Source organism: Nitrobacter sp. MLSD-S21 (assembly GCF_058809865.1).
In genome coordinates this window covers 57,672-114,697 of record NZ_JBXASZ010000007.1, presented here as the reverse complement: position 1 = coordinate 114,697, position 57,026 = coordinate 57,672, and the positions used below count along the sequence as shown (strand labels likewise).

Here is a 57,026-nt window from a genome sequence, read left to right as displayed (position 1 = left end):
CAACCCGTGGCCGCTAATTGTTTATCTTCCGGAGAAATCAAGCAGAGCCCAGACATGGTATCCACCCAACAAAGATGATCGTCCACTTCCTTCACGCCGGCGACATTCTCTGCCGCGACCACGGCAGCTTGCCGAGCACGTTCGTCGGTAATGATTCCGCTGAGATGAACGATTCCGCCGTGTACAATGACGCTAAGTCCAAATGGACACCAGTCGTTCTTCTCGATGGACGTAATGATGCGGTCGCGAATATGGTCATCATCCGCGGTCGGATCGGGAACCTCGCGGGCAAGCCCTGCGACAGCCTGCAGTAGATTGGATCGTGTGATGATTCCGACAATCTGGTCGCCTCGCATCACCGGTAAGCGCTTAACGCTGTTCTTTTCCATCGTTGTCACGATGTCTTCCAGCAACGTATCCTCTGAAACGGTGCATGGATCCGGTGTCATGATTTCACCGACCTTGCGGCCTTGCTCGCGAACGAAGTCCGATGCATCCCTGCCCGCACCGAGCAGGAATTTCAGCCATCGTGCCCTCCTTCGTTGCGTGCCGATTTCGGCGCGGCGAATGAAATCGCCTTCCGAAATGATGCCGACCAGCTTTCCTTCTGCGTCAACCACAGGAAGGCCGCTGACGTGTTGTCTGAGCATGGAGTTGGCGGCATCAACAATGGTGGTGTCAGGGTGGACCGTGATGATCCGCCTGGTCATGATCTGATGAGCGCGCATGCTGAAGCTCCTCGTGTTTGGATGAGCGTATTAAATGCTATCGCCAATGCGTTGAGACGGATTGACCTAGGTCAAACGGGCGCCATCATTGTTCGCAGCACGTCAGAATCATTTGTAAGTTCTTTGATCTGGATCATTTTCGCTTCAGGATCTTAGACCATGCATATTAGCGCGTGACACCATTTGAGATTGTTGATTTAGCCGCATCGGGAGTGACGAATGACTTACGTAACGATCATGGTTTGCCTTGCGTTCGAGCAGTCGAACGAGCGTTGTCTCGCTATTGCCGGCGAAATGGTCGAGCGATTTGATGCGCGGGTTGCTGGAGTTGCGGCCGCGGAGTTCAGTCCGCCGCTTTATTTCACCTCGGGTGAGCAAGCCGACAAAATGATTGAGCGAGGTCGGAACGCAATCAAAACGAGGTTGTCAGAACTAGAGTCCGAATTCCGAACAGCCATGAATAGGAGCACGAAAGACGTCGAATGGCGTTCCGACATGGAGATCCCCCTTCGGTTTGTTGCGCGGGAAGCGCGTGCCGCCGATATTATCGTGATCAGGCAAAGTGGAGGCGGGGTACTTACAGACCCATTTTCCGTGGTCAATCCGAGTGATCTGGTTATGCAGGCGGGCAGGCCATTGCTCGTTGTTCCGGACGAGGCTGGTTCGTTCGATTTGCGAAGTGTGCTGGTCGCTTGGAAAGATACCGCTGAGGCACGACGGGCGATCGTTGATTCGCTTCCATTGCTTCGCAAAGCCAAAGACGTCACGATCGCCGAGATCGCCGAAGATGGCAGCCGCGAGGCCGCATTGAACCGCACCGATGATGTTGTCGCATGGCTGTCGCGTCACAACATTGCAGCAAACGCACTTGTTCCAGAAGAGAATGCCCATGCCGGGGTTGCATTGGATAGAATTGCATCCAGTATCGGAGCAGACTTGGTTGTTGCGGGAGCCTATGGCCATTCGCGATTGAGCGAGTGGATACTCGGTGGCGTGACGCAACATCTTATGTTTGAATCGACGCGTTGCGTGCTGCTATCACGCTGATCCACATCGGATATTCTAGCTGTTACGGTCAATGTGAGATGACAGCCCTCATCGTGACGGCATCAAGTAAGTTCGCGGAGCCGACGTAAGATTGTCGAACTTCCGTCACGGTGGCTCCAGTGATGTTGGTAAAAGGTGGGGTTCAGCCATGCCAAGCGTCTCCTTGCAGCGTTGCAGGGTGTGCTCGGGTGTTCCGGAGGCGTCGATCACGTGCCAATCAAGCAGGCCAATGTTGTAGTCCTCCTGTTGTTTGACGAGATCGAGCGTGGCATCGGATGCGTCGCCCACGCGCTGTCTGACTCGTTTCATCCTGGTTGTTAGATCGCTCACGAGAAAGAATCCGAAAAATGGCAGGTTGAGATTGCGAGCGATCGCGGCAACCGCGTTTCGTTCGGTGGATTTGGCAAAGACCGCATCGACAATGACTGAGTGGCCTTGCGAGAGAATTTTTGCTGCTCGTTCAGTCAGGATTCGATAAATGGTCGCGGTAACCTGGGGCTGATACGATGTTGTAGGCAGCCGTTGGGTCTCATGGACCCGAAAATGTTCTTTGCGTGTGATGTCTGAACGCAAAATCACGACTCCCGGTGGAGGTTCAATGGCGTCGGCGAGGGCGCGAGCTAATACGGTTTTCCCGGTGCCGGACAGGCCGCCGATCGCGACAAGTGTTGGCGGCGAGGGAAGAATCAACTGGTGAGCCAGATCGAAATAAGATCGAGCGGACAGTCGTATGGTCGCTTCATCGGTATTGGGTCTGTCGGCGCTGGGTCCGCCGAGGCGCGCCAATAGAACATTGGCGCGGATGGCGGCGCGTATCGACATGAATAGCGGGAGTGCCGCGATCCCGTCGAGGTTGTCTTCTAATGTTGTCGTCAGGTATCTGTTGAAAAGGATATTGGCCTCGAGACGGCGTCCGTAGCGCAGAATATCCATCACGGTGAATGACAGATCGTAAAGAATGTCGATTGAGGCGATCACGGGATCAAACTCGATCGCGTCGAACAGAACTGGCTTGTGCCCGATCAGCACGATGTTGGCGAGATGGAGGTCGCCGTGGCAGCGTCGAACGAGCCCGAGCCGGCCGCGCTCTCTCAAACACGCTCGGACTCGCGAGAGCTCGGTCCGGCTTCTCGCATCAAGCTTATCGATGGTGTTCGCAGGCAAGCAGCCTGAAGCGTGGAATGCGGAAGTATTGTCGGCGATAATTGAAGGAAGGGAACAGATCCATCTGTCGGCTGTGACAACGGATGCTGTTCGATGCGATGTTGCGATGGCGTCGGCAAGATCCACAATCAGAGCAAGATCCAATGCGCCGGCTTGCGCGAGATGATCTAGCGTCAGCCGCTCATCGAAGCGCTTCATCTCGACGGCATATTCGACCGGCTGCCCGTCACCGTCGATGCTGAGCGAACCGTCATGGCCTTGGGTGATTGCAACAACGCGGCGGTAAATTTGTGGCGCGGATTGGCGGTTGATCCTGATCTCTTCATCGCAGGACGCTTTCCGTTTTGCCAGTGTTGAATAGTCGAGAACTGGAAGCCGGATTGCACGTTTGACTTTCAGTGCCCGGTCGCCTGCGAGAAAGACCACAGCGGCATGGGTGTCAATGCGGCGAACGTCGGCACCGCCATGTGTCGCGGAGGCGGCCAGGAAGGCGAAAACTTCTCGTTGAATGGCTGTGTCCTGTGTAGCCGGGCTTGTCATATCTGGATTGGGTCAAGGTTGAAGAACGGCGGCTCCCAGCAGCTCTCCCGCTCTCAGCATGGCAATCGCGTCGTTGGCCTTGTCGAGGGGAAAGGTGGTCGTGCGGATGTGAATTCCGGCTTGAGGAGCGATCTTGAAGAAATCACTGCCGTCCTGCCTCGTCAGATTGGCAACGGACAGCAACTGTCTCTCCCCCCAAAGGAGACTGTATGGAAACGAGGGAATATCGCTCATATGAATTCCCGCACACACAACCCGGCCACCTCTGCGGACGGCGCGCAGGGCGAGCGGAACCAATTCACCAACCGGGGCATAAATGATGGCGGCATCCAGTTCCTCTGGCGGACGCCGGTCGGATGCACCGGCCCAGACGGCGCCAAGTTGCCTGGCGAAGTCTTGGGCCGCGATATCGCCGGTGCGAGTGAAGGCAAACACTGAGCGTCCCTGCCAGAGGGCGATTTGAGCGACGATATGACCCGCCGCACCAAATCCGTAGATGCCGAGCCGTTCGGCGTTGCCCGCCATGACCAGCGACCGCCAGCCTATCAGGCCGGCGCATAATAGGGGCGCGATTGATACGTCGTCGCCGGTTCTGCCGATCCCGAAAGTATAGCGCGCGTCGGCGATGGTGTGGGTTGCGAAGCCGCCATCGCGAGTGTAGCCGGTGAAAGATGGGCGGTCGCACAAATTTTCCATGCCGAGGCGGCAATAGCGGCACAGGCCGCAGGTGGACCCAAGCCAGGGAACCCCGACGCGGTCACCAATCTGATAGCCGGTTACGCCGGTACCCATCAGGTCGATGCGGCCAACGATTTCATGGCCAGGGATGACCGGATAGCGGATATCGGGGAGTTCCGAATCCACGATATGGAGGTCGGTGCGGCAAACCCCGCATGCACTGATTCTGATGCGGATCTCTCCGTCGCCAGGAATTGGATCGTCGCGCTCCTGCATCCGGAGCGGTGTGGCTGGAGCCGAGAGCACCATCGCGCGCATGGAATGCCTCCTTTTAACCGGCCCGTACGCCCGATCAGCTTGGAACGTAACGCGGATATTTATTGGTGCAATAGCCACCCCTGTTTGACCTTGATCAAAACAGTCCCGCTGGCGCGTGGTCAGATCACGCCGCTCAGAGATCGTTGTTTTGGAGGATCGATCATGATGAAGGCGCCAATCCCTGTAGGAAGGGATAGTTCCCTGACACGCTCCGAAGCAAATCCGTTGACGGTGTTGCAGCGAGAGATGGACCGGCTGTTCGATGGCTTCAGCAGGAGCTTTACCGGTCTGTCGTCACGGACGCTGATACCTAGCATGGATCTTGCCGAGACGGATAAGGAGATTGAATTAACCGCGGAACTGCCCGGCATGGAAGAGAAAGACGTGCAGCTGAATGTCGTTGGCAACCATTTGACGATTCGCGGCGAGAAAAAGAACCAACGAGAGGAAAAAGAAAAGGACTACCATCTTGTCGAGCGAAGCTACGGTTCTTTTGTGCGAACTGTCGACCTGCCGCCGGGCGTGAACATCGACAGCATCCAGGCAGTGATGTCAAAGGGTGTCCTGAAGGTCACGGTACCGAAGCCGACACCCGCGCAGGCCAAAACAATCGAAGTCAAAACGGCAGCCTGATTTGAAGGGCCGGACGCGCGTAGCATGGACCTGCGCGCGTCCGAGGTCGCTATAGCCAGACGCAACGAAATTGGGTGATATCTTGTATCAATTTCTCGAACAGACCGTCGACCATTACATGACACGAAAAGTCAAGACTGTATCGTGCGACGTCACGATGAACGAACTCAATGATCGGTTCGCTAGTGATGATTTCAATGCCTATCCGGTCGTCGACGACGAGGGGGAAGCCGTAGGCTTGGTGACAAAGTTCGACTTCCTCAAATGCTTTGCTCTTACGCTGAGCTCAATGGTTCCGCGCTATGACGAGCTTATGAAGCGAACCGTTTCCGATGTGATGATTCACGAATTTATCTATGTGAGCGCAACGACGAAGTTGGTGCGTGTGTTGCAGTTGATGGTCGAGCATCGACTTCGCAGCATTCCCGTTATGGGTACGGGACAGCATTTGGTCGGCATCATTTCGCGCGAGGATGTCATGCGAGCTTTGCGAGACTGCACGCGTGGCGAGCCGCGTGCCTTGTAACGTCTGTCTGAAAGTTTCGCATCAGCGCTCATACGCGCTAGACTTCCGGTGTGTGCATCCCAGAATAGTCAACTCGACCTGGGATTTCGATGATATCTTATCAAGCGCCGCATGAAACCCTCGAGATTGCAGCGCAGACATTTTTCCATATCCGGACATCTTCCGGTATGAAGGCTCCATGTCGACCTATCGATTGAATAGTCTGCTGGGTCCGAATTCGGTGGCGTTGATCGGTGCAAGCACGCGCAGCGGCTCGGTCGGGCGGGCGATTATAAGGAACGTTTGCGCAGCCCGTTTTGAAAATCCGTTCGGCGTCGTCAATTCACATTATCGGGAAATTGAAGGCATATCGACGGTCAAGCGTTTAGCTGAGCTGCCGTTTGTCCCAGAACTGGTCATTGTCACCACGCCGGCGGCAACGGTTCCTGAGATCGTCGCCGAAGCAGGAAGGATCGGCGCCGCTGGTGCGATTATCATCAGCTCTGGCCTCGGTCACGGAGCGGGCTCATTGGCAGAAGCCGCCGAGCGCGCGGCGCGCGCTTATCATATGAGGCTGATCGGTCCTAATTGCCTCGGCATATTAATGCCAACGATAAATCTGAACGCGAGCTTCGCGGCTCATATGCCGCGCGCGGGTCATCTGGCCTTGATTTCCCAATCCGGTGCAATCGCAACCGGGATGGTGGATTGGGCGGCGCGTCGTAACGTCGGATTTTCTGGAATCGTATCGATCGGTGACCAGCTCGATGTCGACATCGCTGATCTGTTAGATTTTTTTGCGCTCGATACCCAGACTAAGGCGATCCTGATGTACATCGAGGCGGTCAAGGATGCCCGTAAATTCATGTCGGCGGCGCGAGCGGCGGCGCGGGTCAAGCCGGTCGTCGTCGTCAAATCGGGACGGATGGCGCAAGGAGCCAAGGCGACGGCGACACATACCGGCGCGCTCGCCGGTTCAGATGCCGTCTATGATGCAGCGTTCGGCCGCGCTGGCATACTGCGCGTATTCAGCCTTCGGGAGCTATTCGACTGTGCGGAGACACTGAGTCGAGTCAAGTTTGCGTTTGGAAAACGATTGACCATCCTCACCAATGGAGGCGGCATCGGCGTTCTTGCAGTAGATCGGCTTGTCGAGTTGGGAGGAATTCCTGCGGCACTCAATCCTGTCGTCAAACAACAGCTCGACGCCGTTTTGCCGGCGACATGGTCGGGTTCCAATCCGGTCGATATTATTGGTGATGCAGATCCGTTGCGTTATGTCGGGGCGCTCGAGATTCTGCTGGCGGATGACGAGAGTGACGCCATCCTTGTCATGAATGTGCAAACGGCGATTGCCGATTCGGATGCCATCGCCACGGCGGTGACCCGCGTCGTTGACGCTGATCGGCGCAAGCACACTATTTCCGCTAAACCGGTGCTGGCGGTATGGGTCGGCGCCGACGAAAAGATCTCGAAAACGTTTATCGATGCTGGCATTCCCGACTATGCAACGGAAGATGATGCCGTGCGTGGATTCATGCATCTCGTTTATCACCGCGAGGTGGTTGAATCGCTTGCGGCGGTGCCGCCGAGCCTGACACATGAATTCGTGCCGGATATCCCGGCGGCGCGGCGAATTGTCGAGTCGGCGGTCGCGCAGGGCAGGCGGTGGCTTGATCCGATTGAGGTCGTGGGCGTCTTGGATGCCTACGGGATTACCAGCGTTCCGACGCAGGCGGCTGCCAGTGCTGATGAGGCCGCTGCTCATGCGCAAGCCCTGCTCGCGCGCGGCGCGACCGTCGTTCTCAAGGTGCTTTCGCGCGACATCTCGCACAAATCTGATGTCGGAGGCGTGGTGCTCAATCTTGCCAACGCGGATTCGGTTCGAGCCGCGGCGCTCAGCATTCTTGCGAATGCAAAGGCGAAGCTGCCGGATGCAAGGATTGACGGTTTCATGGTGCAGCCGATGGTCCTGCGGCCGAAGGCTCGTGAACTCATCCTGGGAATCGCCAGCGATCCGACTTTCGGCTCCGTTATCGTCTTTGGCCACGGCGGAACCGCCGTGGAGGTGATCAACGACAAGGCGCTTGCTCTGCCGCCGCTCGATCTCAAGCTCGCCCGCGATCTTGTCGAACGCACCCGCGTTTCCCGGCTGTTGCGCGCCTATCGCGACGTGCCTGCTGTCAAACAGGACGAGATACCTTTGACGTTGGTGAAACTGGCGCAACTCGCGGCAGATATTCCCGAGATCAGAGAACTGGATCTCAATCCGCTGCTCGCCGATGAGACCGGGGTTCTTACGGTCGATGCTCGCGTCGCGGTGGGGTCTCCGGTACGAAAGTTTGTCGGCCCCGGCAACGCCAACTTTGCTGTTCGGCCTTATCCGTCGCAATGGCTGCGACATCTTGTGTTGAAGGATAATTGGCGGATTATGGTCCGGCCGATCCGGCCTGATGACGAACCTTTGATTTATGACTTTCTGCGCCACATCACCAAGCAGGATCTGAGATTCCGGTTCTTTGCTGCTGTGAATCCATTAAACCATGAATTCATTGCGCGGTTGACGCAACTCGATTACGCGCGTGCAATGGCTTTGGTGGCTTTCGACGAGGCAGCCAACGAGATGGTGGGCGTCGTCCGAATTCACTCGGATTCGATTTATGAGACCGGCGAGTATGCAATACTAATTCGCTCGGACCTAAAAGGCAGGGGACTGGGTTGGATGCTGATGAAATTGATCATCGAGTATGCCAGATCTGAGGGGTTAAAGTACATTGCTGGAGATGTTCTAGCGGAGAACACCGTGATGCTGGCGATGTGCCGGGATCTCGGCTTCGAGATCGCCAACGATCCCGTCGAGCATGACGTTTACCATGTCAGGCTTATGCTTTAGCCCACGCGCATCCACCGATCGTTCATTGTGTCAAAGACGGGCAACCGACCTGACGCGATAGGTATGCATGGTGTCTCCTTCCTTGATTGAAACGTATTCACCAGCCACAAAACGCTCGTCCGCAAAGTGATAGCCGGCTTCGTCGGGCAGGTTGGTCGCGTCGTCGTAATGGAACGCCCAGGTGCCGCCGGGACGATGAATAAGATGGCCGATATCGCTATTCTCGTCCGGCCGTAGACGTGTCACGCGACATGCCTCGCGATGCTTCTTCCATGACTCATGGTCGATGCGGCCATCGGGGGCGAGCGGGGCTATAATGATGTAACCGAAATCACTGTCTCCTTCTGGGTGAGCCGGTTCGCGCGCCAGTTCGAGGCGGATTTGCCGGAATTGCTGCGGTAGAGACGTATTCAGGATCGGTTTGAGATGCATGATCATAGTCCTCGTGCCTGAGGGACTCGAATGATGAGCCAGCTCTCAGCTCTGCCTTTCTGAATCGAATGAAAATCTATACGGGTGGCGCTGCGTGCCGTTGACTTGGGTCAATGTCCATTTCCCGGTGCAATATATGGATGGCGTAAAGAGCTGGAGATTTGTATTTGGCGACAGCACCTCAATTGGCGGTTTCATCAAGAGGTGATGCGCTCGAACTGCGCCCGGATGGCTCCTGGATTGCGGCGAATGTGACCACGCTGGAATCGCTCACAGACGCCGTCACGCCGCAGCTTGAGCGGGCGAAATCCCTCAGATTGGATATGAGCGGCCTGAGCGAGCTCGATACGTTGGGAGCCTGGCTGCTCGAGAAGTTGTCGCGGCGAATAGCCGATCGTCCGGTCGAAGTCGTCGGGGTTTCTGAAAACTACGTTGGCCTGATCGAGGAGGTCAGGTATGTCAACCGGCACAATCCTCCGCCACCCAAAGCGCGCAATCCCGTGATCGCCACGGTGGAGAAGATTGGTCGCGCTGCCTGGGGCTCCCGCGAAGACGTGGTCGTGTTCTTGCAAATGCTCGGTTCGCTTTGCGTTGCAGTGCTCGGTATCATTCGCAGGCCGCGGTCGCTTCGGCTCACGTCGCTGATCTATCAATTGTATCGGGTCGGCTGGCAGGCAATTCCCATCATCCTGCTCATCACGCTTCTGATCGGCGCGATCATCGCTCAGCAGGGCTTTTTTCATTTTCGCAAGTTCGGCGCCGATTCCTACGTCGTCGATATGGTTGGAATTCTCGTGCTGCGCGAGCTTGGCGTGCTGATCGTTGCGATCATGGTCGCCGGCCGATCCGGCAGCGCTTATACCGCCGAGCTTGGCTCCATGAAGATGCGCGAGGAGATCGACGCACTCTCCACTATGGGTCTCGATCCCGTCGTCGTTTTGATCCTGCCGCGCGTCCTGGCACTGGTTTCTGCGCTGCCGATCCTGACGTTCATCGGATCGATGGCTGCGCTTTACGGTGGCGGTCTGGTCGCATGGTTTTACGGCGGCATGGGTCCGGCGATATTCATCGCGCGGCTGCACGACGCTGTGTCCGTGACGCATTTCGAGGTCGGCATGATCAAAGCGCCCTTCATGGCCTTGGTGATCGGCATCGTGGCTTGCAGCGAGGGTCTGCGCGTCAAGGGCAGTGCCGAATCGCTCGGCAAGCAGACGACGACCTCGGTGGTGAAGTCGATCTTCCTGGTGATCGTTCTGGATGGGTTGTTCGCGGTGTTCTTCGCGTCGATCGGAATGTAGCGATGGATACATCGGTTGCAGAGTTCGCAATTCGGGTCAACGATCTCGTCGTTGGTTTCGGGCGCCGCGTCGTCATCGATCATCTCTCGCTCGATGTACGCCGTGGCGAGATCCTCGGCCTCGTCGGTGCCTCGGGCGGAGGCAAGTCGGTGCTGATGCGCACCATCATCGGCCTGATCCCGCGACGGAGTGGTGAGATCAAGGTCATGGGCGCCAGGATCGGCTCGACCCATGACCTCGGAACGCAGAGGGTCGCTGGTAAATGGGGCATCCTGTTCCAGCAGGGAGCGCTGTTCTCCTCGCTGACCGTGCGGCAGAATATCCAGTTTCCGTTGCGCGAGAATCTTGTGTTGTCCAGCGCGTTGATGGACGAGATCGCCACCGCCAAGCTGGAAATGGTCGGCCTGACTCCGGAGGACGGCGATAAGTTTCCCGCCGAGCTGTCGGGCGGTATGACTAAGCGCGTGGCGCTGGCGCGGGCGCTGGCGCTCGACCCGGCGATCGTTTTTCTCGATGAGCCGACCTCCGGCCTCGATCCCATCGCGGCAGGCGACTTCGATACCCTGATCAAGACATTGCAGAAAACCCTGGGCCTGACGGTGTTCATGGTGACCCATGATCTCGCCAGCCTGAATACGGTCTGCGACCGCGTCGCGGCGCTGGCGGACGGCAAAATTGTCGCCATCGGGCCGATGCGTGAGTTGCTCCAATCCGACCATCCGTGGGTGAGAGCCTATTTCCATGGCAAGCGCTCGTTGATGCTGCAACCGAAAGCGAGTTGAGAGATGGAAACCCGTGCCCCATTTGTCGTCATCGGCGCTTTCGTGCTGGCGGCCCTCGCCGCGGTTTTCGGCTTCGTCTATTGGCTGCACAACACCGGGGGTCTGGGCCCGCGAACAACCTACCACGTGCAATTCGAGGGCTCTGTGCCCGGCCTGCTGGTTGGTGCGGCCGTTCTCTTCAATGGCATTCGCGTCGGCGAAGTGACGGAGCTCAGCCTCGCGCCGGACAATCCGCGCCGCGTTGACGCGGCGATTGCCGTGACATCGACGACGCCGGTGCGACCCGACACCAAAGTCGGCCTCGAATTCCAGGGTCTGACCGGCGTTCCAGTCATTGCGCTGGAAGGTGGTCAGCTACTCGGCGCCTCGGGTCCGGTCCCGACATTGATCGCCGAAGCCGGCGCGGGTCAGAGCATGACCCAGGCTGCACGCGATGCGTTGCGGCATGTCGATGCCGTGCTGGCGGAAAATTCGGAGCCGTTGAAAACCACGATCGCCAACCTGCAGGTGTTTTCCGAAGGCCTGGCCCGCAATACCGGCAAGCTCGACGGCATCGTGGCCGGCCTTGAACGCATGACAGCAGGAAGCGCTTCACCGGCGCGGAAAATCACTTACGACCTCCGTGCGGCGAGCGGCTTTCCCAGCCCGCCCGACCGGACTCTCAAGAACGGGCTCTTCATTCCGGAGCCGACTGCAGTGATTAAGCTCGATACGCAGCGTTTTCTGTTTTCGTCGGACAAAGAGTATCCGGATTTCGCCGAAGCGATGTGGGCAGACAGCATTCCGAAGCTGCTGCAGTCAAAACTGCTCGAAAGCTTCGAAAATTACGACATCGCCCATGCGCCCCTGCGCTCAATGGATGGAGTGCAGACAGATTATCAACTTCTGATCGACGTCCGGCGCTTTCAGATCACTGTCGATCCAGAACCAGTCGCAGATATCGGATTGTCGGCGCGTATCCTGAACAAGAATGGCAAGGTAGTCGCGGCGCGATTATTCCAGGACACGCAGAAGCTGGACAAAATCGAACCGGCGGCGGCCAGCACGGCATTCAACAATGCATTCGAACGAATCGCCAAGGACATGATCGCGTGGACCGTTAAGACGTTGTAGAGCGTGGTTCAAACGTTCCTGGATCAATAATGGTGGTACGCGCACGATTGGCGAAAGGTTCTGTTAGGAGGAGATCGAATGATTGTCCGTACCCTCTTGTTGTCGTGTTCTCTTCTCCTTGCGAGCAAGCTGCTGGCGGTCAGTTCCCCTTTTACGGATCATCCCTATAATCCCCGCCACATAGATCAACTGCCGCCCCAGATCCGTAACTATATAGCGACAATCTGCAAGGGACCGGCCAAGGCGCAGCATCATTTCGGAACCTATTCTCCAGCCGAGAGACGTTGGCGGATACACCTCGAATATCTTCGGTGCGATGGCCTCAGCGATTTCCGACGAGAACACCAATGCCTCGACGTTGATTTTATCCAGGTAGGCTCACGGTTCCGGCTTGCCTCAAAGCAATTCCGTGATTGCGACTTCTGAGGCAGATAGTGGCGAAGAGCTCGCGTTCATTATGATGACAGCGCGCTTCGCGAGCCCGGGTACGATTCGCTGGGCGCGTGAGCAGCGACGATATCATCTTCACGGATCTCTCGATCGAATAGGCGTTTTGCCGGCGACAAAATCATTGGCAGATGGAGGGGCGGGATGACATCTCGTACGTTGATTATTGTTTCATGCGCCGGCGCGATATTCGCATCTTTCGCTGCTGCGCAATCGACGGGCGGATTGCCAAATGGGAACTATATTCCTCACCTTGGCGACATCATGGGAACAATGCAGCTTCGCCACTTCAAGCTATCATTTGCGGGCAAGTTGCGGAACTGGGAGCTCGCCGCCTATGAGATGGACCGGATTAAGGAGAGTTTTCAGGATGCGGCGACGCTTTATCCGGGAATCCCGGTTTCCGATATGACAGTTATGGCGGAGCCAGTTCGACGGCTTGGCGAGGCTATTCAGAAGAAAGAACCCAACAAGTTCGCGTCCGCTTTCAGTGAGATGACAGCGGCATGTAACGGTTGTCACCAATCGATCGGTCGCGGATTTATCGTGATTAAGGTGCCAACGTCGTCCCCATTCAGCAATCAAGTCTTCGATCCGGCTGCCAGACCATGAGACGGTAGTCCTTCTTCGGAGGTTTTGCGGTTGACTCTATCGATCAATACTCTGCCATCCAGAGTCGTAGCCGATAAGTATGCGCTATCAACGTACGAACCGCCCCCCAACCGTTACGCAAACCGCGTTTTCGATGTCATTTGTGCTCAACGGTCTTCGAACTTGCCCGGTCTATGGGCAGACGCAAACATGCGTCATGCTAACTCGCAATGAGCGTTACAGATTACTCCAGGGATTTAAGAAACGCGATGAAATCATTGATCTGGTCGGCTTCGAATTGGAACTGTGGCATACTGGGGTGCCCGGTTATGATCCCTTCAGCCAAGGCTTCCTCAAGCGTCTCGACGGGATAGCGTTGGTGCAAGTTCCGAAATGGCGGTGCAATCCGAAGTGGGCTGGGACTCACCTTGTCAATCGCGTGACATCCTGCGCAATAAAGCAACGCCAAGCGTCGACCTTGCTCGACATTGGCGGCTTCTATGCGTTGTGATGATCCTAAGGTGAAGATCAGTGACAACGCAAAAAACAACAATGAGCTAGCAATCCGCATTGTTTTTCCTAAGCAAAGAGCTGAATTTAGTAGATACCATAACGCTGGTCCATCTTATTGATTTGTGTCAAGGCGTCGAGCCTAGAAACTTGCGGCTTTTCTCTTGAGCGGTTCTTTCAGTCTGACTGATCTCAATACAGCGATCGACGGTTGCTCGAGGAGCTGAATGCGCCATACCGAAAAATCATGCCGGTAGCTGTTCGACGAAATCGAATGCACCACGCTGGCCCCGCTGCCGAGCGAACCGTTCGAACACGCCGAGTGAAAACGACAAGGGTTCATCCCGATTATTCCGTCGAGGTCCGAGAAGAAGATCTTTTACTCGGTGCCGCACTGGTTGACCGTCAACCAGATCTACGTACAAGCCATCGACAACCGGGGCGCTCGAGTCCGTTCGGGCTAATTGTCGAGAACCTTCTGCCAGGAATGGCTCGATCTAGGGGCAGTATTGAGCGACGGCACAGAGCGAATGCGAACGGAATAGCATTGACCTATGGATCGTCCCAGTTGCATGGAATATCTATGACAGCTTCGGTAGGGATTGTATTTCTCGCGGCGTTGGTGACGGCAATCGCCACTGGACTAGGCGCATTACCGTTTCTGTTCATCAAGCAGATGAGTCGGCGGTGGCTGGGGGTATCCAATGGGATTGCCGCAGGCCTTATGCTCGGTGCGAGCCATGCACTAATTGCAGAGGGAAGCGCGATCCATGCATCCTGGACTGTTGCGGGCCTCGTGATCGGTGCTTTGCTCGTTGCCGTCAGCTCTTGTCTGCTACAGGTTCGCAGCGATCTCCACGTCGGTGAACTCAGAGGAGCTGGCGCCAGCAAAGCTGCATTGATCGTTGCAGTCATGACGCTGCACTCGATGGCCGAGGGAATCGGCGTTGGGGTGTCATTCGGCGGAGACGAAAAGCTTGCGACTTTTGTCACGGGAGCAATTGCTATCCACAACATACCGGAAGGTCTTGCGATTAGCTTGGTGCTTATTCCACAGGGCGTGCGCGTGTGGAAGTCAGCAGCTTGGAGCATCTTCTCCAGCATGCCTCAACCCCTATTTGCTGTTCCTGCCTTTATGTTCGTTGCCGCTTTTGAGCCCGTCCTTCCTTTTGGCCTTGGCTTCGCTGCGGGCGCGATGATTTGGGTCGCCGTCGGAGAGCTTCTATCAGACGCCTTCAAGGACGCGCCGCACTCAAATGTTGCCACATCGGTCGTACTTGGTCTTGTAGCCATGATGACCTTTCAGATTCTCGTCAAAAGCTGATCGTACTCGGCTCCTGATCCCTGAGGCGGGACGCTTCAAGCTCTTCTCCCTAAGAGAAATTGTCCTGGCTGCAAGCGTGGGCAATAAACATTGTCAAACGGTGCGGTCGACAGAAAGCTAACGTCACTTTGGCGCGCCGCCTTGTCCGACGGCACTTGACCTCAACACGCCGAATACCAGAGAGTTTTCCTTCGCGAAAAGCCGAAACGTCTGGCGACGATTTGGCGTGTCCACGACGCAGAAGACAGCTCACCGAGAACTACAGCGCCCGTCATCATCAAAATCGTAAACTTCGAACTTGAAAACATACACGCGACAAGGGCAGGCGATTGCGATTCCAACGCTCGAATGAGCCGGTGACTTCATGTCATCGTATATCATTCTTCATTATATCGATTGGGAGCGATTCTATGATAAAAGACATTATCCTGCATTTGGAGAGCAACCCGTCCCGGGATATCGGTCGCGATTTTGCTGTTTCGACAGCTGAGATGTTTTCCGCCCATCTGACGGGTGTCTCCTTTGCTTTTGCAGCAAGCATTCCCAACTATATTGCTCCGACTTTGCCCGCAGATGCTCTCGCCAACCTACTTGCGGAAAGTGAAACAGCAGCGCGCGGCGCAATTGATCGTTTTAAGTCCGCCATGAAGCGCGGCGACCTTCTGGCTGAACCGCGGCTGTTGCTGCAAACTGAATTTGGACCGTCCAGAACTTTTTCGGAGATGGCGCGGTGTTTCGATCTGAGCGTCATCATGCAATCGGACGATGATAACGGCATCGATAACGACACTTTGATCGAGGCGACGCTGTTTGATTCTGGTCGGCCGCTCATTATTGTCCCTTACATCCAGCACGAGGGGTTGAAGCTGGACCGGGTTGTGTGCTGTTGGGATGGAGGCCGCGCCGCAGTGCGTGCGATCAATGATGCGTTACCTTTATTGAGGAAAGCCAACGCCGTCGAATTGTTTATTGTCGAGAATGAAAAGACCGCCAGCGAAAGTGGTGTTGGCGTTATTGACATCGGCAGGCACCTGGCCCGGCACGATATCAACATCGAAGTGAGAAGAACACCCGCCGCTGACATCGATGTGCCGAGCCTGATTCTGTCGCATGTTGTTGACTGTTCGGCGAGTCTACTTGTGATGGGTGGCTATGGACATTCTCGTCTGCGCGAATTTATCCTTGGCGGCGTCACACGCGGAATACTGGCGGCGATGACGGTTCCTGTTTTTATGTCGCATTAGGATCTTGTTGGCTGCGCTCGCCGGCGTGAGTAGTGTTTATCCCGTAGCGGCAGGGTCTTTGAAGCAGATCTGCATGCAGCCGTATCGAACGATACGTTCCACAAAATTCCTACATCTTAAAGAGGCCGTTTGCCTCGTTCCTTTCCCGAGCAGATAAGATTATCTATTGCGTTCATCGGGAATGATTGGCACGAAACAAGCCACTGCCAAAGGAGTCAGGCCGCGATGATCACTTTCAGCGCACCCGTGTCCGCAGCGCGGCTGAATGTGTCATACGCCCTAAGGATTTGGTCGAGGGAGAATCGATGCGTAATCAATTGGGCAGGATTGAGCTTGTTAGATTGCACCGTCTTGAGAAGCATAGGCGTCGTGACCGTATCGACCAGTCGGGTCGTAATTGAAATATTATGCGACCATAATCTCTCTAGGTGCAGATCCACTTTACTGCCGTGCACTCCAATGTTGGCGATGATGCCTCCGGGGGCGATGATGTCCTGGCAAAGCACAAAGGTAGCCGGAATGCCGACCGCCTCGATCGCCGTATCGACACCTTTACCATCGGTTAATGCTTTCACCTCGTTGGCAACCTTTCCGCTCGCGCTATTGATCGTCTGCGAAGCGCCGAATATCTTGGCGATTTTGAGACGCTTGTCATCAAGATCGATCATGATGAGTTTGGCGGGGGAATAGAACTTCGCTGTCAGCAATGCGGCAAGACCGATCGGCCCGGCTCCCACGATCGCGACGGTTGACCCCGGCACCACCTTGCCGTTCAGAACGCCGCATTCGAATCCGGTCGGCAAAATATCGCTCAACATGACGAGCGCTTCTTCATCGGCGTCAGTCGGAATGTGATAAAGACTTGTATCGGCGTGCGGGATCCGAACATATTCGGCTTGCGTCCCATCGATTTCGTTGCCGAGGATCCAGCCGCCGGTGGTGCAGTGGGAATAGAGACCTCGACGGCAGTATTCGCATTTGCCACAAGAGGAAATGCAGGAAATGAGGACATGGTCGCCTGGTTTGAAGGTCGTGACACCGGCGCCAATTGAATCGATGATACCCACACCCTCGTGTCCGAGAATACGACCCGGCGTACAGGTCGGCACGTCGCCTTTCAGAATATGGAGGTCCGTGCCGCAGATGGTCGTTTTCACGATCTTGACGATAGCATCTCCCGCAGACTGTATTTCCGCCTTGGGACGATCTTCGAGCGTCTTATGCCCGGGTCCATGGTAGACGAGCGCCTTCATGGAATGCTCCGATCCAATGCGTTGCTTGATGTTAATAAGATCTGGTTCGCAGCGTCGCATGTTGACTTTGATCAAGGTCGACCTTTCGGGGTGCCGAGAATCATCAGTTAGCCATGCTATTGTGGAACATCATTCGATATCGTGTTGAGATGGCGAGCGACCATCGACGCAAAGCACCAAAGCGCGCTCCGGTGGATCAAGGTAGAGGCCAACGATGTCGCGTACCTTCTCAACGAACTGTGATCGGTTGAGAGTTTGAAGGTCTCGCTTCGATGAGGTTACAGAGAGAATGCGCTCCAGATGCGATGCACCGTCGAAACTGACAGGCCGGACGCTTCATTGAAGTGACGAGTTGCACGCATAATCCAAGTCGACAGAAAGCTTCTCAACCGGCATGCGCAGGTCGAGAAAGAGCAGGTTGGCGTCGAACGTGAGATTTCAACGGAGGATAATGAGTTGGTCGAGCGGGGCGTGTCCCGCGATTGGTTGCGCTCGTCGCTGTTCAAAGACTGATCCGACTGTCGTCAACAACACCGCGCGTAATGCGAACGACCGTCATCGTTGGTCCGTGCCAACAGCAGCAAGCCGCTGCCGACAACCCAGGGACGATCGACGATGACGGATCTCCACGGCTACGAACCTGGCTTGATCGATCGCTTACGTCGCTTCGATGGGTGCGAACCCTCACGATTGCTTAAGCCGCATCGTCGCAAGTCCTACTGGCGACAAACATTTGCCTGCTGGTGCGAGGCGAATAGCCATTCGCTAGGTGCACCACCTTGACGGAGTCGATGTTCAGGCGCTCGCTGCCGATTTCCTGTTTTGCCAAGATCAGCGCCTGAGAGGGATCATCTGACACAACATCGATCTGACGCTGAAGGCACCTGAAATTATGGCCGTTTGAATTCAGCAGATCCTTGTAGAACGAGACGCGATAGTTTTTCATTGGAAGCTCCTCATTCATCATGATGCGCCGGGTGAACCGTGGGCCGGTAACCTCAAGCCTCCATGGCGGTCAGCCTCTGTCGGTTGCGCAGCGCGATTTGGCGAGCGCTCGAAAACATCAGGATGCCCTGATCGTTGAGTTGCGAAAGCGCCCGCGAGACAGTCTCAAGAGTCAAACCGAGGTAGTCGCCAATGTCGCGACGACACATCGGAAGCGCCATCATGCCGGTCTTGGCGAGCCGGCGATCCATTTCCAGGAGGAAAGTGGCAACGCGCTCAATCGCGGTCTTGCGGCCAAGAAGCAGCATATGATCTTCGGCATGGCGGAGGTCGCTTGCCGTCAACGTCCAGAGATTGCGGGCAACTTGGGCGTTCGATGCTGCGGCCTTCTCAAGGCTGCGACGAGGCACCAGGCGGACAGTGGTATCGACGATTGCTTCGGCGGTGAGCCGGTGCTCCAAGCCGGGGTCGAGGCCAAAGACATCGCCCGGCAGGTGGAATGCGCCGATCTGCCGTCGTCCGTCGCTCAGCAGTTTATAGGTACGGACTGCGCCGCCGATAGTCTGGTAGAGGTATTCGGAAGGCTCGCCTTCGCCGTAGATTTCTTCATCCTTTCTGTAGGAAAATTCGCTTGGAACCACTCCCGAGCCGCGGACGATCTCGCCGAATTGGTCGGCCGCCAGGACGTGCGGGATGTCGAGAACCTTAGCAGTGAGGCCGGTGATCGTCTCGGTATGCATGTCGCCATCTCCTCGATGCGGGATGGCTTGGTTTACCGGAGATGTCCGCGCCAGAATATTTCGGTCGATATCCTAAGGGGAGCCTCCTAAGGGGTGTTACGGAGGTGGATGTTCCAGGACGTGGCGCCGACGTACCGATGGTGCTCAAAGCGCATTTCTACGTGACAGCCTGGAAAGGTGGCGATGTTCCCCGTCGTATCGGGCGAACCAAAGGCGAGCTGAACTTGAAACTCCATATTGTCTGCCATGGCAGCTCAAAGACTGGCGGCGCATCGCAACACGATACGACCGATGCGCCCACACCTTCTCCGCAAACTGCATCGTCGCAACAGTCATCTTCTAGACATTATCGATGAATGCTGAACCTAGGTAGAGGTGGTCGTGAACCACCTTGACACCTGGGACGTTTTCAGCCGCCACGATCGCAGCTTGCCGGAAACGCGCGTCCGTAATGACGCCTGTAAGATGTACAATTCCATCATGAACCGTGACGCTCAATTGCGCCGGTCGCCAGTCATTCTTATCGATGGAGGCGATCACACGGTCACGAATATGATCATCATCTGCCGTCGGGTCCGGAACATCCTTTGCGAGGCTTGCGACGGCACGAAGAAGGTCGGTGCGGGTCACAATCCCAATTACCGTGCGTCCACGCACCACGGGCAGACGCTTGACACTACGGCGCTCCATCAAACGCACAAGCTCCGCAAGCGGCATATCTTCGGTTGCGGTGCAGAGGTCGTCTTGTGTCATAATCTCGCTGACCTTACGACCATGCTCTCGCACAAAGTCCTGGGCCACTTTTCCCGAAACCCCCATCAGAAATTCGAGCCATCTGATGCGCGGACGCTGCGTCCCGATCTCACTGCGTCGCACAAAATCTCCCTCCGAGACCACTCCAATCAGCCCGCTCCTCTTGTCAACAACGGGAAGGCCGCTGATGTGCTGTTGCAACATAAGGTTTGCAGCATCCAGAATGGACGTGTCGGCTGACACTGTGATCACCTTGCGGGTCATTATCTGATGTGCACGCATTCAACCCTCCATTTTTGAGAATATTCGTCCAGAAATGAAACCGGATGATTGACGCACCTCAAACAAGACCTTCATCCAAGCCTGACTTTCGATCGACCTGAGACGAATGTTCGAGCATCAACTACGAGGGATATGACCTGACTCGTGCAAGGAGCGCCCAACACCGATTTGGCGTCTGGAAGACAAGGATATAAGTCGATCCGTCCAGTGCGCGTCGAAGCTCATGGCTCCCAAGGCACTACAATTTCGCAGCTGGATGGTTGACTGACTGGTTTCTTCCGTAAGGCGTTGTCGCAAGAAATGCCTCGGGATTCATTCGACTACACGGAGTAGCCGCAGGTATCCAGGCGCGATCCATTGCGATGGATCAAAACACGGAGTTCCCTAGAGGCTAGGTTAAAAACCTCCAGAAGGGAGGGATTCATGGCCTTCAAGGATGTTCTTCTGACGCTGACGAGCTATCCGGAACCAACGCCCGTCTCGATAGTGAACGATGCAGTTTCGATAGCCGCCGCTCTCCGTGCTCATTTGGCGGCGATTTCTTGCGAAGTACACGTGGAAGTGCCGGGCAACTTCCTTGCCAAGGCGATCATCGACATACCCGGGATCGCGGCCCATGAAACGGCAAAGAGCCGAAAGAACGCCAAAGATCTGCTTGCCGCGTTTGAAGCGGCGGCTGCAAAATCCGGCGTTACGCATGAGACCATTTTCGAGAAATGCGCAACGCATCGGACGCCGACGCTGCTGGTCTACTATGCGCGGCTTCGCGATCTCACGATCATGCCGGTACCGGAATCATATGATCTGTGGTGCGCGGAGGAGATTATCTTCGAATCGGGCAGGCCGACGCTGATCCTGCCCACTGTCCCGCGATCACGCCCGTTCCAGCTCGATACCGTCGGCGTGGCTTGGGATTTCAGCCGCACCGCGACGCGTGCGGTTTCGGATGCGCTTCCCCTTTTTGACAAGGCGAAGAAGGTCCGCGTTGTTATCGTCACGAACGAAAAATCTTTTGATTCCAAACATTCCCCCGAAGAACTGGCAAAAAATCTTGCCCATCACGGTATCGATGTCGTTTTGGATGAGGTCGACGCCGAAGGCAGGCCGATCGGCGAGGTCCTTGAAGCATACGTACTTTCCCGTGGGATCGACCTGCTTGTCATGGGGGCTTATGGGCAGTCCAGATGGCGCGAGGTCGTACTTGGAGGTGCAACCAGGAGTCTGCTGTTAAAACCGCCTGTTCCGGTTTTCTTCTCGCGTTGACGAGGTGTCACGCAAGCGCACCTTGACGCCACGTCACCATATCAGGCGAAAATAGCGTGCGGCCTCGTTGAGGGACATCGATCTTTGCTGCAGGGTTCTGATAGGAAGATTTCGAACAAATTCTGAGCGGGGTTTTCTTGCAGCAGCAGTGGCAGCAACCAAGAGATCCGCATCGCCTCTCAGCGGATGAGGTATTCAAAACGCTCGGCACGACGGTGCAGTTCGGGTTGAGCGACGACGAGATAAGGCGACGCCTCGCGCGCTATGGCCGCAATGAACTGCAAGCGGAAGCGCCAAGGGCGGCCTGGCTGAAGTTCCTCGACCAGTTTGCCAACATCCTCGTGGCCCTTCTGATTGTCGCGGCGGTGATCTCCTCCGGCCTTTGGTTCTATGAATCTCGTTCCGCACTGCCTTATGAAGCCATTGCGATCTTCGCCATCGTTTTTATCAATGCGGTGCTGGGTTATGCCCAGGAAGCTCGAGCCCAGAAGGCCATGGCCGCGCTGCGCCAGATGGCGGCGACACGAGCCAATGTCATCCGAGAAGGCGTGCCGCAGAAGATCGCGGCAGCAGAGTTGGTTCCCGGCGACATCATTCTCATCGAGGAAGGCAACACGATCCCCGCTGATGCGCGGCTTGTTCAATCAACCGCGCTGCAGCTCCAGGAGGGGGCGCTGACGGGAGAAAGCCTGCCAGTCTCGAAGGATACGCTGCCCGTCACCACCGAGGCGGAATTAGGTGACTGGCACAACATGGTCTTCAGCGGAACGACCGTCGTTTATGGGCACGGTCGCGCCGTGATCACAGCCACCGGCATACAGACCCAGATAGGCCGCATCGCAGGTCTGCTCGAAAGAGCCCCGGAAGAGACGACCCCCCTTCAGAAGGAGCTTGATCGCGTCGGCAAGCTGCTGGCGATGATCGTCATAGTCATTGCGGTGGCGATGATCGGGATCATCCTGCTCATCAGCGAGATTCGCGATCTGTCAGACGTGTTCGATGCCTTGATCTTCGGCGTTGCGCTTGCCGTGGCAGCGATCCCGGAAGGCTTGCCAGCCATCGTGACGGCCGTGCTGGCACTCGGTGTGCAGCGGATGGCCAAGCGAAACGCCATCGTTCGTAAGCTCGCCGCGGTCGAGGCTCTGGGTTCGGCGAATGTCATTGCTTCCGATAAAACCGGAACGCTGACGAAGAACGAGATGACCGTCCGCCGAATCGTTACGGCCAGTGGATGCACCAATTTGAACGGCACCGGCTACGTCCCCGAGGGGGACCTGCAGTATCAGCCGTCGAATGACGATGCCCTTCAGTACGAGTTGAACCGCGCGCTGCGTGCGGCCGACAGGGCCAACAACGCAGTTCTCCAGGAGAACGATGGCCGATGGACCGTTCATGGCGATCCGACCGAGGGCGCGCTGATTGTCGCGGCGCGCAAGGCGGGGCTGACGGCAGAGGCGCTGGATAAGCGTTTTCCCCGCATAGCCGAGGTCCCGTTCTCGTCGGAGCGTAAGCTCATGAGCACGATTCACGCCGATGCCAAGAAGCGCGAGCGGCTTATCGCCCTGACGAAGGGCGCGCCCGACGTTTTGCTTACCCGCTGTTCGCACGAGCTTGTGGGCAAGGAGGCGAGGCCGCTGACCGATGCGCGCCGGGCTGAAATCCTGATGAGCAATGGAGCGCTGGCTGCGGACGCACTTCGGACGCTAGGAGTGGCATTCCGCTCACTGCCACCCGACCCGGAGGGCCGAGATGGCTTTGACGAAAGCGTGGAGCAGGATCTCGTCTTCCTGGGGTTGATCGGAATGATGGACCCGCCGCGCGAGGAAGCGAGAAAAGCCATCGCCAAGGCGAAAAAGGCGGGTATTCGCCTGATCATGATCACCGGCGATCATCCGAAGACCGCCGCCGTGATCGCTGCCGAACTTGGCATCGCGTCCGATGGCCGCATCCTTGCTGGCACCGAGTTGAAGGCAATGAGTGACGACGCGCTCGACCGGGCGGTCGCGGAGACTTCAGTCTACGCCCGGGTCAATCCGGAGCACAAGCTACGCATCGTCGAGGCGCTTCAGCGGAGCGGAATGATGGTGGCAATGACAGGCGACGGCGTCAACGACGCACCGGCCCTGAAGAGGGCGGATATCGGTATCGCCATGGGGATCACCGGCACCGATGTCTCCAAGGAAGCAGCCGACATGGTGCTCGCCGACGACAATTTCGCGACGATTGTGGCCGCAGTGGAGGAGGGACGGGCAATCTTCGCCAATATCCGAAGATTTTTGCGCTATCTGCTGTCGTCGAACATCGGCGAAGTCATGACGATGTTCCTTGGCGTGCTGCTCGCTGGCGTGATCGGTCTTTCAGCGCCCGGAAGGGAAGATGGCACGCTCATCCTTCCCCTGATGGCCACGCAGATCCTGTGGATCAATCTGGTGACGGATGGCGGTCCTGCGCTTGCCCTTGGGGTCGAACCGATCGACACTCGAACCATGACTCGTCTGCCGCGTCCTCGAGGCGAAGGCGTGATCACCCGCCGGATGTGGAGAGGCATCTTTTTTATCGGCACCGTGATGGCAGCCGGAACGCTCTTCGTGCTCGACGCTTCGCTTCCCGGCGGCCTGATCGAAGGCAAGGGATCGGTCGTCTATGCGCAGACCATGGCGTTCACCACGTTGACGATGTTTCAGCTATTCAATGTGTTCAATGCCCGCTCCGATGAGCAGAGCGCATTTGTTGGACTGTTCAGGAATAATTGGCTATCGGCGGCCGTCGTGTTTTCCCTGATCCTCCACATCGCTGTCGTCTATGTGCCGTTTCTTCAGGAGGCGTTCTCGACGACAGCTCTGGGTCTGGCCGACTGGTTGATCTGTACGGTGGTCGCGAGCTCGGTATTGTGGTTGCGTGAGCTTAGCAAGTTCGCGGCTTGGAGGAAGTGATCGGCACGGCGCGGAGCGTCATCATGGCGGTGCTGCCGCTCATGAACACTTTGCGGTCATGTGCATTATCGAGCCGAAGCACTGTCGAAGTTTAGGTTACGTTATTAGCACGGTAAGTTGTGTGGGCCTGAGACGGCGATTTAAAAGCGGAGCAAAGAACTTTTGCTTTTGGGTCGGAAATTATCACGGCCTTAACGACCTCCCTTGAGATCTCCTCCGCGTCGTCCCCTTACCAATCGGCATGGCAGCCGTGCCCACAACATTCCGGAAAGTGAAGTGGACGGCACCGTGGACAGGTACGATCTAATGCGGCGCCAAGTAGAACGCCTCTCAAGGCGAGGTCTTATTTTATGCGCTGGTTCATGTAAAACTTATTTATCGGATTTGACGCATAATTTGAATCTATGAACTAATTACGATATTGAAGAATTATCGGAATTAGGCCATAGTTGAGCTATGGCAGACTTGGCGCGCAGTCCAAAGCAGGTCGGTAACTTCATCCGCCGCGCACGCAAGCAGCGGAGATGGAGCCAGACGCAGCTCGGCGAGAGGGCGGGTCTCCGTCAGGAGACAGTCTCGTTAATCGAAAGCGGCAATCCCGCCACCAGGCTGGATACGATCCTTGCCGTGCTCGCCGCGCTCGACCTCGAAGTCCAGATAGGACCACGATCGAAGGGCAGGGCCGCCGCCATCGAGGATATTTTCTGATGGCGCGCCGTCGGCAGCACGCACCGCTGCACGTCTATCTCAACAACCGCCTGGTCGGTCATCTTCTCAAAGATCCGGGCGGCGCGGTCAGCTTTCAATATGATGAAAGCTGGCTCGGTTGGGAGAATGCCATCCCGGTCTCGCTTTCACTGCCGTTACGGGAGGACTCCTGGCGCGGTGCTCCGGTCATTGCGGTCTTCGAGAACCTGCTCCCCGACTCCGAACTGCTGCGCCGACGTGTCGCAGAAAGAGTCGGCGCCGAAGGGGCCGACGCCTATAGCCTGCTCGTAGCCATCGGACGGGATTGCATCGGTGCTCTCCAGTTTGTTGCCGATGGAGTCGATGAGCGCAGCAGTGGAATCGAAGGAGAGCCCATCGATGACGCGGCAATCGAAAAGCTGCTGCGGAACCTTGAGCAGGCTCCCCTTGGCCTCAGCAAAGACGACGATTTCCGGATTTCCGTTGCCGGCGCGCAGGAAAAGACCGCGCTGTTGTGGGACGGCAAGCGTTGGCGCAGGCCTCTCGGGACGACACCCACGACCCATATCCTGAAGCCCCAGATCAACGGCATCGATCTGTCGAACAGCGTCGAGAACGAGTTTTTTTGCCTGAGGCTGCTCGCAGTCTTTGGGCTTCCGGTCAACAACGCCACCATCGAGACGTTCGGGAGGACGAGAGCGCTGGTCATTGAACGCTTCGACCGGCGTTGGACTCGGGACGGGCGCCTACTGCGTTTGCCGCAGGAAGATTGCTGTCAGGCGCTGTCGGTGCCCCCGAGCAGGAAGTATCAGAGCGACGGCGGGCCCGGCCTCGTGCAGGTTCTCGACCTCCTCAAGGGCAGCGACACGCCCGACGAGGATCGCAAGACCGTCCTCAAGGCCCAGATCCTGTTCTGGCTTATCGGGGCCACCGACGGACACGCCAAGAACTTCAGCATCTTCCTCGGACCAGGCGGCACTTTCCGCCTGACGCCGCTTTACGACGCTCTGTCCGCCCAGCCGAGTCTCGACGCCCGCCAGATCGAACGCAAGCAGATGAAGCTCGCCATGGCCGTGGGAGCGAAGAACCACTACAGGATTGATGGAATTCAAGGCCGACACTTCTTCGAGACCGGACGGAAGGCGCGATTTTCGAAGACGACCGTTCAAACCGTGATCAACGAAATCGCTGCCACCGCAGGCGAGACGCTGGAGCGGTTAGCGGATGAATTGCCGCCCCGGTTTCCCAAAGCGATCCATGCTTCTGTCAGCAAAGCCTTCGCCGCACGTCTCGGGGTTCTTTCGGCTGGAACATGAGGTGCGCGTGAAGTCGACAGTCTCCGCGTGGACCAAACATCATCGCAACAAACGATATGAGACAGTGTCGAACTGTCAGCGATAGTTGCAGTGCTAATACAGGTGCCTTGTGATACTGGTGCTAACGGTCTTTTTCTTGTCTGTCTGCGGAGTGCCGTTCAAACTATCGTACGTCGATTTTCTGTGCTTGATCTGTCGATGATTCACTCGATCGTTGTCGATAGTGTCCGAAACGATGTTCAAAAGAAGATCGTGATTTTCTGCTGGGAAATCAGTAGCGAAAATTTTTTGACGGATCGCTTTTCGGATTCGGGAGATCACCGTCAATCTCCTGTCGAATCTTGACCACTTCGGTGCGAAAGTTTCAATCGAAGCGTTGCGTTCGACATGCGGCCGCTTGATGTGGCGGGCCGGGTCCATCAGTTCATGCTAGAGCCCGTCAAGAACGGCTGCCTCCAGTTCATCCTGGCGGAGGGCGGTGAGGTTTGCACGATTGCCCTCGCTTCGGCGGTCGCGCCGAAATGCTCCGCCGAGAAGTTTGACGAAGCTGGCTTCAACTCCTCACAGCCGCTGCAACATAGAACGTATTGGGCAGGGCGACTTCGAGAAGATTCAGATACCGCATCGATCTGATCTGGCGCATCCGATCTCGCGCATCGGGTGGACGCCGGCAGCATCTCTTCAACTATCGGTTCGTCCGCTCGATGACGGCCATCAACTCGGAGATCTTGCGCCGCTGATCGGCCTTGTTGCCGCTTGTGATCGCGTGCTCAACGCAATGCGCCACATGATCCTTCAGCACTTCCTCCTCGACGCGCCGGAGCGCGGCGCGCACGGCGGATATCTGCGTCACGATGTCGATACAATAGCGGTCTTCGTCCACCATTCGGGATAGGCCGCGTACCTGGCCCTCGATCCGGCTGAGGCGCTTTCGGCAGGATATCTTGATATTGTCGCGCATGACGGATATATACCCCTATGGGGTATAGACTGCAAGGGGACTTCGGAGATCCGGATGAACACAGCAGGGCAAGCAAAGTCCCAGGATGGAAATGACTGCGGCTGCGGTGCGGAGAAGCCGACCGCATCATCCCCCGCCGCATCGAGTGAGGCGAGTTGCTGCGGTGGGGAAGCTGCGACGGCACATGCCCATGATGCGCACGCACATCATCACGAGCAACACCATGGTCAGGCCGCCCATGCGGCCGACGTAAAAGTTCTGGATCCGGTCTGTGGCATGACGGTCGATCCGCAGACCAGCAAACATCGCTTCGACCATCATGGCTCGACCTATCATTTCTGCTCTGCCGGCTGCCGAACCAAATTCGCCGCGGCGCCGCAGTCGTATCTCGACAAGTCCAAGGCGCCGCCGGCGGATGTGCCGGAAGGCACCATCTACACCTGCCCAATGCACCCGGAAGTCCGCCAGGTTGGTCCCGGCGCCTGTCCTATCTGCGGCATGGCGCTGGAGCCTGAACTTGTGTCCCTGGACGACGCGCCTAATCCTGAACTCGCGGATATGTTGCGCCGGTTCTGGATCGGGTTGATCCTCGCGTTGCCTGTGATCGCGTTGGACATGGGTGCGCATATTGCCGGAGCGCATGGCTGGATCGGGCAAACATTATCGAACTGGATTCAGCTCGCGTTCGCGACGCCGGTGGTGATCTGGGCCGGCTGGCCGTTCTTCTTGCGTGGCTGGCAATCGCTGACGACGCGCAATCTCAACATGTTCACGCTGATCGCGATGGGCACTGGCGTCGCCTATGTCTATAGCCTTGCCGCCACCTTCGCGCCCGCGATATTCCCGCAGGCCTTTCGCGGGCATGACGGCGCGGTCGCGGTCTATTTCGAGGCGGCGGCGGTCATCACGGTTCTGGTGCTACTCGGGCAGGTGCTTGAGTTGCGCGCGCGCGAGGCAACGTCGGGAGCCATCAAGGCGCTGCTCGATCTTGCACCGAAGACCGCGCGCCGCATTGATGAGCTAGGCGCGGATCACGACGTGGCGCTTGACGACGTAGCCGTCGGTGACCGGCTTCGGGTTCGCCCCGGAGAAAAGGTGCCGGTGGACGGTGTTATCGTCGAGGGTCGCTCGTCGCTCGATGAATCTATGGTGACCGGTGAATCCATGCCGGTTGCCAGGGAAGCGGGCGCACGGGTGATCGCTGGCACCATCAACCGGTCTGGCAGCTTCGTCATGCGGACCGAGAAGGTCGGGCGCGACACGCTGTTGTCGCGGATCGTACAGATGGTAGCGCAGGCGCAGCGGTCCCGCGCTCCGATCCAGCGTTTGGCCGATCGGGTGGCCGGCTGGTTCGTGCCCGCCGTCATCGCTGCGGCCGCGGTCGCGTTCGCGGTCTGGGCCGTCGTTGGCCCCGAGCCGCGTCTGGCGTTCGGTCTGGTTGCTGCGGTGAGCGTGCTGATCATCGCCTGTCCATGTGCACTCGGGCTCGCCACGCCAATGTCGATCATGGTGGGCGTGGGACGCGGCGCGCAGGCCGGCGTCCTGATCAAGAACGCCGAAGCGCTCGAGCGCATGGAGAAGGTCGACACGCTGGTGGTCGACAAGACCGGCACCTTAACCGAGGGCAAGCCCAAGGTCGTCGCCATCGAGGTAGCGGAAGGTGTCGAGAAAGACGATCTGCTGCGTCTTGCTGCAAGCGTCGAGCGATCCAGCGAGCATCCGCTGGCGGACGCCATCGTAGCTGCGGCGAAGCACCGCAATCTGGTGCTGAACGACGTGCAGGAGTTTGACGCGCCGGCCGGAAAGGGCGTGACTGGAAAGATCGCGGGAAAAACTGTGCTGATCGGCTCAGCCGCGTTTCTCGAATCCCGGAATGTTGCCGTTCACGGCATGGCAGCATTGGCCGAAGATCTGCGCGCCGACGGCGCCACCGTCATCAATATCGCATGTGAGGGCAAGCTGGCGGGTCTGCTCGCGATTGCCGATCCTGTGAAAGCGTCAGCGCGCGCGGCTCTGAAAGCGCTGGCAGAAGACGGCATTAAGGTCATCATGCTGACCGGCGATAATCGCACCACCGCCCATGCGATCGCCAGGCAGCTTGGCATCGCCGATGTCGAGGCGGATGTTCTTCCCGAACAGAAGAGCGCGGTCGTCGCAAGACTTCGGGATGAGGGGCGTGTCGTGGCGATGGCCGGCGACGGCATCAACGATGCGCCGGCGCTTGCTACCGCCGATGTCGGCATCGCCATGGGCACCGGGACGGACATTGCAATGGAAAGCGCCGGCGTGACGCTGCTCGGGGGCGATCTCATGGGTATCGCTCGCGCCCGCCGTCTCTCTGAGACGACAATGCGCAATATTCGGCAGAACCTGTTCTTCGCCTTCATCTACAATGCGGCAGGCATTCCGATCGCAGCCGGGGTTCTCTATCCGCTTTTTGGCTTGCTGTTGTCCCCGATCGTGGCCGCCGCTGCCATGGCGCTGTCGTCAGTGAGCGTCGTCGGCAACGCGCTGCGGCTGCGCGCTGCGAGGCTTTGAAGGCGAGGGTAGGTCGGTCGTTTGTTCTTCAGCGGTGAGAGCGCGTCCAGACCTCTCCGCTGCACAACGCGCCGACGCAGCCTTCCACGCGCAGCGCGCCGGGACCCGCGACAGAGACGTTGCTGGCATAGGAGTTGCCGTCATCGGCATTGTAGATCGTGCCTGACCATTTGTTAGATTCGGTTTGCGACATGCCATGGAACAGCGGCAGTCCGATCATCGGTCGCTTGGACAGCGCGGGGTTGCGATTTTTGTCGTCGACGGCAGGTCTTCCGGTCGCGGGATCGATCGGGTTGCGTAGCCAGACAATGACGCCGCAAATTCCGCTGCGGCATTTGCTGACACGAACCTTGGCATCACCCGCCTGTGTTAACCAGATGCCGGTGGGGTCGGCCGGTGTCTGTGCGCCGGCGACAGATAACATAGCGGCAAGAATCGCAATGGCAAAGCCGGATCGCACGAGCATGACAACCACCTCCAGAGTCCCTTGGGGTGCATAACAAAAAAAACGAGTGATGCAACGTTATATGTGCAGCGAGCTATGGCCGGTCCTGGAGAAGGCAAAGGACGTAGTGACAGCGAGCTGCGCGTCTCGTGAATATGCGGCCTGCAAGACCGGCATACCCAGCGTTGACCACTCTCAAGTTATGGTATGTAACGGCTATTGTCGTACTGGCGAAGGAAACTCCTGATCAGGGGTTTTCTCTGGTCTCAATTTCAATCTCCCACCAATTCGGACAAATAACCCATGACCTTTACGCTTCCGAACCTGCCGTATTCCTATGACGCGCTTGCGCCTCATATGTCCAAAGAAACCTTGGAATATCATCATGATAAGCACCATCAGGCATATGTGACCAACGGAAATAACGCCATCAAGGGGACCGAATTCGAGGGCAAATCGCTCGAGGAGATCGTGAAAAGCTCATACGGCAAGAGTGCAGCCGTGGGCGTCTTCAACAACGCCGGTCAGCACTATAACCACCTGCATTTCTGGAACTGGATGAAGCCCAATGGCGGTGGCAATAAACTGCCCGGTCGTCTAGAGAAGAAAATCGTCGAGGATTTTGGCAGTCTGGACAAATTCAAGGCTGACTTCGCCGCGGCTGGCGCCGGACAGTTCGGTTCGGGATGGGCTTGGCTGCAAGTCAAGAATGGCAAGCTCGGAGTGTCCAAGACGCCGAACGCCGAGAATCCGCTGATTCACAACGCGACTCCCATTCTTGGCTGCGACGTTTGGGAGCACTCTTATTACATCGACTACCGCAATCGCCGTCCGGATTATCTCAAGGCGTTCCTCGATCATCTCGTGAATTGGGATTACGTCGACGAACTGTTCTCCAAGGCCGTCTGATCTATAGGCGGAGAATCTCATGAAAGGCGGCATGGCAGTGCCGCCTTTTTTTGTTGGTATGCCCGTTCGTTACATTTCTCATCAATGTTTCAGGTGGGATCGCAGCGGGTCTGCTGCGTCACCTTCTTGCATCATCGCTCGATACCGCTGTTGTACGAACACGGCGAGATCGGCTGGCCAGCCATCTACGTGCTCGGGATTGGTCGCTCGGCCTGTTTGCCGGCCTCGCGCTGCTCCGTCCACCTGACATAGGGCGACGACTGCTGGACGCCCCGTTCGCGAAGCCGCCGGCTTGCCTGCTGGCCAACCGTGATGTTATAATATAACGGTTATGGACCTCTCAATTTGGCTCCCTGGTCTCGTCCGGGGCCGGAAAGCGTATCAGGTGCTTCCTCCTCACACTCACGTCCATGGTCAAGCTCACGAGCATGGACACCCAAAGGGGCACGCCCATGGACCATCCTCGCCGCATCCGGCCCAGGCAGTGCCATGGTCGATCCTGCGGATGGCGCTGGTTGCTCGGCTGGGAACGGCGCTTGCGGTCAGCGTCGGACTTTGGGCGGCCGTACTGCTGACAACCGTGAGATGGTAGCGCAACTGCAATTTCGTGACGTCACGCTGGGGTATGAGCGGCATCCGGCCGTGCATCATCTGAGCGGTGAGATCGCGGCCGGCGCGCTGCTGGCGGTGGTCGGTCCAAACGGCGCGGGTAAATCCACGCTGTTTCGCGGCATCGTCGGCATCCTGAAGCCGCTGGCGGGATCGATCGCCTTCGGCGACCTCGACGTCCGCGACATTGCCTATTTGCCACAAAGCGCTGAGATCGATCGCAGCTTTCCGATTTCGGTGTTCGATTTCACCGGTTCTGGGTTGTGGCGAACCACCGGCGCGTTCGGCGGACTCGGCAGGCGCGAACGTCGGCGGATCGTTGAAGCTCTTGCGGTTGTCGGCCTGAACGGATTTGAAAATCGCCCCATCGGCACGCTGTCGGGTGGGCAGATGCAGCGCATGCTGTTCGCTCGGGTGCTGTTGCAAGATGCCGGCGTGATCGTCTTGGACGAGCCCTTCAATGCCATTGACGCCAAGACTTCGGCCGATTTGCTCGCTCTGGTGCGGCGTTGGCATGAGGAGAAGCGCACGGTGGTCGCGGCGCTGCACGACATGGATCTGGTGCACGCGAATTTTCCGGAGACCCTGCTGCTTGCGCGCGGCGCGGTGGCATGGGGACCGACGGCGCAGGCGTTGACGGCCGACAACCTGTCGCTGGCCCGGCAGATGTGTGAAGCTTTCGATGATGGCGCTGCTGCCTGCGCAGCGCACGTTCCGCCGCGCGCAGCTTGAGGCATCATGATCTACGACGCGCTGGTCGCTCCCTTCGCTGATTTCGAATTCATGCGCCGTGCGCTGGCGGCGGCGATCGCGCTTGCGCTAGGAGCGGCGCCAATCGGCGTGTTCCTGATGTTGAGGGGGATGAGTCTTGTCGGCGATGCGATGGCGCACGCGATCCTGCCGGGAGCGGCCATCGGTTTCCTGCTGTCGGGCCTCAATTTGTTCGCGATGACCGTCGGCGGATTAATTGCTGGGTTCGCAGTGGCGATTCTGGCGGGGGTGGTATCGCGCGTCACCGAATTGAAAGAGGATTCGTCGCTGGCAACCTTCTATCTCGCGTCGCTGGCGTTGGGTGTCACCATCGTGTCGGTCAAAGGCACCAACATCGATCTGCTTCATGTGCTCTTTGGCAATATCCTTGCGATGGACAACCAGACGCTCATGGTGATCGCGATTAATGCCACCGTGACACTTGTGGTGCTCGCGGTGATCTACCGCCCGCTGGTGATCGAATGCGTCGATCCCGTGTTTCTGCGTACGGTGAGCCGCGCCGGTGCGCCGGCGCACCTGGCGTTTCTCGGATTGGTCGTCGTTAACCTCGTCAACGGCTTCCATGCCATGGGCACCCTGCTGGCAGTCGGGTTGATGATTTTGCCGGCGGGCATCGCCCGGTTCTGGTCGCGCGACATCACCGGCATGATGATGATCGCTGTCGTTAGCGCACTGCTGTCCGGTTATGCCGGACTGGTGCTGTCGTTTCACAGCAAGGTGCCTTCGGGACCGGCAATCATCCTGGTGGCGTCGGCGTTTTATGTCGTGTCTGTGCTGTTCGGACGCGTCGGCGGGATTCTGCGACAGCTTTTTCCCGCGCCCCATCTCGAAGCGTGATGGTGGACGTCATGGCGCGGTCTCGTCTCGGAATATGGGTGATCGCGATCGTGTTGGCAGCGCTCGCGCCCGTCCGCGCCCAAGACCGCAGCGATGACCTCCACAGCGATGACCGGATTGCGGTGGTTGCGAGTTTTTCGATTCTCGGCGATTTCGCGCGGGCTGTTGGAGGCGCGCGGACCGGTGTCACAACCCTGGTCGGGACGAGCGGCGACGTGCATGTGTTTACCCCGACGCCGGCAGACGCCAAAAAGGTCGCGGCCGCGAGACTGGTCATTGTCAACGGCCTCGGCCTCGAAGGCTGGCTGCCGCGGCTGGTGCAGGCCTCTGGCGGCAACGCGGCGATCGTATTTGCGACCACAGGTGTCCCACTTCGCGCGGCCGATGCCGGTCAAACGGTGCACGGTGAGGGTTCGGCAGATCCTCATGCATGGCAGTCCGTTGCCAATGCCAAAATATACGTCGTTAATATTCGAGATGCACTGATTGCGGCCGACCCCGCGGGCGAAGCGGTCTATCGGGACAACGCCGCCGACTATCTCGCGAAATTGGATGCGCTGGATCAGGAGGTTCGCGAGGCAGTGGCCCGGATTCCGCCAGAGCGTCGCAAAGTGATCTCGGCCCACAATGCCTTCACCTATTTCGAGGCGGCCTATGGCATCGCTTTCATCGCTCCGCAGGGCGTATCGACCGACAGTGAGGCGAGCGCGCGCGATATCGCCGCCACGGTCACGCAGATCAGGACCGCTAAAATCCCGGCCGTGTTTCTGGAAAATCTCAGCGATCCGCGGCTGATCAGCCAAATCGCCACTGAGGCCGGGGCACGGGTCGGAGGGACGCTCTATTCTGACAGTTTGAGCGATGAAAAGGGCGACGCCCCCACTTACATTGCCATGGTCCGGCATAATATAAAGGCGTTGATGAGCGCGCTGGCGGAATAGTCGCGGGCTTGCCTTCCCCAGGAAGGATCGCGAAGCGGCTCGTGTGGTCGCCGAGTGCTGCGCGTGCTATTCAACCCCACCTCCCTCCGCAAGGTGAGCGGAACAGCCCCGAGTTCATTGATGTCTGACATAAACGCCTCCGCCTCGACAAAAATTCCCGTAACCGTGCTGACAGGCTATCTCGGCGCCGGCAAAACCACGCTTTTGAACCGTATCCTGTCTGAAAATCACGGCAAGAAATACGCCGTGATCGTCAACGAATTCGGCGAAATCGGCATCGACAACGATCTGATTATCGGCGCCGACGAGGAAGTGTTCGAAATGAACAATGGCTGCGTCTGCTGCACGGTGCGCGGCGACCTGGTGCGTATTCTCGAAGGCCTGATGAAACGCAAGGGCAAGTTTGACGCCATCATCGTCGAGACTACGGGTCTTGCCGATCCTGCGCCGGTAGCGCAGACTTTCTTCGTTGACGAAGACGTGCAGAACAATGCGCGCCTTGATGCCGTGGTGACGGTGGCCGACGCCAAGTGGCTGAGCGAGCGGCTGAAGGATGCGCCCGAGGCAAAAAACCAGATCGCCTTCGCCGACGTCATCGTTTTGAACAAGACCGATCTGGTGTCGGCACCGGAGCTGGCCGAGGTGGAAGCGCGGATTCGCGGCATCAATCCCTACGCCAAGCTGCATCGTACCGAGCGCTGCCAGGTGGCGTTGTCGGATGTTCTGGAACGCGGTGCGTTCGATCTCGACCGGATCCTCGAGCTCGAGCCGGATTTCCTCGAGAATGACGGTCACGACCATCATCACCACCACGATCATGACCATCACGACCACGACCATCATGGTCACGATCATCACGATCACGATCATGGCCACGGTTCGAAGCATTATCACGACGAGGAGATGCAGTCGCTGTCTCTGCGTTCGGACAAGCCGCTCGAGCAGGACAAGTTCATGCCTTGGCTGCAGGAGCTCCTGGCGGCGGAGGGACAAAAGATTCTGCGGTCGAAAGGTATTATGGCGTTTAGCGGTGACGACGATCGCTACGTCTTCCAGGGCGTCCACATGATGCTGGAGGGCAGCCGCCAGCGTGCATGGAAGCCTGACGAGAAGCGGGAGAGTCGTCTCGTCTTCATTGGCCGCGAATTGCCGGAAGCCTTGATCCGTGAAGGCTTTCAGAACTGCATCGCCGCGTGATGAAAGACACCGCTCAGCAGCAGCACGCGATGGCCTCAATTGGCGAGCGCGTGCGTCCCGTCACCATCGGTTCACCGGTGGCAGCCCTCTACTTCATCGGTGATCGCGCCGCGTTCGTCGGCGACGAGGAAACAATCACGCTCGTCTCCGGCGACGGCGAGAAGGTCGCGGTGACCGTTCATGGCGGCGCGATCCTGTCGTCGGTTTCGGATGGTAAACGGATCGTCACGGGTGGCGACGACGGCAAGGTTGTCGCACTCGACATGAATGGCGAGAGTTCGGTTCTCGTGACCGACGCAAAGCGCCGCTGGATCGACAACGTCGCGGTCCACCACGATGGCGCGCTTGCATGGTCCGCTGGCAAGACCGCTTTCTTGCGCGGCCTTAAGGGTGAGGAAAAGTCGATCGAAGCACCTTCGAGTGTTGGAGGACTTGCGTTCGCGCCGAAGGGCTTACGACTCGCGCTTGCGCACTACAACGGCGTGTCACTGTGGTTTCCGAACATGACGGCTGCGCCAGAGCGGCTGGAATGGGCCGGCTCGCATCTCGGCGTCACCTTCAGTCCCGACGGCAGGTTTATCGTCACCACCATGCACGAGCCGGCGCTGCATGGTTGGCGGCTGGCCGATGCGCAGCATATGCAAATGACTGGCTATCCCAGCCGCGTCAAATCCATGTCATGGGCCATGGCTGGAAAATTTCTGGCGACATCTGGCGCGGACCGGGTGGTGGTTTGGCCCTTTGCCAGCAAAGACGGACCGATGGACAAGGAGCCGGTTATGCTGGCTCCGTTGCAGACCCGCGTCACTGCGGTCGCTTGCCATCCGACCCAAGACTTTCTCGCCGCCGGATACGAGAACGGCATCATCTTGATGGTGCGGATCACAAACGGCGCCAAGGTTGTCGTCCGCCACGACGGTGATGCAGCTGTCACGGCGCTGGCATGGAATGCGAAGGGCTCGATGCTGGCCTTTGCCCTGCAGAACGGCGACGCGGGGCTGGTCGATCTCTAAGAACCTTCCCGCTTCTGATAGGATCAGAAGCGGGGCTATTCTACTGTGACGCGTTGTCTTGGCGCGAACCGGTAATCCACTTCGCTCGAAAACGCTTTACGCGATAGATTTGTTGAGGCCGGCTCTAAGGTTGGTTTCGAAAGGGAACTTTGCGCGCGACGAGTTGTTGGTCTCTGACCATAGCGGTGGGGAGCCTCATGATGGCGAGCAAACGCAACGGCGATACGAAAAAAGACAACGATGCGAAAGCTGGTCTGACGACCGTGCTCATCGCCGCTATCGGTTTGATGGTGTCCGGTATCTCCCTGTCGTTCGCGCAGGGAGAGAGAGTGATCGCGCAGACGTCGCCACCGCAAACCCAGCCTGTGCCCGCCGGTAAAGAGAATGGTCCGGCCGAATCAAAGCCGGGCGGTACCCGTCCGACGACGCCCGCGCCTGAACCTGCACGGCCCGATTCTGATGAGGCGGGGCATGCAAACCCTCAACCGGCGCTGCCTCCCGCGCCGGCAGAGAAGGTCGCTCCACCGATTAACGGACATTAAGAGCCGCAGGCCGGACGAAACCTCTCCTGCCTGCGCATGGGCTGTTTGTTCTCCCGTATCTCGCACGGATTACCGAACCAGAACGTTTCTGAACTGCCATGGATCCGCTGTATCGATGTCCTCCGGAAAGAGTCCGGGGCGATCGGTCAGCGGTGTCCAGTCGGTGTAATAGCCCTTTACAGGACCGAGATAGGGACGCTGGATTTCGAGGCAGCGGCGGAAGTCCATCTCGTCGGCCTCGACGATGCCGGCTTCCGGATTTTCCAGCGCCCAAACCATGCCGGCCAGCACCGCGGATGAGACCTGCATGCCGGTGGCGTTCTGATAAGGCGCAACGCGGCGGGTTTCTTCGATCGAGAGTTGCGAGCCGAACCAATAGGCGTTCTTGCTGTGGCCGTACACCAGCACGCCAAGCTCGTCTATGCCGTCAACGATCTCCGTTTCATCGAGGATGTGCCACTTCGGCTGCATCTTGCCTTCCGCACCGAACATCTCGTGCAACGACAGCACCGCGTCGTTCGCCGGGTGATAGGCATAGTGGCAGGTCGGGCGATAGATCACCTTCTGGCCGTCGCGCACCGTGAAGTAGTCGGCGATCGAGATCGCCTCGTTGTGCGTGACCAGAAAACCATACTGTGCTTCCGGCGTTGGGCACCATGAACGTACGCGCGTGTTGGCGCCGGGTTGCAGCAGATAGATCGCGGCCTGACATCCAGTGTCGTGCTTGCGGCCGTTTTCGGGCATCCACTTTTCATGTGTGCCCCAGCCAAGTTCGGCGGGTTGCATTCCTTCGGAGACGAATCCCTCCACCGACCAGGTATTGACGAACACATTCATCGGCCTCGGCGTCTTCGAACGCTGGGTGTCGCGCTCGGCGATGTGAATGCCCTTGACGCCGAGCTTGTGCGCGAGCTGGCCCCAGCCTTCGCGGCTCTTCGGTTCGTTGAACGCTGTGTTCGTATCGCGCGCGATGTCGAGCAGCGCCTGTTTGACGAACCACGACACCATGCCGGGGTTGGCGCCGCAGGTGGAAACCGCGGTGGTGCCGCCTTCGCTCTTGCGCTTGGCGGCGAGCAACGTTTCGCGCAGCGCGTAGTTGGAGCGCTTTTCGGGGCCAGCGCTCTTGTCGAAATAGAATCCGAGCCACGGCTCGACCACGGTGTCGATGTAGAGTGATCCGATCTCGCGACACATGGTCATGAGATCGACTGAGCCGGTATCGACCGACAGATTGACGCAGAAGCCCTGACCGCCGCCTTCCGTCAGCAGGGGAACCAGAACATCATGATAGTTGTCGCGGGTAATGGCCTGCCTGATGAATCTGACGCCGTGTTTTTTTGCCAGCGTATCGTCCGCATGCGGATCGACGATGACGAATCGCGACTTGTCGAACTCGAAATGCTTCTCGATCAGCGGCAGAGTGCCTTTTCCGATCGAACCGAATCCGATCATGACGATCGGCCCGGTGATGCGTGCATGCACGGACGAAGCATTGGACGACATCATATATCTCCAGATTGTCGGGAAATTGCGCGCCCGCAAAAGCGGCCGCTGAGCATCCCTGAAAACGATAAAACGCCGATGAAATCAAGGCCCCGCGCACGGTTCCGCGATGTCATGCCGCGGTCATATGATTATAGATGTCATAATCATACGACATGGTCGGGCGCGAGCGCGCATTCGACGTCGACGGATGTTTCGATTTGCAGCGTGGCATGGCCGATTCCAAATCGATGCTGCAACTCATGGCAGGTCTCGATCAAGAAGGCATCGCCTGGGTTTCCAGCCGGCATGACAAGGTGAGCGGTCAGCGCTGTTTCGGTGGTACTCATCGCCCAGATATGAAGGTCGTGAATCGAGGCAACGCCGGAATGTCCGGTGAGGAAGGCGCGCACCGCGGCCGGATCGATGCCCGAAGGTACGGCGGCCAGTGTCATCGCGGTACTTTCGCGCAGAAGGCTCCATGTGCCCGCGACGATGACCGCGACGATGACGAGACTCATCGCCGGATCGAGCCAAAGCCATCCCGTCGCCATGATCGCGGTGGCAGCCAGAACCACGCCGAACGAAACGGCGGCATCCGCCATCATATGCAGATAGGCGCCCCGAATATTGAGATCGGTGTTGCGGCCCGATGCGAACAGCCACGCGGTGATGCCGTTGATGATGATTCCGGTGGCGGCGACAACGATCACGGTCAGGCTCTCAATCGGCTCGGGATGGATCAGGCGCTGGATCGCCTCGAGCAGGATCGCTCCGCATGCGATCAGCAAAAGGATCGCATTCGCGAGCGCCGCCAGGATCGATGTTTTGCGAAGGCCATAGGTCAGACGCGGCGTCGGCGGGCGCTGCGATAGTACGGCTGCGATCCACGCCACCAGCAATCCAAGCACGTCGGATAGATTGTGTCCCGCATCGGCGAGCAGCGCGGTGGAGTTTGCAACGAAGCCGTAGCCGGCCTCAATCAGGACGAAGGCCGCATTCAGACCGATTCCGATCGCGAAGGCACGACCGAAATTTGCGATCTGACCATGGTCACCATGAGTATGCCCGCCATGACCATGACAAGCACGATGGGAATGGTCATTATGGTGGCCGCCCGTCATGCGCCAAGTCTATAGCGTTTTGAAGCGAACTGGACAACGCGGCGATCGGAAGCTGGATTCCGGTTTTAGTGCCATCAAAGCCGGAAATAACACGCTGCTGACGACTGCGCATGGTCACCGGGCCTGATTTTGATAACGTCGTGCGCCTGCCCCTAACAGGGTGGAGACAGGCGCATGACTGCTATTTACGGTCCGCCATTGGCCAGTGCGACCAGACAGCGATCACGGTCAGCGAACGCCATCCGCCGGAGGGGGTTTGAAATTCGATGCTCTGTCCCGTAGACAGGCCGATAAGGGCCGCGCCGACAGGTGTGAGAATCGAGATCTTGCCGGCATCGACGTCGGCGTCTTCCGGATAAACAAGAACGACTTTACGCTTTTCGCCGCTGATGTCGTCGACGAACGTCACTTCGGATTGCATCGTCACGAGATTGACCTTGCGCCTCAGGCCGCTGATGTCGTCGATGACGGAGCGATCGGCGGGAATGATTTCGGCGCGGTCGATTTCCCGGGCGAGAAATTCTGCCGTCGTGGGATGTTTCTCCATCGCAGCTTCGGCAAGGTGCCGCAAGCGGTCGATATCGTGTGTGCTAATGGCGATGGCGGGGAGGCGTATCTGCAGATTGTCGAGCATGTCTTTCACCGCGAGTTGGTCGTAGTGAATGATCGTCTGTTGATTAGACGATCACCGACGACGACGGCACAACATGCGATGCAAGGCATCGCTCGATGTGCCTAAGAAACAATGGTCAGGTGGGAATGCGGTCGAACTTGAATAATCCCGGACGGCACACGTCCGCCCGGGTCACCTTCCTGCGTGAAGGTGACCAGCGCGCAGCAACAAACGATTATTGCAAACGTTCGACATGATCATGCCAACGTAGGGTGATCCACGTGGAAGTCAATACTCCGGCTGGACCAGGGCATTATATCCCTCGGCGAGAGCACGGCGTTTGTCGAATTCCGTCCTCGGCGCGAGCGTTGCTTACACGCGCCCGCTCTTGAAACGAGCATCGTCCGTCGTGATGTGTTCATGCCGCGCACGGCATCGGCCGCGCAATTTCCCGGGCGTGAGCTCGCCGCATTTTCGAAACCCGAGCGCCTGTCGGTACGATCAGGCCAGAAGCGCCTTCAAGCGCAGCCTTGCGCAGTTCGACAGCGAGCAGCCGGTCGCGCTCGAACGGGCCGGGCAGGAGAAGGTTGCCAGTTTTGAATGCCGAGAAACCGAAGCGCGCGTAATACGGCGCATCGCCAAGCAGGATTACGGCGCCATGGCCGTGCGCCTGCGCAAGCTCGAGCGCGCGCTCCATCAATGCGGCTCCCACGCCAAGCTTGCGATGGGACGCAGCGACCGCGAGAGGACCGAGCGCCAGCGCGGCGACACCCTCGGCGCTGACGTGCCACAGCCGCACGGTTCCAATCAGCTTGCCGTTATTAACCGCCGCTAAAGCGAGGTCCTCGGCCGGTTTCCGTCCGTCACGCAGACGCTGGCAGGTCCGCGCATGGCGGCCGTCGCCGAAGCTTGCGTCGAGCAATGTTTCGCGCGCGGCGACGTCGGAAGGGCGCTCCGCGCGGATCGCGAAGGAAGAAATTTCGCTGTGGGCGACGATTTTCTTGAGAACAGCATTCATGGCGCGTCATCCCCACTCTGGCGACTCGAATAGCCGCGCGGAGTTTGTCAGCAATCATTGTGATGGGGGGAAGCCGGTGGACCGGCTTCCGGTTTCTCTTTCAGCTCTCCGCGAACGGAGAGGAAGAGCTTGCGCTCAGATGTGATAGGTCTTCAGCGGCGGAAAGCCGTTGAAGGCCACCGAAGAGTAGGTCGACGTATAAGCGCCGGTGCCTTCGATCAGCAGCTTGTCGCCGATCTCGAGCGTCACGGGCAATGGATACGGCTGCTTCTCGTAGAGCACGTCGGCGGAGTCGCAGGTCGGGCCTGCCAGCACGCATGGTGTCATCTCGGCGCCATCATGCGGCGTCCTGATTGCGTAGCGGATCGATTCGTCCATGGTCTCCGCGAGGCCGCCGAACTTACCGATGTCGAGATAGACCCAGCGGTTCTCGTCACCGACGCTCTTCTTTGAGATCAGAACAACCTCAGCCTCGATCACGCCGGCGTTGCCGACCATGCCGCGGCCCGGCTCGATGATGGTCTCAGGGATCTGATTGCCGAAGTGCTTGCGCAGTGCGCGGAAAATCGATCGGCCGTACTGCACGACCGGCGGAACTTCCTTCAGGTACCTCGTCGGGAAGCCCCCGCCCATGTTGACCATGGTCAGGTTGATGCCACGTTCGCCGCAGTCGCGGAACACTTGCGAGGCCATCGTCAGAGCACGATCCCAAGCTTTCACCTTGCGCTGCTGCGAACCGACATGGAACGAAATGCCGACCGGTTCGAGACTTAGGCGTTTAGCGAGATCAAGCACCTCGACCGCCATCTCCGGATCGCAGCCGAACTTGCGCGACAGCGGCCACTCGGCACCCGCACAATCATAGAGGATACGGCAGAACACCTTCGCCCCCGGAGCGGCGCGGGCGATCTTCTCGACCTCCGCATTGCAATCCACCGCGAACAAACGAATGCCGAGCGCATAGGCGCGCGCGATATCGCGCTCCTTCTTGATGGTGTTGCCGAAGGAGATACGATCCGGCGTCGCGCCGGCAGCAAGCGCCATTTCGATTTCGGCGACGGTCGCGGTGTCGAAGCACGACCCGAGCGAGGCAAGCAGGCTCAACACCTCGGGTGCAGGGTTTGCCTTCACGGCGTAGAACACGCGCGAGTCCGGCAACGCCTTCGCGAAGGTCTGGTAGTTGTCGCGCACGATGTCGAGATCGACCACGAGGCAGGGCTCGGTATCGTCTCCTTTGCTGCGACGGTCGCGCAGGAATTCCCGAATGCGTTCGGTCATAGCACCCTCCAAACGGTCCAGCGACGGACTCGTTCAAAATGACGTCGGCCTGAACGTTCTGGCGTCGTCGCACGATGGAGACGCGACAACGCCTTGAGCTCAGATCAACTGTGCTGCCGTGGATTGGTTGGGATGATCCCGCCCGCACACCTGGCAATGAAGGACAAGCCTTTTCAGTAGCCCGCGCCGGCGGTGGAAAGCCGGTAGAGACCAAAAAAGCCCGATCCGTCGTTGCTTTAAGTCGCGTCCCCCGTTGAGAGCGGGGTGCACCGGTTCGCCTCCGGCTGCCAGTCACGGTTGCAAGGAATAAAGCGCCTTCAATGGCATCCCTGGAGAGAGATGCTGGCCTCTCAGTCTCGATCGACTGAGCGACCCTCGGCCACTTCACCCTTGGCGGCTGTCCGGCCTCTTGTCCGGATACCCACCGACTGACACACGACCACAGGCACGTGCGAAATTGGGCAGGAACAGAGATAAGTCTTTTGATCAGGCTTCGCAACATTTTTCTTGGAACGAAGCTGTTTCTCCACGCCGTCGTCGATAGACGCGTTCGTGCGCCAATGATGAAGAGTTTAAAGTTGTTTAATGAAACGTCGGATGATGCGTACGAAGGATGCGGGTTGACCCTGTGCCGCAGCGGTTTGTCTCAGACTCGCCGTACGAAGGGCTCGACGCGTTGGGCGGCGCGGATGAAATTGATCATGACGAACACGCCGATCACGAACAGCACCGCTTGCAGGATATGGCCCTCCGTCTCGCTCAGTCCGAACAGAATCGCGAGCGCCCAGCCGCCGGCGAACGCTGCGCCGAACACTTCCGCGCCGATCAGTATCGCAGCCGAAATGACGGTGATGACGCTGGGCCAGATGATCTGGCGTGTGGCGGAAGGGGTTGGTTGTGAGCCCATGTCGGAGAATCCCGTTGCGACCGCAATGTCTCCGAAAATGCCTGCCGCGGCAAGCGCCAAAGGCCCCAAAGAGCCCCATCGCGTGTTATAGTTTTGGTGCCTTTGGATCGCGGCAAAAATGTGCAGCAACGGGCGAAAGCAGGACCGCCATGTCAGACACGCCTCAATCGTCGCCTATCGTTTCCGCCTCAGGCCCGGACAACCCGCTGCTGAAGGCGTGGCAGACGCCTTTCCAGACCGCGCCGTTCGGCGAGATCGGGCCTGAACACTTTTTGCCCGCCTTCGAACAGGCGTTCATCGACCATGCCGCCGAGGTCGCCGCTATCACCCACGATCCGTCGGCACCGGACTTCGCCAACACCATCATCGCGCTGGAACGCTCCGGCAGGCTGCTCGCGAAGGTCTCGGCAATATTTTACAATCTGGTGTCGGCGCACTCCAATCCGGAGCTGCTCGAGATCGACAAGGATGTCTCCTCGCGTTTGGCGCGGCATTGGAACCCGATCATGATGAACGCGGTGCTGTTCGGCCGCATCGCGCAACTCCACGAGAATCGCACCGCGCTCGGACTGACGGCCGAACAGTTACGACTGCTGGAACGCACCTACACGCGCTTCCACCGGGCTGGCGCCGGTCTCGACGAGGCCGCGAAGGCGCGGATGGCCGCGATCAACGAAAGGCAGGCTCATCTCGGCACCACCTTCAGCCACCATCTCCTCCGCGACGAACAGGAGTGGTTCCTCGAACTCGGCGAAGATGATCTAGACGGCCTGCCGGACAGCTTCATTGCAGCGGCGCGCGCCGCTGCGGAGGAACGCGTGCTGCCCGGCAAGGCCATCGTGACCACCTCGCGCTCCTCGGTGGAGACGTTTCTCAAGAGCTCGCGCCGCCGCGATCTGCGCGAAAAAGTCTACAAGGCATTCACCGCCCGCGGCGACAACGGCAACGCCAACGACAACAACGCAACCATCGTGGAGATCCTCGCGCTTCGCGAGGAAGCCGCACAACTCCTGGGCTACCCTAGCTTCGCCGTCTATCGGCTTGAGGATTCGATGGCCAAGACGCCGGAAGCCGCCCGTGGTCTTCTGGAGCGGGTCTGGAAGCCGGCCCGCGCGCGGGCGCTTGCCGACCGGGATGCCTTGCAGGGCTTGATCGCGGAGGAGGGCGGCAACTTCACCCTCGCGTCTTGGGACTGGCGTTACTACGCTGAAAAGCTGCGCCAGATCCGCGCTGATTTCGACGATGCCGCGATCAAGCCCTATCTGACACTGGAGGGCATGATCGCCGCGGCCTTCGATTGCGCGCATCGGCTGTTCGGGCTCTCTTTCTCAGAGCGCAAGGACATTCCGACCTGGCATCCGGACGTCCGGGTTTGGGAAGTGATGGACGCGGCCGGCAAGCATCAGGCGCTGTTCTATGGCGACTACTTCGCACGAGCCTCGAAGCGGTCCGGCGCCTGGATGACGACGCTGCGCGACCAGCAGACGCTCGACGGCGACATCGCGCCACTGGTGATCAACGTCTGCAATTTCGCCAAGGGTGCGGATGACCAGCCTGCGCTGCTGTCGCCGGACGATGCGCGCACGCTGTTCCATGAATTCGGACACGGCCTGCACGGCATGCTTTCAAATGTCACTTATCCCTCGCTGTCGGGCACCAGCGTGTTTACTGATTTCGTAGAGCTGCCCTCACAGCTCTACGAACACTGGCAGGAACAGCCGCAAGTGCTGCGACAGTTCGCAAAACACTACCAGACCGGAGAGCCACTTCCGGACGATCTGCTTGAGCGCTTCCTTGCGGCGCGACAGTTCAATCAGGGTTTTGCCACCATCGAATTCGTCGCTTCGGCGCTGATGGATCTGGAGTTTCACAGCCAGCCGGCCTCGACGATTTCCGATGTCGGAGCGTTCGAACGGGCCGGGCTGGAAAAGATCGGGATGCCGGCGGAAATCGCGATGCGGCACCGGCCGACCCAGTTCGGCCACATCTTCTCCGGAGATCACTACGCGGCTGGCTATTACAGCTATATGTGGTCGGAGGTGATGGACGCCGATGCGTTCGGAGCCTTCGAGGAGACCGGAGACATCTTCGATCAGCAGACGGCTAAGCGGCTGCACGATGATATTTATTCGTCGGGCGGTTCCCGCGATCCGGCAGAAGCCTACATCGCCTTCCGCGGCCGCAAACCGGAGCCGGAGGCGCTGTTGCGGCGACGTGGGTTGCTGGAAACGCCGCAGGCGGCTTAGAGGAGCTAACTTGCGCGCGTGTCATGAAGGCAGCCAGTGCCGGATCGCCGGCAGGAAGAAGATCGCGGTGTTGATGGCAAAGCCGATGCTCCAGAGGATCGACCGCAGCGTCGGTCGGTCGCCGATATAGGTCACAACGTAAGCGGCGCGGACGATCAGGAACAGGACCGCCAGTTCATCGACCAGATGCTGAGGCGCGGCGCGAAACTCCGAAAGCAGCACGGCTACCGCGAAAAACGGAAAGGTTTCGATGCCGTTGAGGTGTGCCCCGAGCGCTGGGCACGCAGCGGATCGTCGTAAAATCCCGGATCGCGCGGGCGGCCGTTGTCGAAACCGGGAGAGCCCAGCGCCTTGAACGGTACGATCGTCAGCAGGTACAGAATGACCGCACCGAAGATGCACCATTCGGCAACCGTCATGGCAATCCCCCTTCGCGGTCAATTTCGCAACAGTATCGGCAGATGCGCGGGCTTGACAAGAACGGGCAGGCGCGCGAATCCAGACGGTATGACGGTCGTTATTCCTATTGGTAAGGGTCGAACCGCGGCGGGTGCGCCGCGCGAGCGCGTCGGCGTTTTGCTCGTCAATCTCGGTACACCCGACACCGCCGATGCGCGCGGCTTGCGGGTCTATCTGAAGGAATTCCTGTCCGATCCGCGCGTGATCGAGAAGCAAGGCCTGATCTGGAAGCTGGCGCTGAACGGTGTCATTCTGAATACCCGTCCGCGCCGCAAGGCGCGCGACTACCTGAAGATCTGGAATACCGAGCGGAACGAGTCGCCGCTCAAGACCATTACGCGCGCGCAGTCCGACAAGCTGGGGGCTGCGATCACGGACCACGAGCACGTCGTCGTCGATTGGGCGATGCGTTATGGTAATCCGTCGATGCACTCGCGCATCGCAGCGCTGACGGCACAGGGCTGCGACAGGTTACTTGTGGTGCCGCTCTATCCACAGTATTCGGCCGCGACGACGGCCACCGTATGCGACGAGGCGTTTCGCGTGCTCGGCGAGATGCGCGCGCAGCCGACACTGCGGGTGACGCCGCCCTATTACGACGATCCCGACTATGTCGACGCGCTGGCGGTTTCAATCGAGAGGCATATCGCCTCGCTCTCGTTCACGCCCGAGATCATCATGGCGTCATTCCACGGAATGCCGCAGGCGTATGTCGACAAGGGCGATCCTTATCAGGCGCAATGCGTGGCGACCACGGAGGCCCTGCGTAAACGCATGGGGCTTGATGCGAAAAAGTTGATGCTGACGTTCCAGTCGCGCTTCGGCTTCGATCAATGGCTGCAGCCCTACACCGACAAGACCGTTGAGAAACTGGCGAAGGACGGCGTTAAGCGTATCGCCATTGTCACGCCTGGCTTCTCGGCGGACTGTCTGGAAACGCTGGAGGAAATCGCGCAGGAGAATGCGGAAATCTTCCGCCACAATGGCGGTGAGGAGTTTAGTGCGATTCCCTGCCTGAACGACAGCGATCCAGGCATGGATGTTATCCGGAAACTGGTGCTGCGCGAGCTTCAGGGCTGGATCTAGGCCACATCACTGCTCTTCATTCCGAAGACACAGAGCGCTGATCCTGACCACTGGTCTTTGCGGTTCTCGGCAGCCGGATTCGGGAACGACGGTGTTAAGTCTCTAGTCGTTCTAAAGCGTGCGTCCCTTTTTGCGCGCGAACCGAGAAACCATGATCGCCATGGTTTCTGTTGTCTCTCGATTTTGCTCAGTCGAACCTTACATCTATCGGTGGCGACTAACCGGGAGTTCACAGCTTTGCATTATGCGGGTGCCGCGGGCGCATTGCGTTCTTGAAGGACGGCGCCTCGCAGGGAGCATTTCATGACCGGCTTCGATATTTTCGCGATTGTTTTCGTGGCGCTCGTGATCCTGACGCTGTTGGCCGGCGTCAAGACCGTGCCGCAGGGCTACGACTGGACCATCGAACGGTTCGGCAAGTACACGCGGACGCTCGATCCCGGTCTCAATCTCATTGTTCCCTATATCGACCGGGTCGGGCGCAAAATGAACATGATGGAGCAGGTGATCGACATTCCCAAGCAGGAGGTCATCACCAAGGACAACGCGACCGTCAGCGTGGACGGCGTCGCCTTCTACCAGGTGTTCGATGCCGCCAAGGCGAGCTACGAGGTCGCGAACCTCAACCAGGCCATCGTGACGCTGACAATGACCAATATCCGCTCGGTGATGGGTTCGATGGACCTTGACCAGGTGCTGTCGCATCGTGATGAGATCAACGAGCGGCTGCTTCGCGTCGTGGATGCCGCGGTATCTCCGTGGGGTCTGAAGGTCAACCGCATCGAGATCAAGGACATCGTACCGCCTGCCGACCTCGTGCAGGCGATGGGCCGCCAGATGAAGGCCGAGCGGGAAAAACGCGCCGACATCCTTCAGGCTGAAGGCCAGCGCCAGTCGGCGATTCTCAAGGCCGAGGGGCAGAAGCAGTCGCAGATTCTCGAAGCCGAGGGCCGAAAGGAAGCCGCCTTCCGCGATGCTGAAGCACGCGAACGGTCGGCGGAAGCCGAGGCCAAGGCGACGCGCATGGTGAGCGAGGCGATCGCGAAGGGTGACGTAGCGTCACTCAACTATTTCATCGCTGATAAGTACATCAAGGCGTTCGGTCAGCTTGCAAACTCGCCCAACCAGAAAGTTGTGATGTTGCCGATGGAAGCCACCAGCATGCTGGCGTCCCTGGCCGGCATCGGCGAGATCGCCAGGGCCACCTTCGGCGAGAGTGCTGCGCCGGCTACGGCGACTGCACGGAGGGGGACGGTGCCCAATGCGGGTGCGCCGGCCTCGGTCCCTTCGCAGGGATAGGATAAACCGGGCGAAGGAGATCGTTTATGGGTGACATGTTCACGTCGCTGGGAACCTGGAACTGGTTGATCTTTGGCGTCGTTCTGATGGGCCTCGAACTGCTCGTGCCGGGCGTGTTCCTGTTCTGGCTGGGACTGGCGGCATTTCTGGTTGGTGTGCTGTCGTTCCTGATTGATCCAACGTGGCAAACGCAGCTCTTGATGTTTGCCGTGTTCGCAGTCGCCGCGGTGCCGTTATGGCGTCGGGTAGCGCGCTCGGATTCGAGCGCCGGCGACAGCCCGTTCCTCAACAAGCGCGCTCATGCGCTGGTCGGGCGCGTGTTCACGCTGGAGAAGCCGATCGTAGATGGGACGGGCACGGTGCGGATCGACGATACGATCTGGCGGATCGAAGGACCGGACGCGCCGGCCGGTAGCCGGGTGAAAATTGTGAAGGCGAACGGCGCGAGCCTGACAGTGGCTGCGGCATCGTAGCGCGCATCTGGCCCCCGCAGAGTACTAGGAAGATCCCGCGGGGGGGGGCCTTCGCTTGATGATCAAGCCACGCCCGCGCGCAGTAGGTCGTGCAAATGCACGATGCCGACCGGCTTTTTCCCATCGGTTACGATCAGCGCCGTGATCTTTGACGAGTTGAGGATTTCGAGTGCCTCGCCCGCCAGGAGGTCGCGTCCGATCGTCTTCGGATGGGGCGTCATGACATCGTCGACGCGAGCAGTCATCAGGTCGGGTCCCATGTGACGGCGTAGGTCGCCGTCGGTGACGATCCCGACCAGGTGACTCTGGCCGTCAATAACGCCGACGCAGCCGAACCCCTTTGACGTCATCTCGACCAGAGCATCCGACATCTTTGTGCCGAGCGGTTTCAACGGCAGGGCGTCGCCACTGTGCATGAGGTCGCGGGTGTATTTCAACAGTGCGCCGAGCTTGCCGCCGGGATGCAGAACGCTGAAGTCGACCGAGGTGAAGCCCCGGCCCTCCAGTAACGCGATGGCGAGCCCATCGCCGAGCGCGAGTTGCATCAGCGAGGACGTCGTCGGCGCGAGGTTATGCGGACAGGCTTCGCGCGCCTTGGGCTGCACCAGCGCGACATCTGCGGCTTTGCCCAGTGTAGAGTCGCGCTCGGCGGTCATGGCAATCAGGGGAATGCGAAAACGTTTGGCATAGGTGATGAGATTCTTCATCTCCGGCTGCTCGCCCGACCAGGACAGCGCCATGATGACATCATCGGGAGTGATCATGCCAAGATCGCCATGACTGGCTTCCGCCGCATGGACGAAGAAGGCAGGCGTCCCGGTCGAGGCAAAAGTCGCAGCGATCTTGCGGCCAATGTGGCCGGACTTGCCGAGACCGGTGACGATCAGCCGTCCTTTGGCGTTGCGGATCAGGTCCGCTGCAGCAGCGAACGCGGGACCGAGATCGGATCTGAGCGCCGCGGCAAGCGCCGACACGCCGCCAGCCTCCGCCTCGAAGGTCCGCAATGCGGACTCGATTGCGGCGTTCGCCCGATCGGTCATGGCGGGTGTCACTGTGCGTGATTCAAATGAGGTCATGCTGGTTCCACGCTGAGACACGGAAGCAATGTTTGGTCCGATCGTTGTGCTTAGCACGCCTACTTGTGCGATGCGATGCAGCTTCGCATTCTCAACGGCCCGTTAACCATAATTGTTTTAACTCCATTAACGATAGCAAGCCCGCTTCAGGCGAGCTTTTTAAGTTTATGTTTTGTTTGGAGTTTTCGGGATCGTGTCTACCGGTCCAGCGACGGGCTTTTGCCAGCGCGCGCCGACCTGGCGTGCGGTTTTGGTTTGCCTCGCGCTCATCGTTCCGGGGTGCGCGACTGTTGAGGCCCAGACACTCACCGGCGATGCCGTTACTCCGCTTCGGGGCGGGCTTTTTCAAGCGCAGGAGCCTTCCTTGCGTCGGACCGGGGATGCCGGCGGCGATATGGCGTTGGCGCCGTCAACAATGGCTCCCTCCCGCATCGGCAGAATTCCCACCTACGACATCCCCGCCGCGGCGGGTGCGGACGACACGGGCTATGATTCGCTCAATCGCCGGCGCAAGAAGCTGAAACTTTATCCCGGCACGCCGAAACCGAAGCAACCGCCGGGGCCGGGCAACTTTGTTCCCGTTCCGCCACCACCGCCGTTATCGATCCCGCCGTCATCGACCGCCAATACGACTCCGCTTGCCCCGGCGATGGCCGGGAAGGTCGAGGGGCAGCCCACGCGCCGCCGCCTGAAGCGCGATGACGATCCGTTCGGCCCCGTGGGCAATTACGTCGGCAGCTTTCTCGTGAAGTCGGCAGTCGAGCTTTGGGGTGGCTACAACACCAATCCCGGTCGCTTCAATAGGCCGGAGGGCTCGGCGTTCTATATGCTGTCGCCCGAATTCGTGGCTGCATCAAATTGGTCGCGACACTCCCTCCTTGTCGATTTTCGCGGATCGTTCACCGGATTTGGCAGAACTTTCCCGCCGGGGGCCGATAATCCACAGTCGATCGTGTCGGTGCCAACGAACGTGGATCGGCCGGACTTCATCGGCAGGGTCGATGGACGTCTCGACGTCAGGTACGATACCCGCATAAATTCGGAAGTGCGATTGCGGGTTAGTACCGACAATCCCGGCAGTCCCAACGTCCAGGCCGGTCTGATAAGGTATCCGATCTTTGCGACGACCGGGGGAACGGCCGGCATCGAACACGACTTCAACCGGCTGCAGGTTTCGCTGAACGGAATGGCAGACCGCACCATGTATCAGTACTCGCAATTGACGGACGGTACATCGACGTCCAACGATGACCGCAACTTCAATCAATACGGTGCCGTGGCGCGCGCGAGCTATGATCTATTGCCCGGCTTAAAGCCGTTCGGCGAAGTCGAGGCGGACACGCGAATCCGCGACACGCAATTCGATCGCAATGGCTTCCAGCGCGACTCCCGCGGCGGCTATGCCAAGATCGGGTCCAGCTTTGAATTGACACGTTTACTGATTGGCGAAGCCTCTATCGGCTATACCGCCCGGAACTATGCGGACCCGAGTCTCAGTCAGTTGACCGGCCTGCTCACCAGCGGGTCGCTGGTTTGGTTAGCGACGCCGCTGACCACGGCGAGGTTCACCACAGTGACCTTCGTCGATGAATCCATGGTGGCGGGTGTCTCCGGCGTACTGACACGCACCTACACTTTCGAGCTCAATCACGATTTCCGCCGCTGGCTGACCGCGATCGGCAGGTTCACCTATGGGACGCAAGAATATCAGGGGTCGACCCGTTCCGACCAGGTTTACTCGGTTTCCGGGGAGCTCGTTTACAGGCTGAGCCGCGAGTACCAGATCAGGGCCCAGGTGCGCCGCGACCTGCTGGATTCGAATATTGTCGGCGCAAGTTCGGTGGCGACTGTGGTGATGCTCGGCGTCCGGTTGCAGCGCTAGAGCCTTTCACCGCTCAATGAGAAGCGGAAGGCTCCTGCATCTTGCTGCCCAATCACACGAACTGCGACAATGCCCGGCGATGCTCGTGCATCATTAAGAACGCGCGGTAGCGCCGGTCGAAGAAATCGCGCGCCGCAGGAGCTGGCTGCACGGTTCGACCGATCCGGGTCATTGCCGCTGCGGCCGCGGTAACCGATGGATAAAGTCCACAGCCGGCTGCCGCGGCACATGCGGTTCCCAACAGCACGCCGTCTGGTTGTTCGGGCAGGGAAACCGCGACACCTGCGGCATCGGCGTAGAGCTGGACCAGCAGCGAGCTCGCAGCATGGCCTCCCGTCAGTCGGATATGGGCGATGTTATAGCCGGCGTCGTTCAGGGCATCGATGATGTGCCGTGTTCCCAGCGCGATGCCGACAGCGGTCGCGAAATAAAGCCGCGTTAACGACGTGGGTGAGGCGTCAAGGCGCAGTCCGTGGATCACGCCGACTGACTCCGGGTCGGCGAGCGGCGAGCGGTTGCCATGAAAGTCCGGCAGCACATGCAGATCCTCGACAAACGTGAATCTGCTTTCCGTCAGCGCTGCTTCGATTTGTGCCGCCATCACCGCATGTCGGTCCGCTCCAAGCGATCTGCCTTCGGCATGGAGGTCGAGAATGTGATCGAGCAACGAACCGGTGGCGGATTGACCACCTTCGTTCAGCCAGTAGCCCGGCAGCATCGCATCGTAATACGGACCCCATACTCCGGGAACTTGCCTCGGGTCGGGAGAGGCCGCCATGTGGCATGAGGATGTGCCGGCGATCATGGCGAGAGTCTTGTTGAGGCCGGGTGCGTCGAGGTTGCCAAGCATGCCGATACCGCCGGCATGGGCATCGATTGCGCCGACGCCGACAACACAGCCGCGGGGCAGGCCAAGCTGGTCGGCGCTTTCGGCGGTCAGTGGACCGGCACTTGTTCCGATCGGCAGCGTCGAGGCGGGAAGCGACGCTCTATCCTGCAAGTCATCGAGCCCGACTTGCGACAGGAAATCGCTTTGCCAGCCATGCCGCTCGTGGGAAAGATAAGTCCATTTGCATGTTACGGTGCAGGTGGAGACAGCGACCCGGCCCGTCGCCTTCCAGGTCAAGTAGTCGGTGAGGTCAAGCATAAGCCCGTAGCGGCGCCAGGCATTGGGACAATGTCGTTTCAGCCAAAGCAGCTTCGGAATTTCCATTTCCGGCGACATCACATTGCCGACGTGGTCAAGCACGCGATGGCGAGTGGCGGTGATCTCATCCGCTTCTGCCGCGGCCCGATGGTCGCCCCACATGATCACGTTCCAGCGATCATCGCCGGTGATAGAGGCCGTAACCGGCCGACCGCCGCGGTCTAGGGTGACGAGCGAGCAGGTGGCGTCGAAGGCGATGCCTTTGACCTCTTCGGCAGCGATGTGTCCGGCCGCAACGGCACCGCGTACCGCGTGGCAGACCGCTGCCCAGATCTCATCCGAACTATGCTCGGCATGATCGGTTTTGGGATGTGCGGTCGCAAACGGAGCTTCGGCGCGCGCCAGCAGGAGGCCGCCTGCGTCGAATACGCCTGCGCGCGCGCTGCTCGATCCGACATCCACCGCGATTACAAGGTCAGGCATGCGGCACCTACAAAGGAAACGCTGCCGTCGTGTCAAGGAGTTATCGCGTCAAGGAAGTTAAGCGGACAAGCCTCAATTCGACTTTGCAAGCACGCACGCGATCATGCTTGCGGCTCTCAGAGACGAGCAGCCTATTTGATAACTTCACAGACCGTCAAATGGTCCGGTGGACGCAGGCTGCCAGTAGGGGCCGACACGAGTCTCCACCACGCATCCAGCGATTTCCGGTCGCAACGCAGTTTGACGGTCATGCCGCCGGCAAATGTGATCCAGTCCGCAAAATAGTGGCTCGGCACCGCGATTACGACCGGAATGTCGGCGTCGAGCGCGCGCTCGATCAGATGGGCAAGGCCTCCGCCTTTGCGCTCCTGCCGGCCGAATCGGTTGACGATGAGGATATCCCCGCCTTCGTCGAGAGTCCGTGCAATCCGTTCGCCCGCGTTTGTCAACCGTTCGATGTCCAGCCGGCACCTCGCCGGGTCATGCGCAAGATTCTGATGGAGCCGAAGCTGCTCGCCGGTCGGGATCAGCGTTGCTGACAGGTCGGCATCAATGCGGTGGCGACCAAGCTGAACAATGCCCACCGCGAGGTGGCCGCTCTCGTTCAGATCGGAGGCAAATTCATGGAGGACATCATCGGGGTTCTCTCCCTCCGTATAGACTAGAGCGGCGAGGTCGCATTGGGCATCGAACATGATCCGTCTCTTTCTTACGTCGCAGCAGAGCTCGTCAACGATTACCCGGCGGGTCCGAGAGGCCTGCGATCACCTCCCGGGCCGCCTGCTCTTCGTCGTTGTATTTTTTAATATATCACGTTAGGCGAAATCAGGCCAGAGCGCTGCAGGCGGGGAAGCAGGGGAATGAGCGCCGGATGCGGCCGGCCGGTGCGGCAAACGTGGGCCGCTCGGCGTTACGGCGCGGCCGGATCAACGAGCCTTGGCGTCCCTGTCTCGTTCCGTGCTTTTCTTCGGGTGCCGGATGTCGTTTCGCAGCGCCTCGAGTTCCTTGTGGACCGCGCTGGCGGCATCGCGTTCTATCTTGCGATAGCGAGCGACCAGGGCGACCCCGAAGGGGGTCAGGACCGCGCCGCCGCCGTTCTTGCCGCCGGTCTGCCGCGCGACCGCCGCCTGCCGGCAGATGCGATTTATTTCATCGACGAGATCCCAGGCGCGCTTGTAGGACATGTCCATGGCACGTCCGGCGGCTGAAATTGAGCCGCAAGTATGGATGCTTTCGAGCAGTTGGATCTTGCCTGGTCCGATGCGGCCCTTTGGATCCAGATCGATTCGCAAACTCAGTGAGGGTAGTGATCTGTTGGATAAAGCCTGCATTTCACGCTCGGTATTTCACGATCGAAGATACGGAAGCCGAACTATACATCATTCGATGGTGAACGTCAGCTTTCCAATGAACCTATCCGCCGTCCTGACGCCCCGGAGCGTCTGCCGTCAGCCAGGTCGCGCACGAAAGCTTCGATGCGATCGAGGTCGCCAATATACAGGTCCCGTTGAGCGTTCGGAAGCGCGATTCCCTCCTTTCGGAAGCGCTTGAGAATCTCGAGTCTGACCTCGTTGGCGGCTCCTGCATCGATGCCGATGTGCGCGACGTGAAAAAAGACCGCAAACTCCAGTGCGTCGGGACCGAATTTATTGAGAATTGCAAACGGTTCAGGCGACTTCAGGGCGCGGGGGTGGTGCGCGACGATGTCGAGCAGGATTTCGACAACCTTGTCCGGGTTCGCGTCACAGGAGGTGCTGACCGTTACGGACAGACGAGCCGAATAACTTCCATGCATCCAGTTGACGACCTGGCCGCTAATCAGTTCCGCGTTCGGCACGATCACCGAGACGTTATCATAGGTGGCGATTTCGGTGGCGCGCACGTTGATGCGTTTCACGACGCCCATGCGGGTACCGACTTCGATGCGATCTCCGACCTTGATCGGGCGCTCCACAAGCAGAATCAGGCCGGAGACGAAGTTGTTGATGATGGATTGCAGTCCGAAGCCGATGCCGACCGACAGCGCGCCGGCCACGATAGCGACGTTCTGCAAGTTAAGTCCGACATACGACAGCGCGATCAGGGTCGCGAGAATGACCCCCGCATAGCCCGCGCCGGTGCCGATCGAACTGCGAACGCCGACATCGAGATTTGTTTCAGGAAGGAAACGCTCCTCCAGCCATCGCTTGAGCGCGCGCGTGGCCACGACGCCGACGGTGAGCACCGCAAGCGCGCCGAGAATCTGGGACGGCGAAATGGTGATGTTGCCGATTTGAAAGCTGAAGAATGCCGACGACATTGACGTGACGACGTCGTCAGAACGAATTCCCCACGTGGTGAGGATAATAAAGGCTGTAAGTCCGATTAGGGACAGTTGGACGAGGCCACCGAGCACCGCAGCGATCTGACGGACCGCGCCGCTCCCGAGGCCGGCGGTTTGCCGCAGAAAACGGCCGACCGCGCCGCTAAAAGCGAATGTCGTATTGATAAGAACCGCCGAGAACCGGCTCAGGAGGATGAAACTCATGAGCGCGACGATCATCACGACCATTTCGATCGTGATGAACCGGCCTAATGCGACATATCCCGCGAGGGGCCCGATAATGGCGGCCATGGCCATCATCCAGCCGATCGGAATCAGCAGGCGCCACGCGGATCTTTGGGCGGAGGAGGGTGCGGCGGATTCCTCCTCGGCTTCGGTGGCGGCCGCAACGCGCAGCGCGCCCATGAAGAGAAGCGCTTTCGTGATTGCAAGTATCGCCTGGCTTGCGATCGTAAGCTCGATTGGCGATGCGATCGCCAGACTGAGCGCGTCGAGAACGATGCCGACCGCGGTGACCATGGCGAGCAGCACCGAGTAGGAAATCAGGCCGTCGGCCGCGGCATTGTCCAGTTCGATCAGGCGCCATGATGGGCGGCCAGGTGCGAGGACCGCGCTGGTCAGCCGGATAAAAAAGAACCCGAAGGTGATACCCAGAAACAGGGCCCGAACGATCGGCGTCACGTCGCCGGGGAGAACCTCGAGCGTCAGAAGCGCCTGGTACAGCACAAACAGTGCGATGGCCGTAAGCGCCGTATCGGTGAACACGATCGCGGCCGCGGAACCCGTCTTCCGCAGCGCGCTGGGATTGGCGATCTCGGGATCGCGCGTCGTCCATCTTGACCACCAGTGCCTGCCCGGTGACAGGAAGAATCCGAGCACGACGATGGCGGCGATAACAAAGCCGGATGCGGCGCGAAGCGGCTGTGACGATAGCACGCGCCCCCACTT

At 58.8% G+C, this 57,026-nt stretch carries 49 protein-coding genes and 3 pseudogenes (2 of these 52 cut by a window edge); 28 read left to right on the top strand and 24 right to left on the bottom strand.

Annotated features, from left to right (window positions below; all coding sequences use genetic code 11):
• On the bottom strand, nt 1-728 hold the 5' portion of the coding sequence (locus AC1RT6_RS17345) for a CBS domain-containing protein (RefSeq protein WP_079447795.1). 1 nt of this gene lie to the left of the window's left edge; only the first 728 of its 729 coding nucleotides appear in the window; it begins with the start codon at nt 726-728; only part of the stop codon is in view: it crosses the left edge, with 2 bases visible at nt 1-2.
• Nucleotides 729-947: 219 nt separating this feature from the next.
• Here AC1RT6_RS17345 and AC1RT6_RS17340 point away from each other — a divergent pair, with 219 nt between their 5' ends.
• Complete coding sequence (locus AC1RT6_RS17340; RefSeq protein WP_079447794.1) at nt 948-1,775, top strand: universal stress protein; 828 nt, start codon at nt 948-950, stop codon at nt 1,773-1,775.
• A 105-nt stretch (nt 1,776-1,880) separates the two neighbouring features.
• Here AC1RT6_RS17340 and AC1RT6_RS17335 read toward each other — a convergent pair whose 3' ends face one another.
• Nucleotides 1,881-3,479, bottom strand: a complete 1,599-nt coding sequence (locus AC1RT6_RS17335; protein WP_472791404.1) for a bifunctional aminoglycoside phosphotransferase/ATP-binding protein — start codon at nt 3,477-3,479, stop codon at nt 1,881-1,883.
• A 12-nt stretch (nt 3,480-3,491) separates the two neighbouring features.
• Nucleotides 3,492-4,475 (bottom strand): zinc-dependent alcohol dehydrogenase family protein, encoded by a 984-nt coding sequence (locus tag AC1RT6_RS17330; RefSeq protein ID WP_079447792.1) that lies wholly within the window; start codon nt 4,473-4,475, stop codon nt 3,492-3,494.
• A 162-nt stretch (nt 4,476-4,637) separates the two neighbouring features.
• Between AC1RT6_RS17330 and AC1RT6_RS17325 the strand changes: the two genes are divergently transcribed.
• The 3 genes from AC1RT6_RS17325 to AC1RT6_RS17315 all read left to right on the top strand — a co-directional run bounded on the left by AC1RT6_RS17325 (nt 4,638) and on the right by AC1RT6_RS17315 (nt 8,506).
• Nucleotides 4,638-5,108, top strand: coding sequence for an Hsp20/alpha crystallin family protein (locus tag AC1RT6_RS17325; RefSeq protein WP_173816027.1), 471 nt, complete (start codon nt 4,638-4,640; stop codon nt 5,106-5,108).
• Nucleotides 5,109-5,190: 82 nt separating this feature from the next.
• Nucleotides 5,191-5,634: a CBS domain-containing protein gene (locus tag AC1RT6_RS17320; protein ID WP_079447791.1), complete on the top strand. Its 444-nt coding sequence runs from the start codon at nt 5,191-5,193 to the stop codon at nt 5,632-5,634.
• A gap of 178 nt (nt 5,635-5,812) precedes the next feature.
• A complete protein-coding gene (locus AC1RT6_RS17315; protein ID WP_472791405.1) occupies nt 5,813-8,506 on the top strand; it encodes a bifunctional acetate--CoA ligase family protein/GNAT family N-acetyltransferase in 2,694 nt (897 codons plus the stop codon).
• A 30-nt stretch (nt 8,507-8,536) separates the two neighbouring features.
• Here the strand turns inward: AC1RT6_RS17315 and AC1RT6_RS17310 are convergent, their stop codons facing one another.
• Nucleotides 8,537-8,944, bottom strand: coding sequence for a hypothetical protein (locus tag AC1RT6_RS17310; protein WP_087881199.1), 408 nt, complete (start codon nt 8,942-8,944; stop codon nt 8,537-8,539).
• A gap of 161 nt (nt 8,945-9,105) precedes the next feature.
• On the opposite strand from AC1RT6_RS17310, the gene AC1RT6_RS17305 reads away from it, so the two are divergent.
• From AC1RT6_RS17305 to AC1RT6_RS17290, 4 genes are all read left to right on the top strand, one after another.
• On the top strand, nt 9,106-10,236 hold the full coding sequence (locus AC1RT6_RS17305) for an ABC transporter permease (protein ID WP_079447789.1): 1,131 nt from the start codon (nt 9,106-9,108) through the stop codon (nt 10,234-10,236).
• 2 nt (nt 10,237-10,238) lie between these two features.
• Nucleotides 10,239-11,018, top strand: a complete 780-nt coding sequence (locus AC1RT6_RS17300) for an ABC transporter ATP-binding protein (protein WP_079447788.1) — start codon at nt 10,239-10,241, stop codon at nt 11,016-11,018.
• A gap of 3 nt (nt 11,019-11,021) precedes the next feature.
• Complete coding sequence (locus AC1RT6_RS17295) at nt 11,022-12,131, top strand: ABC-type transport auxiliary lipoprotein family protein (RefSeq protein ID WP_079447787.1); 1,110 nt, start codon at nt 11,022-11,024, stop codon at nt 12,129-12,131.
• A gap of 591 nt (nt 12,132-12,722) precedes the next feature.
• Nucleotides 12,723-13,190 (top strand): hypothetical protein, encoded by a 468-nt coding sequence (locus AC1RT6_RS17290; RefSeq protein WP_079447785.1) that lies wholly within the window; start codon nt 12,723-12,725, stop codon nt 13,188-13,190.
• A gap of 223 nt (nt 13,191-13,413) precedes the next feature.
• Here AC1RT6_RS17290 and AC1RT6_RS17285 read toward each other — a convergent pair whose 3' ends face one another.
• Complete coding sequence (locus AC1RT6_RS17285; protein WP_079447784.1) at nt 13,414-13,740, bottom strand: c-type cytochrome; 327 nt, start codon at nt 13,738-13,740, stop codon at nt 13,414-13,416.
• A 522-nt stretch (nt 13,741-14,262) separates the two neighbouring features.
• Between AC1RT6_RS17285 and AC1RT6_RS17280 the strand changes: the two genes are divergently transcribed.
• Together AC1RT6_RS17280 and AC1RT6_RS17275 are read left to right on the top strand one after the other, a co-directional pair.
• Nucleotides 14,263-15,003 (top strand): ZIP family metal transporter, encoded by a 741-nt coding sequence (locus AC1RT6_RS17280; protein WP_493029554.1) that lies wholly within the window; start codon nt 14,263-14,265, stop codon nt 15,001-15,003.
• A 410-nt stretch (nt 15,004-15,413) separates the two neighbouring features.
• Nucleotides 15,414-16,247: a universal stress protein gene (locus tag AC1RT6_RS17275; RefSeq protein ID WP_079447782.1), complete on the top strand. Its 834-nt coding sequence runs from the start codon at nt 15,414-15,416 to the stop codon at nt 16,245-16,247.
• Between the two features lie 215 nt (nt 16,248-16,462).
• Here the strand turns inward: AC1RT6_RS17275 and AC1RT6_RS17270 are convergent, their stop codons facing one another.
• The 4 genes and pseudogenes from AC1RT6_RS17270 to AC1RT6_RS17255 form a co-directional block, all read right to left on the bottom strand.
• Nucleotides 16,463-17,500 carry a zinc-dependent alcohol dehydrogenase family protein gene (locus AC1RT6_RS17270; protein WP_472791409.1) on the bottom strand — a complete coding sequence of 346 codons (1,038 nt, stop codon included), beginning with the start codon at nt 17,498-17,500 and terminating at the stop codon, nt 16,463-16,465.
• A 144-nt stretch (nt 17,501-17,644) separates the two neighbouring features.
• Nucleotides 17,645-17,814: pseudogene (locus AC1RT6_RS17265) on the bottom strand (IS630 family transposase); the annotation flags it as partial.
• Nucleotides 17,815-18,194: 380 nt separating this feature from the next.
• Complete coding sequence (locus AC1RT6_RS17260) at nt 18,195-18,446, bottom strand: hypothetical protein (protein WP_139372921.1); 252 nt, start codon at nt 18,444-18,446, stop codon at nt 18,195-18,197.
• 52 nt (nt 18,447-18,498) lie between these two features.
• On the bottom strand, nt 18,499-19,185 hold the full coding sequence (locus tag AC1RT6_RS17255) for a helix-turn-helix domain-containing protein (protein WP_079447780.1): 687 nt from the start codon (nt 19,183-19,185) through the stop codon (nt 18,499-18,501).
• Between the two features lie 250 nt (nt 19,186-19,435).
• Here AC1RT6_RS17255 and AC1RT6_RS17250 point away from each other — a divergent pair.
• Nucleotides 19,436-19,528: pseudogene (locus tag AC1RT6_RS17250) on the top strand (IS5/IS1182 family transposase); the annotation flags it as partial.
• On the opposite strand, the gene AC1RT6_RS17245 reads toward AC1RT6_RS17250, so the two are convergent.
• Entirely contained in the window at nt 19,525-20,220 is a 696-nt protein-coding gene (locus AC1RT6_RS17245) for a CBS domain-containing protein (RefSeq protein ID WP_079447779.1), read from the bottom strand. The pseudogene AC1RT6_RS17250 and the gene AC1RT6_RS17245 overlap by 4 nt on opposite strands.
• Nucleotides 20,221-20,643: 423 nt before the next feature.
• Here AC1RT6_RS17245 and AC1RT6_RS17240 point away from each other — a divergent pair, with 423 nt between their 5' ends.
• The 4 genes from AC1RT6_RS17240 to AC1RT6_RS17225 all read left to right on the top strand — a co-directional run bounded on the left by AC1RT6_RS17240 (nt 20,644) and on the right by AC1RT6_RS17225 (nt 26,419).
• Nucleotides 20,644-21,483: a universal stress protein gene (locus AC1RT6_RS17240; RefSeq protein WP_079447778.1), complete on the top strand. Its 840-nt coding sequence runs from the start codon at nt 20,644-20,646 to the stop codon at nt 21,481-21,483.
• 137 nt (nt 21,484-21,620) lie between these two features.
• Entirely contained in the window at nt 21,621-24,416 is a 2,796-nt protein-coding gene (locus AC1RT6_RS17235) for a cation-translocating P-type ATPase (RefSeq protein WP_079447777.1), read from the top strand.
• 456 nt (nt 24,417-24,872) lie between these two features.
• The gene (locus AC1RT6_RS17230; protein ID WP_079447776.1) at nt 24,873-25,124 is read left to right on the top strand and encodes a helix-turn-helix transcriptional regulator; all 252 of its coding nucleotides are present in this window, start codon (nt 24,873-24,875) and stop codon (nt 25,122-25,124) included.
• A complete protein-coding gene (locus AC1RT6_RS17225) occupies nt 25,124-26,419 on the top strand; it encodes a type II toxin-antitoxin system HipA family toxin (RefSeq protein ID WP_079447775.1) in 1,296 nt (431 codons plus the stop codon). The genes AC1RT6_RS17230 and AC1RT6_RS17225 overlap by 1 nt, the downstream gene beginning before the upstream one ends.
• Before the next feature lie 685 nt (nt 26,420-27,104).
• Here AC1RT6_RS17225 and AC1RT6_RS17220 read toward each other — a convergent pair.
• Nucleotides 27,105-27,380 carry a metal-sensitive transcriptional regulator gene (locus tag AC1RT6_RS17220; RefSeq protein WP_079447773.1) on the bottom strand — a complete coding sequence of 92 codons (276 nt, stop codon included), beginning with the start codon at nt 27,378-27,380 and terminating at the stop codon, nt 27,105-27,107.
• A gap of 54 nt (nt 27,381-27,434) precedes the next feature.
• Between AC1RT6_RS17220 and AC1RT6_RS17215 the strand changes: the two genes are divergently transcribed.
• The gene (locus tag AC1RT6_RS17215) at nt 27,435-29,918 is read left to right on the top strand and encodes a heavy metal translocating P-type ATPase (protein WP_079447772.1); all 2,484 of its coding nucleotides are present in this window, start codon (nt 27,435-27,437) and stop codon (nt 29,916-29,918) included.
• A gap of 28 nt (nt 29,919-29,946) precedes the next feature.
• Here the strand turns inward: AC1RT6_RS17215 and AC1RT6_RS17210 are convergent, their stop codons facing one another.
• Nucleotides 29,947-30,384, bottom strand: a complete 438-nt coding sequence (locus AC1RT6_RS17210) for a DUF2147 domain-containing protein (RefSeq protein WP_079447771.1) — start codon at nt 30,382-30,384, stop codon at nt 29,947-29,949.
• A gap of 282 nt (nt 30,385-30,666) precedes the next feature.
• Between AC1RT6_RS17210 and AC1RT6_RS17205 the strand changes: the two genes are divergently transcribed.
• From AC1RT6_RS17205 to AC1RT6_RS17175, 7 genes are all read left to right on the top strand, one after another.
• Nucleotides 30,667-31,272, top strand: coding sequence for a superoxide dismutase (locus tag AC1RT6_RS17205; protein ID WP_079447770.1), 606 nt, complete (start codon nt 30,667-30,669; stop codon nt 31,270-31,272).
• 585 nt (nt 31,273-31,857) lie between these two features.
• Nucleotides 31,858-32,613 (top strand): metal ABC transporter ATP-binding protein, encoded by a 756-nt coding sequence (locus tag AC1RT6_RS17200; protein ID WP_079447769.1) that lies wholly within the window; start codon nt 31,858-31,860, stop codon nt 32,611-32,613.
• 6 nt (nt 32,614-32,619) lie between these two features.
• On the top strand, nt 32,620-33,489 hold the full coding sequence (locus AC1RT6_RS17195; protein WP_079447768.1) for a metal ABC transporter permease: 870 nt from the start codon (nt 32,620-32,622) through the stop codon (nt 33,487-33,489).
• 11 nt (nt 33,490-33,500) lie between these two features.
• On the top strand, nt 33,501-34,430 hold the full coding sequence (locus AC1RT6_RS17190; protein ID WP_244553528.1) for a metal ABC transporter solute-binding protein, Zn/Mn family: 930 nt from the start codon (nt 33,501-33,503) through the stop codon (nt 34,428-34,430).
• Nucleotides 34,431-34,550: 120 nt separating this feature from the next.
• Entirely contained in the window at nt 34,551-35,627 is a 1,077-nt protein-coding gene (locus AC1RT6_RS17185; protein ID WP_079447835.1) for a CobW family GTP-binding protein, read from the top strand.
• A complete protein-coding gene (locus AC1RT6_RS17180; RefSeq protein WP_079447766.1) occupies nt 35,627-36,640 on the top strand; it encodes a WD40 repeat domain-containing protein in 1,014 nt (337 codons plus the stop codon). Before AC1RT6_RS17185 ends, AC1RT6_RS17180 begins: the two co-directional genes overlap by 1 nt.
• Before the next feature lie 200 nt (nt 36,641-36,840).
• Nucleotides 36,841-37,182: a single stranded DNA-binding domain-containing protein gene (locus tag AC1RT6_RS17175; protein ID WP_079447834.1), complete on the top strand. Its 342-nt coding sequence runs from the start codon at nt 36,841-36,843 to the stop codon at nt 37,180-37,182.
• 69 nt (nt 37,183-37,251) lie between these two features.
• Here the strand turns inward: AC1RT6_RS17175 and AC1RT6_RS17170 are convergent, their stop codons facing one another.
• From AC1RT6_RS17170 to AC1RT6_RS17145, 6 genes are all read right to left on the bottom strand, one after another.
• Nucleotides 37,252-38,688, bottom strand: coding sequence for a homospermidine synthase (locus AC1RT6_RS17170; RefSeq protein ID WP_173816025.1), 1,437 nt, complete (start codon nt 38,686-38,688; stop codon nt 37,252-37,254).
• Nucleotides 38,689-38,831: 143 nt separating this feature from the next.
• The gene (locus AC1RT6_RS17165; protein WP_079447765.1) at nt 38,832-39,788 is read right to left on the bottom strand and encodes a cation diffusion facilitator family transporter; all 957 of its coding nucleotides are present in this window, start codon (nt 39,786-39,788) and stop codon (nt 38,832-38,834) included.
• Between the two features lie 181 nt (nt 39,789-39,969).
• Nucleotides 39,970-40,422 carry a nucleoside diphosphate kinase regulator gene (gene rnk / locus AC1RT6_RS17160; protein ID WP_079447764.1) on the bottom strand — a complete coding sequence of 151 codons (453 nt, stop codon included), beginning with the start codon at nt 40,420-40,422 and terminating at the stop codon, nt 39,970-39,972.
• 397 nt (nt 40,423-40,819) lie between these two features.
• A complete protein-coding gene (locus tag AC1RT6_RS17155) occupies nt 40,820-41,419 on the bottom strand; it encodes a GNAT family N-acetyltransferase (protein WP_079447763.1) in 600 nt (199 codons plus the stop codon).
• A gap of 135 nt (nt 41,420-41,554) precedes the next feature.
• Complete coding sequence (locus AC1RT6_RS17150) at nt 41,555-42,697, bottom strand: type III PLP-dependent enzyme (RefSeq protein ID WP_079447762.1); 1,143 nt, start codon at nt 42,695-42,697, stop codon at nt 41,555-41,557.
• A gap of 646 nt (nt 42,698-43,343) precedes the next feature.
• On the bottom strand, nt 43,344-43,604 hold the full coding sequence (locus tag AC1RT6_RS17145) for a hypothetical protein (RefSeq protein ID WP_079447832.1): 261 nt from the start codon (nt 43,602-43,604) through the stop codon (nt 43,344-43,346).
• Nucleotides 43,605-43,753: 149 nt separating this feature from the next.
• On the opposite strand from AC1RT6_RS17145, the gene AC1RT6_RS17140 reads away from it, so the two are divergent.
• A complete protein-coding gene (locus AC1RT6_RS17140) occupies nt 43,754-45,850 on the top strand; it encodes a M3 family metallopeptidase (RefSeq protein ID WP_079447761.1) in 2,097 nt (698 codons plus the stop codon).
• Nucleotides 45,851-45,871: 21 nt separating this feature from the next.
• On the opposite strand, the pseudogene AC1RT6_RS17135 reads toward AC1RT6_RS17140, so the two are convergent.
• A pseudogene (locus tag AC1RT6_RS17135) lies at nt 45,872-46,269 on the bottom strand (MAPEG family protein).
• Nucleotides 46,270-46,357: 88 nt separating this feature from the next.
• On the opposite strand from AC1RT6_RS17135, the gene hemH reads away from it, so the two are divergent.
• The 3 genes from hemH (at nt 46,358) to AC1RT6_RS17120 (ending at nt 49,167) form a co-directional block, all read left to right on the top strand.
• On the top strand, nt 46,358-47,395 hold the full coding sequence (gene hemH, locus AC1RT6_RS17130) for a ferrochelatase (protein ID WP_079447759.1): 1,038 nt from the start codon (nt 46,358-46,360) through the stop codon (nt 47,393-47,395).
• Nucleotides 47,396-47,698: 303 nt separating this feature from the next.
• Nucleotides 47,699-48,694: an SPFH domain-containing protein gene (locus tag AC1RT6_RS17125; RefSeq protein WP_079447758.1), complete on the top strand. Its 996-nt coding sequence runs from the start codon at nt 47,699-47,701 to the stop codon at nt 48,692-48,694.
• Nucleotides 48,695-48,720: 26 nt separating this feature from the next.
• Nucleotides 48,721-49,167: an NfeD family protein gene (locus AC1RT6_RS17120; RefSeq protein ID WP_079447757.1), complete on the top strand. Its 447-nt coding sequence runs from the start codon at nt 48,721-48,723 to the stop codon at nt 49,165-49,167.
• Between the two features lie 62 nt (nt 49,168-49,229).
• Here AC1RT6_RS17120 and AC1RT6_RS17115 read toward each other — a convergent pair whose 3' ends face one another.
• Nucleotides 49,230-50,243: a KpsF/GutQ family sugar-phosphate isomerase gene (locus tag AC1RT6_RS17115; protein WP_079447756.1), complete on the bottom strand. Its 1,014-nt coding sequence runs from the start codon at nt 50,241-50,243 to the stop codon at nt 49,230-49,232.
• A gap of 193 nt (nt 50,244-50,436) precedes the next feature.
• Here AC1RT6_RS17115 and AC1RT6_RS17110 point away from each other — a divergent pair, with 193 nt between their 5' ends.
• Nucleotides 50,437-52,125, top strand: a complete 1,689-nt coding sequence (locus AC1RT6_RS17110) for an outer membrane beta-barrel protein (RefSeq protein ID WP_079447831.1) — start codon at nt 50,437-50,439, stop codon at nt 52,123-52,125.
• A 52-nt stretch (nt 52,126-52,177) separates the two neighbouring features.
• On the opposite strand, the gene AC1RT6_RS17105 is transcribed toward AC1RT6_RS17110, so the two are convergent.
• The 4 genes from AC1RT6_RS17105 to AC1RT6_RS17090 form a co-directional block, all read right to left on the bottom strand.
• A complete protein-coding gene (locus AC1RT6_RS17105) occupies nt 52,178-53,755 on the bottom strand; it encodes an FGGY-family carbohydrate kinase (protein ID WP_472791413.1) in 1,578 nt (525 codons plus the stop codon).
• A 131-nt stretch (nt 53,756-53,886) separates the two neighbouring features.
• Nucleotides 53,887-54,450, bottom strand: coding sequence for a DUF2478 domain-containing protein (locus AC1RT6_RS17100; RefSeq protein WP_079447754.1), 564 nt, complete (start codon nt 54,448-54,450; stop codon nt 53,887-53,889).
• A 231-nt stretch (nt 54,451-54,681) separates the two neighbouring features.
• Complete coding sequence (locus AC1RT6_RS17095) at nt 54,682-55,086, bottom strand: winged helix-turn-helix domain-containing protein (protein ID WP_079447753.1); 405 nt, start codon at nt 55,084-55,086, stop codon at nt 54,682-54,684.
• Nucleotides 55,087-55,151: 65 nt separating this feature from the next.
• Nucleotides 55,152-57,026, bottom strand: the 3' portion of a protein-coding gene (locus tag AC1RT6_RS17090; protein ID WP_079447752.1) for a DUF3772 domain-containing protein. The gene runs 648 nt beyond the window's last position; 1,875 of the gene's 2,523 nt are visible here — the last part of the coding sequence; its start codon lies beyond the right edge, outside the window — the gene reads right to left on this strand; the stop codon is at nt 55,152-55,154.

Bases quoted from the DNA above. Each gene is read 5' to 3' on its own strand.
- AC1RT6_RS17340 (WP_079447794.1), top strand. From the start codon at position 948: ATGACTTACGTAACGATCATGGTTTGCCTTGCGTTCGAGCAGTCGAAC.
- AC1RT6_RS17335 (WP_472791404.1), bottom strand. From the start codon at position 3,479: ATGACAAGCCCGGCTACACAGGACACAGCCATTCAACGAGAAGTTTTC.
- AC1RT6_RS17330 (WP_079447792.1), bottom strand. From the start codon at position 4,475: ATGCGCGCGATGGTGCTCTCGGCTCCAGCCACACCGCTCCGGATGCAG.
- AC1RT6_RS17325 (WP_173816027.1), top strand. From the start codon at position 4,638: ATGATGAAGGCGCCAATCCCTGTAGGAAGGGATAGTTCCCTGACACGC.
- AC1RT6_RS17315 (WP_472791405.1), top strand. From the start codon at position 5,813: ATGTCGACCTATCGATTGAATAGTCTGCTGGGTCCGAATTCGGTGGCG.
- AC1RT6_RS17310 (WP_087881199.1), bottom strand. From the start codon at position 8,944: ATGATCATGCATCTCAAACCGATCCTGAATACGTCTCTACCGCAGCAA.
- AC1RT6_RS17300 (WP_079447788.1), top strand. From the start codon at position 10,239: ATGGATACATCGGTTGCAGAGTTCGCAATTCGGGTCAACGATCTCGTC.
- AC1RT6_RS17295 (WP_079447787.1), top strand. From the start codon at position 11,022: ATGGAAACCCGTGCCCCATTTGTCGTCATCGGCGCTTTCGTGCTGGCG.
- AC1RT6_RS17290 (WP_079447785.1), top strand. From the start codon at position 12,723: ATGACATCTCGTACGTTGATTATTGTTTCATGCGCCGGCGCGATATTC.
- AC1RT6_RS17285 (WP_079447784.1), bottom strand. From the start codon at position 13,740: ATGCGGATTGCTAGCTCATTGTTGTTTTTTGCGTTGTCACTGATCTTC.
- AC1RT6_RS17280 (WP_493029554.1), top strand. From the start codon at position 14,263: ATGACAGCTTCGGTAGGGATTGTATTTCTCGCGGCGTTGGTGACGGCA.
- AC1RT6_RS17275 (WP_079447782.1), top strand. From the start codon at position 15,414: ATGATAAAAGACATTATCCTGCATTTGGAGAGCAACCCGTCCCGGGAT.
- AC1RT6_RS17270 (WP_472791409.1), bottom strand. From the start codon at position 17,500: ATGAAGGCGCTCGTCTACCATGGACCCGGGCATAAGACGCTCGAAGAT.
- AC1RT6_RS17260 (WP_139372921.1), bottom strand. From the start codon at position 18,446: ATGAAAAACTATCGCGTCTCGTTCTACAAGGATCTGCTGAATTCAAAC.
- AC1RT6_RS17255 (WP_079447780.1), bottom strand. From the start codon at position 19,185: ATGCATACCGAGACGATCACCGGCCTCACTGCTAAGGTTCTCGACATC.
- AC1RT6_RS17245 (WP_079447779.1), bottom strand. From the start codon at position 20,220: ATGCGTGCACATCAGATAATGACCCGCAAGGTGATCACAGTGTCAGCC.
- AC1RT6_RS17240 (WP_079447778.1), top strand. From the start codon at position 20,644: ATGGCCTTCAAGGATGTTCTTCTGACGCTGACGAGCTATCCGGAACCA.
- AC1RT6_RS17230 (WP_079447776.1), top strand. From the start codon at position 24,873: ATGGCAGACTTGGCGCGCAGTCCAAAGCAGGTCGGTAACTTCATCCGC.
- AC1RT6_RS17225 (WP_079447775.1), top strand. From the start codon at position 25,124: ATGGCGCGCCGTCGGCAGCACGCACCGCTGCACGTCTATCTCAACAAC.
- AC1RT6_RS17220 (WP_079447773.1), bottom strand. From the start codon at position 27,380: ATGCGCGACAATATCAAGATATCCTGCCGAAAGCGCCTCAGCCGGATC.
- AC1RT6_RS17215 (WP_079447772.1), top strand. From the start codon at position 27,435: ATGAACACAGCAGGGCAAGCAAAGTCCCAGGATGGAAATGACTGCGGC.
- AC1RT6_RS17210 (WP_079447771.1), bottom strand. From the start codon at position 30,384: ATGCTCGTGCGATCCGGCTTTGCCATTGCGATTCTTGCCGCTATGTTA.
- AC1RT6_RS17205 (WP_079447770.1), top strand. From the start codon at position 30,667: ATGACCTTTACGCTTCCGAACCTGCCGTATTCCTATGACGCGCTTGCG.
- AC1RT6_RS17200 (WP_079447769.1), top strand. From the start codon at position 31,858: ATGGTAGCGCAACTGCAATTTCGTGACGTCACGCTGGGGTATGAGCGG.
- AC1RT6_RS17195 (WP_079447768.1), top strand. From the start codon at position 32,620: ATGATCTACGACGCGCTGGTCGCTCCCTTCGCTGATTTCGAATTCATG.
- AC1RT6_RS17190 (WP_244553528.1), top strand. From the start codon at position 33,501: ATGGCGCGGTCTCGTCTCGGAATATGGGTGATCGCGATCGTGTTGGCA.
- AC1RT6_RS17185 (WP_079447835.1), top strand. From the start codon at position 34,551: ATGTCTGACATAAACGCCTCCGCCTCGACAAAAATTCCCGTAACCGTG.
- AC1RT6_RS17180 (WP_079447766.1), top strand. From the start codon at position 35,627: ATGAAAGACACCGCTCAGCAGCAGCACGCGATGGCCTCAATTGGCGAG.
- AC1RT6_RS17175 (WP_079447834.1), top strand. From the start codon at position 36,841: ATGGCGAGCAAACGCAACGGCGATACGAAAAAAGACAACGATGCGAAA.
- AC1RT6_RS17170 (WP_173816025.1), bottom strand. From the start codon at position 38,688: ATGATGTCGTCCAATGCTTCGTCCGTGCATGCACGCATCACCGGGCCG.
- AC1RT6_RS17165 (WP_079447765.1), bottom strand. From the start codon at position 39,788: ATGACGGGCGGCCACCATAATGACCATTCCCATCGTGCTTGTCATGGT.
- rnk (WP_079447764.1), bottom strand. From the start codon at position 40,422: ATGCTCGACAATCTGCAGATACGCCTCCCCGCCATCGCCATTAGCACA.
- AC1RT6_RS17155 (WP_079447763.1), bottom strand. From the start codon at position 41,419: ATGAATGCTGTTCTCAAGAAAATCGTCGCCCACAGCGAAATTTCTTCC.
- AC1RT6_RS17150 (WP_079447762.1), bottom strand. From the start codon at position 42,697: ATGACCGAACGCATTCGGGAATTCCTGCGCGACCGTCGCAGCAAAGGA.
- AC1RT6_RS17145 (WP_079447832.1), bottom strand. From the start codon at position 43,604: ATGGGCTCACAACCAACCCCTTCCGCCACACGCCAGATCATCTGGCCC.
- AC1RT6_RS17140 (WP_079447761.1), top strand. From the start codon at position 43,754: ATGTCAGACACGCCTCAATCGTCGCCTATCGTTTCCGCCTCAGGCCCG.
- hemH (WP_079447759.1), top strand. From the start codon at position 46,358: ATGACGGTCGTTATTCCTATTGGTAAGGGTCGAACCGCGGCGGGTGCG.
- AC1RT6_RS17125 (WP_079447758.1), top strand. From the start codon at position 47,699: ATGACCGGCTTCGATATTTTCGCGATTGTTTTCGTGGCGCTCGTGATC.
- AC1RT6_RS17120 (WP_079447757.1), top strand. From the start codon at position 48,721: ATGGGTGACATGTTCACGTCGCTGGGAACCTGGAACTGGTTGATCTTT.
- AC1RT6_RS17115 (WP_079447756.1), bottom strand. From the start codon at position 50,243: ATGACCTCATTTGAATCACGCACAGTGACACCCGCCATGACCGATCGG.
- AC1RT6_RS17105 (WP_472791413.1), bottom strand. From the start codon at position 53,755: ATGCCTGACCTTGTAATCGCGGTGGATGTCGGATCGAGCAGCGCGCGC.
- AC1RT6_RS17100 (WP_079447754.1), bottom strand. From the start codon at position 54,450: ATGTTCGATGCCCAATGCGACCTCGCCGCTCTAGTCTATACGGAGGGA.
- AC1RT6_RS17095 (WP_079447753.1), bottom strand. From the start codon at position 55,086: ATGCAGGCTTTATCCAACAGATCACTACCCTCACTGAGTTTGCGAATC.